The organism is Allocatenococcus thiocycli (assembly GCF_921292965.1).
Lineage (GTDB): Bacteria > Pseudomonadota > Gammaproteobacteria > Enterobacterales > Vibrionaceae > Vibrio > Vibrio natriegens.
Map to the genome: position 1 here is coordinate 1 of NZ_CAKLCK010000009.1, position 56,475 is coordinate 56,475.

General features: G+C 44.0%; 48 protein-coding genes and 3 pseudogenes. 24 read left to right on the forward strand and 27 right to left on the reverse strand.

The features are described 5' to 3' along the window. Window positions 1–160 precede the first annotated feature (160 nt). Window positions 161–697, reverse strand: a complete 537-nt coding sequence (locus L9Q40_RS04590) for a hypothetical protein (protein WP_024372991.1) — start codon at window positions 695–697, stop codon at window positions 161–163. Window positions 698–943: 246 nt separating this feature from the next. Here L9Q40_RS04590 and L9Q40_RS04595 point away from each other — a divergent pair, with 246 nt between their 5' ends. The 4 genes from L9Q40_RS04595 to modC are packed head-to-tail and all read left to right on the forward strand — an operon-like array spanning window position 944 to window position 5,014. After that, a complete protein-coding gene (locus L9Q40_RS04595) occupies window positions 944–2,395 on the forward strand; it encodes a cobyric acid synthase (protein ID WP_498792308.1) in 1,452 nt (483 codons plus the stop codon). A 59-nt stretch (window positions 2,396–2,454) separates the two neighbouring features. Then, entirely contained in the window at window positions 2,455–3,216 is a 762-nt protein-coding gene (modA, locus tag L9Q40_RS04600) for a molybdate ABC transporter substrate-binding protein (protein ID WP_498792310.1), read from the forward strand. Window positions 3,217–3,218: 2 nt separating this feature from the next. Then, window positions 3,219–3,908, forward strand: coding sequence for a molybdate ABC transporter permease subunit (gene modB / locus L9Q40_RS04605; protein ID WP_498792312.1), 690 nt, complete (start codon window positions 3,219–3,221; stop codon window positions 3,906–3,908). Next, window positions 3,905–5,014, forward strand: coding sequence for a molybdenum ABC transporter ATP-binding protein ModC (gene modC / locus L9Q40_RS04610; protein ID WP_498792314.1), 1,110 nt, complete (start codon window positions 3,905–3,907; stop codon window positions 5,012–5,014). Before modB ends, modC begins: the two co-directional genes overlap by 4 nt. A 74-nt stretch (window positions 5,015–5,088) precedes the next feature. On the opposite strand, the gene L9Q40_RS04615 is transcribed toward modC, so the two are convergent. Then, on the reverse strand, window positions 5,089–5,526 hold the full coding sequence (locus tag L9Q40_RS04615) for a DUF3069 domain-containing protein (RefSeq protein WP_014234213.1): 438 nt from the start codon (window positions 5,524–5,526) through the stop codon (window positions 5,089–5,091). A gap of 184 nt (window positions 5,527–5,710) precedes the next feature. Between L9Q40_RS04615 and L9Q40_RS04620 the strand changes: the two genes are divergently transcribed. Continuing rightward, window positions 5,711–6,676: a GGDEF domain-containing response regulator gene (locus tag L9Q40_RS04620; protein ID WP_498792317.1), complete on the forward strand. Its 966-nt coding sequence runs from the start codon at window positions 5,711–5,713 to the stop codon at window positions 6,674–6,676. 118 nt (window positions 6,677–6,794) lie between these two features. On the opposite strand, the gene L9Q40_RS04625 is transcribed toward L9Q40_RS04620, so the two are convergent. After that, window positions 6,795–8,060, reverse strand: a complete 1,266-nt coding sequence (locus tag L9Q40_RS04625) for a GGDEF domain-containing protein (protein ID WP_498792319.1) — start codon at window positions 8,058–8,060, stop codon at window positions 6,795–6,797. Between the two features lie 343 nt (window positions 8,061–8,403). Between L9Q40_RS04625 and L9Q40_RS04630 the strand changes: the two genes are divergently transcribed. The 9 genes from L9Q40_RS04630 (at window position 8,404) to L9Q40_RS04670 (ending at window position 17,857) form a co-directional block, all read left to right on the forward strand. Then, window positions 8,404–8,685, forward strand: coding sequence for an HlyU family transcriptional regulator (locus L9Q40_RS04630; RefSeq protein WP_498792321.1), 282 nt, complete (start codon window positions 8,404–8,406; stop codon window positions 8,683–8,685). 437 nt (window positions 8,686–9,122) lie between these two features. Next, a complete protein-coding gene (locus tag L9Q40_RS04635; protein WP_498792322.1) occupies window positions 9,123–10,679 on the forward strand; it encodes a Re/Si-specific NAD(P)(+) transhydrogenase subunit alpha in 1,557 nt (518 codons plus the stop codon). Between the two features lie 9 nt (window positions 10,680–10,688). Further along, entirely contained in the window at window positions 10,689–12,065 is a 1,377-nt protein-coding gene (pntB, locus tag L9Q40_RS04640) for a Re/Si-specific NAD(P)(+) transhydrogenase subunit beta (RefSeq protein ID WP_014234219.1), read from the forward strand. 156 nt (window positions 12,066–12,221) lie between these two features. Further along, window positions 12,222–13,676: a sensor histidine kinase VxrA gene (vxrA, locus tag L9Q40_RS04645; protein WP_020334872.1), complete on the forward strand. Its 1,455-nt coding sequence runs from the start codon at window positions 12,222–12,224 to the stop codon at window positions 13,674–13,676. Then, on the forward strand, window positions 13,651–14,319 hold the full coding sequence (gene vxrB, locus L9Q40_RS04650; RefSeq protein WP_014234221.1) for a response regulator transcription factor VxrB: 669 nt from the start codon (window positions 13,651–13,653) through the stop codon (window positions 14,317–14,319). Before vxrA ends, vxrB begins: the two co-directional genes overlap by 26 nt. Window positions 14,320–14,325: 6 nt before the next feature. Continuing rightward, entirely contained in the window at window positions 14,326–15,204 is an 879-nt protein-coding gene (locus tag L9Q40_RS04655; protein WP_498792326.1) for a DUF2861 family protein, read from the forward strand. A 59-nt stretch (window positions 15,205–15,263) separates the two neighbouring features. Then, window positions 15,264–16,391, forward strand: coding sequence for a conjugal transfer protein TraF (locus L9Q40_RS04660; RefSeq protein WP_498792327.1), 1,128 nt, complete (start codon window positions 15,264–15,266; stop codon window positions 16,389–16,391). Between the two features lie 41 nt (window positions 16,392–16,432). Next, on the forward strand, window positions 16,433–16,597 hold the full coding sequence (locus L9Q40_RS04665; RefSeq protein ID WP_020334875.1) for a YoaH family protein: 165 nt from the start codon (window positions 16,433–16,435) through the stop codon (window positions 16,595–16,597). Between the two features lie 867 nt (window positions 16,598–17,464). Beyond that, the gene (locus tag L9Q40_RS04670; protein ID WP_020334877.1) at window positions 17,465–17,857 is read left to right on the forward strand and encodes a universal stress protein; all 393 of its coding nucleotides are present in this window, start codon (window positions 17,465–17,467) and stop codon (window positions 17,855–17,857) included. Between the two features lie 76 nt (window positions 17,858–17,933). Here the strand turns inward: L9Q40_RS04670 and L9Q40_RS04675 are convergent, their stop codons facing one another. From L9Q40_RS04675 to L9Q40_RS04715, 9 genes and pseudogenes are all read right to left on the reverse strand, one after another. Then, window positions 17,934–18,119, reverse strand: coding sequence for a hypothetical protein (locus tag L9Q40_RS04675; protein WP_498792371.1), 186 nt, complete (start codon window positions 18,117–18,119; stop codon window positions 17,934–17,936). A gap of 59 nt (window positions 18,120–18,178) precedes the next feature. Next, complete coding sequence (gene istB / locus L9Q40_RS04680; RefSeq protein WP_050935648.1) at window positions 18,179–18,973, reverse strand: IS21-like element helper ATPase IstB; 795 nt, start codon at window positions 18,971–18,973, stop codon at window positions 18,179–18,181. Beyond that, window positions 18,970–19,989, reverse strand: coding sequence for an IS21 family transposase (istA, locus tag L9Q40_RS04685; protein ID WP_050935650.1), 1,020 nt, complete (start codon window positions 19,987–19,989; stop codon window positions 18,970–18,972). The genes istB and istA overlap by 4 nt, the downstream gene beginning before the upstream one ends. A 529-nt stretch (window positions 19,990–20,518) precedes the next feature. After that, on the reverse strand, window positions 20,519–20,740 hold the full coding sequence (locus L9Q40_RS04690; RefSeq protein WP_014234227.1) for a hypothetical protein: 222 nt from the start codon (window positions 20,738–20,740) through the stop codon (window positions 20,519–20,521). A gap of 333 nt (window positions 20,741–21,073) precedes the next feature. After that, a pseudogene (locus tag L9Q40_RS04695) lies at window positions 21,074–21,691 on the reverse strand (ISNCY family transposase); the annotation flags it as partial. A gap of 414 nt (window positions 21,692–22,105) precedes the next feature. Beyond that, a complete protein-coding gene (gene yciH / locus L9Q40_RS04700) occupies window positions 22,106–22,417 on the reverse strand; it encodes a stress response translation initiation inhibitor YciH (protein ID WP_014234230.1) in 312 nt (103 codons plus the stop codon). A gap of 4 nt (window positions 22,418–22,421) precedes the next feature. Beyond that, window positions 22,422–22,802 (reverse strand): DUF3319 domain-containing protein, encoded by a 381-nt coding sequence (locus L9Q40_RS04705; RefSeq protein WP_498792330.1) that lies wholly within the window; start codon window positions 22,800–22,802, stop codon window positions 22,422–22,424. Between the two features lie 114 nt (window positions 22,803–22,916). Continuing rightward, window positions 22,917–23,906, reverse strand: a complete 990-nt coding sequence (locus tag L9Q40_RS04710; RefSeq protein WP_498792332.1) for a D-alanine--D-alanine ligase — start codon at window positions 23,904–23,906, stop codon at window positions 22,917–22,919. A 149-nt stretch (window positions 23,907–24,055) separates the two neighbouring features. Continuing rightward, a complete protein-coding gene (locus L9Q40_RS04715; protein ID WP_498792333.1) occupies window positions 24,056–24,625 on the reverse strand; it encodes an SPOR domain-containing protein in 570 nt (189 codons plus the stop codon). A 243-nt stretch (window positions 24,626–24,868) separates the two neighbouring features. Between L9Q40_RS04715 and L9Q40_RS04720 the strand changes: the two genes are divergently transcribed. Continuing rightward, complete coding sequence (locus L9Q40_RS04720; RefSeq protein ID WP_268669563.1) at window positions 24,869–27,502, forward strand: bifunctional acetate--CoA ligase family protein/GNAT family N-acetyltransferase; 2,634 nt, start codon at window positions 24,869–24,871, stop codon at window positions 27,500–27,502. A 113-nt stretch (window positions 27,503–27,615) separates the two neighbouring features. Here L9Q40_RS04720 and L9Q40_RS04725 read toward each other — a convergent pair whose 3' ends face one another. From L9Q40_RS04725 to L9Q40_RS04735, 3 genes are all read right to left on the reverse strand, one after another. Next, the gene (locus L9Q40_RS04725; protein WP_020334885.1) at window positions 27,616–28,503 is read right to left on the reverse strand and encodes a LysR family transcriptional regulator; all 888 of its coding nucleotides are present in this window, start codon (window positions 28,501–28,503) and stop codon (window positions 27,616–27,618) included. Between the two features lie 584 nt (window positions 28,504–29,087). Further along, the gene (gene galE / locus L9Q40_RS04730; RefSeq protein WP_118120058.1) at window positions 29,088–30,107 is read right to left on the reverse strand and encodes a UDP-glucose 4-epimerase GalE; all 1,020 of its coding nucleotides are present in this window, start codon (window positions 30,105–30,107) and stop codon (window positions 29,088–29,090) included. A 65-nt stretch (window positions 30,108–30,172) separates the two neighbouring features. Then, a complete protein-coding gene (locus L9Q40_RS04735) occupies window positions 30,173–32,092 on the reverse strand; it encodes a diguanylate cyclase domain-containing protein (protein WP_498792336.1) in 1,920 nt (639 codons plus the stop codon). Window positions 32,093–32,381: 289 nt separating this feature from the next. Between L9Q40_RS04735 and L9Q40_RS04740 the strand changes: the two genes are divergently transcribed. From L9Q40_RS04740 to L9Q40_RS04750, 3 genes are read left to right on the forward strand one after another with little or no spacing between them, the layout of a single operon-like run. Continuing rightward, window positions 32,382–33,137, forward strand: coding sequence for a 5-oxoprolinase subunit PxpA (locus L9Q40_RS04740; protein ID WP_065301167.1), 756 nt, complete (start codon window positions 32,382–32,384; stop codon window positions 33,135–33,137). Further along, a complete protein-coding gene (locus tag L9Q40_RS04745; protein WP_020334890.1) occupies window positions 33,137–33,820 on the forward strand; it encodes a 5-oxoprolinase subunit B family protein in 684 nt (227 codons plus the stop codon). The genes L9Q40_RS04740 and L9Q40_RS04745 overlap by 1 nt, the downstream gene beginning before the upstream one ends. Next, on the forward strand, window positions 33,817–34,752 hold the full coding sequence (locus L9Q40_RS04750) for a 5-oxoprolinase subunit C family protein (protein WP_014234239.1): 936 nt from the start codon (window positions 33,817–33,819) through the stop codon (window positions 34,750–34,752). Before L9Q40_RS04745 ends, L9Q40_RS04750 begins: the two co-directional genes overlap by 4 nt. A 24-nt stretch (window positions 34,753–34,776) precedes the next feature. Here the strand turns inward: L9Q40_RS04750 and L9Q40_RS04755 are convergent, their stop codons facing one another. From L9Q40_RS04755 to L9Q40_RS04765, 3 genes are all read right to left on the reverse strand, one after another. Next, window positions 34,777–36,210 carry an FAD-dependent oxidoreductase gene (locus tag L9Q40_RS04755; RefSeq protein WP_020334892.1) on the reverse strand — a complete coding sequence of 478 codons (1,434 nt, stop codon included), beginning with the start codon at window positions 36,208–36,210 and terminating at the stop codon, window positions 34,777–34,779. A 343-nt stretch (window positions 36,211–36,553) separates the two neighbouring features. Further along, window positions 36,554–39,010, reverse strand: coding sequence for an ABC transporter permease (locus L9Q40_RS04760; protein WP_498792341.1), 2,457 nt, complete (start codon window positions 39,008–39,010; stop codon window positions 36,554–36,556). Beyond that, window positions 39,010–39,702, reverse strand: a complete 693-nt coding sequence (locus L9Q40_RS04765; RefSeq protein ID WP_498792343.1) for an ABC transporter ATP-binding protein — start codon at window positions 39,700–39,702, stop codon at window positions 39,010–39,012. Before L9Q40_RS04765 ends, L9Q40_RS04760 begins: the two co-directional genes overlap by 1 nt. Here L9Q40_RS04765 and L9Q40_RS04770 point away from each other — a divergent pair. From L9Q40_RS04770 to L9Q40_RS04785, 4 genes are all read left to right on the forward strand, one after another. Next, the gene (locus tag L9Q40_RS04770) at window positions 39,701–40,303 is read left to right on the forward strand and encodes an arylesterase (RefSeq protein WP_498792345.1); all 603 of its coding nucleotides are present in this window, start codon (window positions 39,701–39,703) and stop codon (window positions 40,301–40,303) included. The genes L9Q40_RS04765 and L9Q40_RS04770 overlap by 2 nt on opposite strands. A gap of 82 nt (window positions 40,304–40,385) precedes the next feature. Further along, window positions 40,386–41,585 carry an enoyl-ACP reductase FabV gene (fabV, locus tag L9Q40_RS04775; protein ID WP_498792347.1) on the forward strand — a complete coding sequence of 400 codons (1,200 nt, stop codon included), beginning with the start codon at window positions 40,386–40,388 and terminating at the stop codon, window positions 41,583–41,585. A 189-nt stretch (window positions 41,586–41,774) separates the two neighbouring features. Next, window positions 41,775–43,697, forward strand: coding sequence for a bifunctional diguanylate cyclase/phosphodiesterase (locus tag L9Q40_RS04780; protein WP_498792349.1), 1,923 nt, complete (start codon window positions 41,775–41,777; stop codon window positions 43,695–43,697). 123 nt (window positions 43,698–43,820) lie between these two features. Then, window positions 43,821–45,476, forward strand: a complete 1,656-nt coding sequence (locus tag L9Q40_RS04785; protein ID WP_498792351.1) for a P-loop domain-containing protein — start codon at window positions 43,821–43,823, stop codon at window positions 45,474–45,476. 46 nt (window positions 45,477–45,522) lie between these two features. Here L9Q40_RS04785 and L9Q40_RS04790 read toward each other — a convergent pair whose 3' ends face one another. After that, on the reverse strand, window positions 45,523–46,179 hold the full coding sequence (locus L9Q40_RS04790; RefSeq protein WP_498792353.1) for a DNA-J related domain-containing protein: 657 nt from the start codon (window positions 46,177–46,179) through the stop codon (window positions 45,523–45,525). A 33-nt stretch (window positions 46,180–46,212) separates the two neighbouring features. Further along, window positions 46,213–47,052: an isopenicillin N synthase family dioxygenase gene (locus L9Q40_RS04795; protein ID WP_420659591.1), complete on the reverse strand. Its 840-nt coding sequence runs from the start codon at window positions 47,050–47,052 to the stop codon at window positions 46,213–46,215. A gap of 261 nt (window positions 47,053–47,313) precedes the next feature. On the opposite strand from L9Q40_RS04795, the pseudogene L9Q40_RS04800 reads away from it, so the two are divergent. Next, window positions 47,314–47,550, forward strand: a pseudogene (locus L9Q40_RS04800) (DUF2238 domain-containing protein); the annotation flags it as partial. Window positions 47,551–47,815: 265 nt separating this feature from the next. Next, the gene (locus L9Q40_RS04805) at window positions 47,816–48,529 is read left to right on the forward strand and encodes a hypothetical protein (RefSeq protein ID WP_498792356.1); all 714 of its coding nucleotides are present in this window, start codon (window positions 47,816–47,818) and stop codon (window positions 48,527–48,529) included. 87 nt (window positions 48,530–48,616) lie between these two features. On the opposite strand, the gene L9Q40_RS04810 is transcribed toward L9Q40_RS04805, so the two are convergent. The 7 genes and pseudogenes from L9Q40_RS04810 to L9Q40_RS04840 form a co-directional block, all read right to left on the reverse strand. Then, on the reverse strand, window positions 48,617–51,493 hold the full coding sequence (locus L9Q40_RS04810) for a host specificity factor TipJ family phage tail protein (protein WP_498792358.1): 2,877 nt from the start codon (window positions 51,491–51,493) through the stop codon (window positions 48,617–48,619). Between the two features lies 1 nt (window position 51,494). Continuing rightward, the gene (locus L9Q40_RS04815) at window positions 51,495–51,845 is read right to left on the reverse strand and encodes an NlpC/P60 family protein (protein ID WP_163000645.1); all 351 of its coding nucleotides are present in this window, start codon (window positions 51,843–51,845) and stop codon (window positions 51,495–51,497) included. A 63-nt stretch (window positions 51,846–51,908) separates the two neighbouring features. Then, window positions 51,909–52,397 carry a DUF1833 family protein gene (locus L9Q40_RS04820; protein WP_498792361.1) on the reverse strand — a complete coding sequence of 163 codons (489 nt, stop codon included), beginning with the start codon at window positions 52,395–52,397 and terminating at the stop codon, window positions 51,909–51,911. Between the two features lie 24 nt (window positions 52,398–52,421). Beyond that, a complete protein-coding gene (locus L9Q40_RS04825; protein ID WP_498792363.1) occupies window positions 52,422–53,222 on the reverse strand; it encodes a sialate O-acetylesterase in 801 nt (266 codons plus the stop codon). Beyond that, the gene (locus tag L9Q40_RS04830) at window positions 53,219–55,057 is read right to left on the reverse strand and encodes a hypothetical protein (protein WP_498792367.1); all 1,839 of its coding nucleotides are present in this window, start codon (window positions 55,055–55,057) and stop codon (window positions 53,219–53,221) included. Before L9Q40_RS04830 ends, L9Q40_RS04825 begins: the two co-directional genes overlap by 4 nt. Then, window positions 55,057–55,524, reverse strand: a complete 468-nt coding sequence (locus tag L9Q40_RS04835) for a hypothetical protein (protein ID WP_498792369.1) — start codon at window positions 55,522–55,524, stop codon at window positions 55,057–55,059. The genes L9Q40_RS04830 and L9Q40_RS04835 overlap by 1 nt, the downstream gene beginning before the upstream one ends. After that, window positions 55,514–56,475 (reverse strand): annotated as a pseudogene (locus tag L9Q40_RS04840) (hypothetical protein); the annotation flags it as partial. The gene L9Q40_RS04835 and the pseudogene L9Q40_RS04840, both read right to left, overlap by 11 nt.

The window sequence follows — 56,475 nt, forward strand, 5'->3', positions numbered from 1 at the left end:
TTCCCAATGCTTTTTGGGAAGAAGCTTCTTCAGAGATATTGCTGTTGTTGATGTATCGAAAAAATACGTTCAAGACAAACCTAGCAAGAAATAATAACAGTACTAGAACTGAAATGGCCTCCACTTATGGAGGCCATTTTTTTATGCTGGTTTGGCTTGCTTAGAATCCAAAGCGGGCAGACATCACGAGTTGCTGTCCGTAAACCCCGTTATTTTTGAAATCGGCACCAAGTGACAATTGCTGAGTCGAATGGAATCGAGCTCCCAAATTATAAACGGTGTGGGAATCATCGTTGTCCATTAATTGGCCTAAACGCGCGTGAAACTCAACGTTTTGCATCAGCCAAACACGAGTACCAACATTGACTTCTGCGTGCCACTCATCGCCGACTTTGTCACTGCTGTTTTTCTTAATATTGTGCAGCAGCATCTGGCCATAAATATCAGCAAATTGTCCAGCAGGGCCATTGAAGCCAATACCACCTGCGACATCCCAGTCACCACTGAATTCGCTATCAGCGCGACCAATGAAGTGGGTGTTTTCAGTAAAGTAGCTTGTAAATTCGCCACCAAAGGTTCCTGGGCTGGTGCCCATACGGACTTCCAACGTATTGTAGTTAAAATTATTGGCATAAGAGGAAAGTGGCAGTATCGCGCACAAACCAAAGGCCGTAACCTTTAGCGCTTTACCTAGCATGGTAACTCCAGACAAGATCATTAAAATTACACAGAGCAAAGCAAAAACCAGACCATAAATGATAATAGTGTCACTTTTTACCAGCATCACTTCTTTTAACCCGCGAGCGACTATTTACAACCCTCTGTCCAGACAGTAAAAGTGGAACAATTGTGACGATAAACTTTGATATTCGGTTCATTTGCTTGAGTAATCTGCAACGATAACGTTATGATTGCTCATCTATTTCTTCTCTTACGAATATTCATGAAATCAGCAATCCCTTCTTTAATGGTTCAAGGCACCACATCGGATGCCGGAAAAAGTGTACTTGTGGCAGGTTTATGCCGTGTATTAGCGAGAAGAGGGATTAAAGTTGCCCCTTTTAAGCCGCAAAATATGGCGCTTAACAGCGCGGTCACCAAAGATGGCGGTGAGATAGGGCGCGCTCAGGAAGTTCAGGCGCAAGCTTGCAATATCGAATCCACTGTTCATATGAACCCGGTGCTTATAAAACCAAACAGCGATACGGGTGCGCAAATCATTCTGCAAGGCAAAGCGTTGTCTGATATGGACGCTGCGGGATTTCATGACTACAAAAAAGTTGCGATGAATACTGTACTTGATTCCTTTTCGCGACTGACCCAAGAGTACGACTCGATTATGATTGAGGGAGCAGGCAGCCCGGCAGAGATTAACCTGCGAGAAGGGGATATTGCCAATATGGGATTTGCAGAGGTGGCTGATGTCCCGGTGATTATTGTTGCTGATATCGATCGAGGCGGGGTTTTTGCTCACTTATACGGCACCTTAGCGTTACTTTCTGAATCAGAACAAGCGCGCGTAAAAGGTTTTGTCATTAACCGCTTCCGTGGTGACATTCGTCTGTTGCAATCAGGATTAGACTGGCTTGAAGAAAAAACCGGTAAGCCGGTCTTGGGAGTATTACCGTACCTCCATGGATTCAACCTTGAAGCCGAGGATGCGATCACTAATCAGCAAGAGTTAAACGCACAAGTCAAACTCAATGTTGTGGTACCGGTTTTAACCCGAATCAGCAATCATACCGATTTTGATGTCCTTCGTCTCAACCCCGACATTAACTTACGTTATGTGGGTAAAGGCGAGAAAATCGATAAAGCTGATTTGGTTATCTTACCCGGAACAAAGTCCGTCAGAGACGATTTAGCGTACTTAAGAAGTCAGGGCTGGGACAAGGATATATTGCGCCATATTCGTCTGGGTGGAAAAGTCATTGGTATTTGTGGCGGCTATCAGATGCTAGGTAAAACCATTGATGATCCAGAGGGTGTTGAAAGTGCAGCGGGTACAAGTGAAGGCTTAGGGCTGCTAGACGTTCACACGGTCCTTACCGGTAGTAAGCAACTGACAAAGACACAAGCTGTCGTATGCCTAAATGGTAAACGTGCTACCGCAAAAGGCTACGAAATTCATGTTGGCCGAAGCGAAGTGACAGGCGTTCAGCCACTTGAGCTCACCAATGGTGTTTTTGATGGCGCGTTAAGTGAATGTGGCCAAATTATGGGAACCTATTTACACGGTTTCTTTGATGAAGTGGAAGTGTTAAATCTAATTGCCGAGTGGGTGAATGGCTCTCAAATTAAGCAACAAAATTTTGAAGAGATTAAAGAGCTTGGGATTAATCGTATTGCAGACGCGATAGAGCAACACATGAACTTAGATTTTTTATTCAAATAAAACAATCAGTTGATGAACGTAATAGCAGTCTAAAGTTTGTCTCGTAAAGGAGCCTATTAATGAAAATATGGAAAACACATGTGTGCTTAACGGCATTGTTAAGCGTTGTTTTTTCTGCCCATGCCGCAGCCGATCTCAAAGTGTACGCTGCGTCCTCTATGACCAATGCGATCAACGAAATTAGCGAAAATTTCTCAGGCAAGTTCGATGTAACCGTCACACCAGTTTACGGTGGTTCCTCGTCTATTGCTCGTCAGATAATGAACGGAGCTCCCGCCGATGTTTTCATTTCAGCAAATACCAAGTGGATGGACTATCTTGTGGATGAAAAGGTCATTTTACGTGACAATGTCACTAATTTGGTGGGGAATAGTCTGGTCTTGATTGCTCCCAAGCCGTCTAACACGAAGAGTTTTAATTTTTCAGATAGTAACGCGTGGCTAGCTGCGTTGAATGATGGACGTCTTGCACTGGGCAATCCGACATCTGTACCTGTGGGGATGTACGCTAAAGAATCACTGACTAAACTGGACGTATGGAAAAATATTGAATCTAAAGTTGCTCCTGCCAAGAATGTTCGTCTCGCGTTAGCTCTGGTAGAGCGTGGAGAAGCGCCGTTAGGTATTGTGTACAAAACCGACGCGTTGCTGACAGACAAAGTAACAATAGTAGACGAGTTCTCGAGCGACACGCACTCTGCCATTGTCTATCCGGCGGCAATGATCAGTGACTCAACGGAATCGAAGCAGTTTTTCCAATACCTGAGTACAGATGAAGCCAAAACTGTCTTTATCAAATACGGTTTCAGTAATAAGGAATAAGCGTGACTGAACTGGAATACCAAGCCTTAATCTTAAGTCTCAAAGTAGGTGCGTTCGCGGTACTTTGGCTTATCCCTTTAGGGGTTTTACTGGCATGGTTACTTTCTCGCAAAACCTTTTTTGGCAAGTCTGTCCTCGATAGCCTGATTCATCTGCCTTTGGTCTTGCCACCGGTTGTTATTGGTTATTTACTACTGTTATCCCTTGGACGGCAGGGGTTCATTGGCAGTTGGCTCTATGAACATTTTGGCTTGGTATTTAGCTTTAATTGGAAGGGAGCGGTTGTCGCTTGTATTGTTGTCGCTTTGCCACTTATGGTTCGCTCTGTTCGTTTAAGCCTGGAAAGTGTCGATCCCAAACTTGAACATGCCGCTTCGACGCTTGGTGCCTCTCCATTTAAAGTATTTATGACGATTACGTTGCCGCTCACAATCCCCGGAATAATCACCGGAACGATGTTGTCGTTCGCACGCAGCTTAGGTGAGTTTGGCGCAACCATCAGTTTTGTTTCCAATATCCCTGGCGAAACACAAACCATACCACTCGCAATGTACAACTTTATAGAAACGCCCGGGGCAGAGATGCAAGCGGCGCGTCTTTGTATCATTTCTATCGCGCTTGCGTTATCGACGTTAATGGCCTCTGAGTGGATGAACCGAAAAGCGGCTCGTCGATTGGGAGCGAAGCAATGAGCATTAAAGTTCAATTTAAACAATTGCTTGGTGAAAGTGATTTTGATGTCGATCTTGAGTTACCGTGTCACGGAATTAGTGCGTTATTTGGGCGTTCTGGTGCAGGTAAGACAACGCTCATTAATGTAATCAGTGGATTGGTCACGCCGACACAAGGTAAAGTCAGTATTGGCGAACACGTCTTATTTGATAGTGATAAGGCAATAAACTTACCGACGCACAAGCGAAAGATTGGTTATGTTTTTCAGGACTCACGCCTATTCCCACACTATTCAGTACAAGGGAATTTAATGTATGGCGTCAAAGAGAAGGATACTAAGTACTTTGATGAGGTGACTGAGCTTCTCTCTATTAAGCCACTCCTGAAGCGTTTCCCAGTGTCGCTCTCTGGCGGCGAAAAGCAACGAGTGGCGATAGCGCGTGCATTGTTGTCTAAGCCTGATTTGTTGTTGATGGACGAACCATTAGCATCACTGGATATGCCCAGAAAACGGGAAGTCATGCCGTTTCTTGAGGACCTATCTGAAAAAGTGAACATACCAATTGTGTATGTGACACACAGCTTGCAAGAAATCATTAGATTGGCTCAAAATTTAGCAATCATTGAGAACGGCAGTATAGTGACATCAGGTAAGCTGGAAGAGGTCTGGGCTTCTCACGCAATGAGACCGTGGCAGTCATTCTCAGAACACAGTAGCTTGTTTGAAGGAAAAATCGCCGCTCATCATGAGCACTATGCGCTGACGTCTGTGGAACTTGGCCAAAACGCTTCGCTCTGGGTACAAAAGATTGAGGGCGAGCCAGGTACGCCAATTCGACTTCAAGTGCGCGCTAGCGATGTCTCTATTGCTTTGGAGCGTCCGGTAGCCACCTCGATTCGAAATGTTTTGCCTGCGACTGTCCAATCAATCGAACAGGTGAATGTCGGAGAAGATAAGCAAAGCATTACCGTCTCTTTGCAACTGGACGCGAATTGCTGCTTGTGGGCTAAAATTACCCCTTGGGCACTGGATGACCTCAATTTAAAGCCCGGTGACTGTGTCTATGCACAAGTCAAAGGGGTGAGTGTGACTCAACGCGATATTGCCTTTGCACCACACGCTTAAAAAGACTGATGCAAAGGTTACATAACTAAAAAGGGCTGCACAATGCAGCCCTTTATTCACTTCGTAAGTCAGCTTTACTTCGCAAATACTTCTTTGAATTCACGTTTTAGTAGAGGGTCACGACGCGCTTTTTTCATTTGTTTAACCATGTCTTTCACGCAGTTGTGAAGAACATTGTCTAGTAGCTGTGCTCGGTACTCTTCTTTATCTTCATCTGTCATGTTTTCTGGCAGATTTAGAGTAGGGAATTCTTCCATTACGTTAATCCCAGCGAATGCTTGGCCTACTGAAACTAGAGCATGGAACTGTTCAAAGTTATCCAGAATGTTTTGAGCACTTGCTGGCATTTCGTCCCAAGACGCGCGAACCGCTTCTTCTGACACTTCATGGATAGAGGTAACCATTTCGAACATTTGCTCTGGAACTTCGTCGAATTCAATAACTTTACGTAGTTCAGGAGAAATGGTTTCTAGATCGATTTTTTTGCTTTCGGTGTTAGTTGCTTCTGACATGCTGTGTCTCTCATTACAAAAAGGCGGGAATAGTAATATCAAATGTTTCAAATATCTACCATTATAGTCTTTTGATTACGCGACAATTAAACAAAAATATAGCACTTAAGAGCTGGCACGATGCAACGAAGCGTTGAATATGATATATGGTTAAGAAAGAGAAAGTAAGATAGTGGAATACCTTATGCAGCCTAAAGGGACATCAATGCGCATTCTACTGGTTGACGATGTTCAATTAGACAGAATGCAATTGGCTATTCGTTTGAAACAACTGGGGCATATCGTTAAGACAGTAGGCAGTGGTGCAGAAGCATTAAATATTTATGAGAGTTTCGACCCTGAATTGGTCTTGCTCGATATCTCTATGCCAGAAATGAACGGTTTCGAGCTTTCATTATCAATCAGAGAAGCTTTTCCTGACTGGATTCCCATCATCTTCCTTAGTAGCCATGAAGAACCTGAAATTATTGCTAAAGCGATAGAAGCAGGCGGCGATGATTATCTTATTAAGCCCGTTGATAAACTCGTTCTAAATTCCAAGCTCATCGCCATGCAGCGTATTGCTCACATGAGGCGTGAGTTAAAACAAGCGACAGCGCAGCTAGAAAAAGTGAATCAACTTCTAACCCAGCAGGCGAACGAGGACGGGTTAACGAAACTTTATAATCGCAGATACATTGATCAGAAGCTTGAATCAATGGTTGCGTGGCATGGGCGCCGCCATATGCCGATGGCAATGATTTTGTTAGATGTCGACTTTTTTAAGGCGTTTAATGATAACTATGGTCACATAGAAGGGGATAGATGCTTGCAGGCGATTGCAAGTCAACTCAAAGCGACCTTTTGTCGCTCGGGTGAATACGTTGGGCGTTATGGTGGGGAAGAGTTTGTCGTATTACTTAGTGGCACCGATGGACAAATGGCAGAAAGAGAGGCTGCACGTATTCAAGAGGCGATAGCATTCCTTAACTATCCTCACGAGTATTCAAGTATTACAAATAGAGTGACAGTGTCACAGGGTGTAATTGCCTTTCAGGCTACCGGAAAAGAAAACAAATCCGATTTGTATGCGATGGTCGATAGAGCGCTCTACACATCAAAATCACAAGGTCGTGATACTCATACATTGGTAAGTAAAAACTCAAACTAAATCAATCATTTTTGATGCTGGTGACGTTGTCACTCAGTGCTGTAGAGGCTGTATTGTAAATAGTAGAACTAACAATGGAAGTGCAGTTAAAAATGGAAACAACTGGCGTAGTTTATCATCAGGAAAGGCGTGACCTAAACCCACTGTTGGAACACTTTATGCAATTTCGGCCAGAATCTTTTGCTTGATATAAAGCTTCATCCGCAAATGAGAGGACATCTTCCGGATCCAATGCGTTCCGGCTGTCTGCAACACCGATGCTCACCGTCACTGATACTGACGTTCTTTTCGATTTTTCATTTCCGCGCTTCATTTTTCCTTGTTTATGATCGTCTAGGCGAGATGCGGAATCGCGTAAGACCATCTTATAATTTGCAATCAATTTATGGACTTCTTCGACCTGTTTCAAACAATCTTCAGAGTATTTGCCTTTAAATAAAATAGCGAACTCTTCACCACCAAAACGATAAACTTTCGCACCACCACGCGTTTTCATCAACAATGCTGCGACGAGTTTAAGTACATCATCACCGGTTCCATGTCCGTAGGTATCGTTAAAGTTTTTAAAACGATCTACATCTAACATTACGATGGTGTATTTACCATCTAGATCTTTAAAATCAAGATCAAGCGCTCTACGGCTAGGAATCTGAGTTAAACTGTCTGTAAAAGCAAGATGATGGCTAGCCATTGTTGAATACACGATCATAAGCAACCCCGCCAAAGTAAACATGGTGCTTGCTATGTATTGAACATCGAAAAAAATAAACGTAATGGAGGCTAAAGCCATCGCAGAGTAAGTCATCGCATGGATGATTTTGTTCGTCACTAAGACCAAAATGCCTAAAACCCCGACAATGCCGATACAATATAAGACGAGTATGAAAGGGAGTTTGGAGATACTTGGTACGATAAATAAAATACCGTTTGTCCAGCCCTCAACTTGGCCATTAATCTGAAATTTCAGAGTAATGTATGACCACAGCAGAAATGTCGCCAACATAAAAACATAGACAAACATGGCTTTTGAGTTTGCGCCATCTTTTCTGAATAGATACACGGCTAAAAAAGAAATCGGCAGCAGAGTTGCAAGCATCGTCAGTTCGATCAGCACTGTATCGCTATTACTAGGTATCTGAAGACGATGTTGGATAATAAAGTAAGCTACTAGCATCGAGAGGCATACCATAGACTCTCGCCCCTGCTTAAAAGAGTAGCAAAACAAAAGCGCGCAACCCAGCAGTATATAAGGCAAATTTGCGGCAATTCCCCAGTTTGACTCAGTCATCTGAATAATACTATTCATACCTGATATCGCTAAACCCAATAGTACTATTGGGAACACGAACTTAAAGCCTGATGATGTCGTTAAGGAATAGGACATTTGGGAAATTGCCTACAAGATTAGTTGAATACACAAATACATCACAATACACTCAAGATGACATTATCATTGTAGACTATATGCTTTCGGTACCTTATCTATTTCCACAATAAGTGCACTCCAGTTGTCAACTAAGTGGTTAACTACCTACTAGCAGTACAACGTCAGCAATAAAAGCAAAAATCACAACAACAATGCGCCTGTTACTTTTTTCACATACCCGTTATGATGAACATAAATCGCTGGATTGGTATGAAAAACCAATTCTTAAGTAACGTCGATCATGAATGTTCAACATGGTATCTGTCTAAGTATAGAGGTTGTGTTGGCCCAAGGAGGAATTGTGGGATTCTTTTCTCGTTTATTTGGTGGCAGTGAGAAATCTGTCGAAGTGAAAACCGTAGAGTCAGTGGAATACAAAGGCTTTCAGATATACCAGGAAAGCGTTGCTGAAGGCGGTCAATTTCGTATTGCTGGCCGAATAGAAAAAGAGATTGATGGGGAGATAAAGACTCATCGTTTCATTCGTTCAGATTTGTTGGGTTCGGAACAAGATGCCAACGAGCTTATGTTGAAGAAATCACACATGTTCATCGATCAAATGGGTGACAAGATCTTCGATTAACAAATCACTGTAATTTGATGCGAATCATCTTAATAAGAGCCATTAGTATATATGCTGATGGCTCTTTCTTTTTTAAGGCTTAAATACCTGTTAATTAAGGAGTTAGCGATGCTCTGGTTGGACCTCCTGTCTAGGGGCGATATTTTTCGTATTTATCGAGTTCAAATAGAGAAAATTTCATTACTTAAGGTTATATGTAATGAAATTTAGTGTTTATATAACAAAACACTTGCAGTCACAGCACGCCTTAGATACAAAAAGAATATAACTGGGCTGTTGAACAAGATATGACGATGCAAATAGGTGGGCCCAAACATCGGTGTTTTATTTGTATTTATCTTGTGTAGTTAAACAGAAAGAAATAAAAAAGAATTAGAGTAGAGCACGGCTCTTTTTTTGGGACTAATTAATTGATATGTATACAAGGAGTATGCGTTTTGCAAATCGGTGTACCTAGAGAGATACTCGCGGGTGAATCGCGAGTAGCTGCATCACCAAAGTCGGTTGAGCAGTTAATTAAGTTGGGGTTCGATGTCGCGATCGAATCTCAGGCGGGGGTGCTAGCGAGTTTCGATGATGCCGCTTATGAAGCTGCAGGTGCGAAAATCGTTTCTAGTGACGAAGTTTGGACATCAGGTCTGATTCTTAAAGTAAATGCGCCACTCGTAGATGAAGAAAAAGGCATCGACGAAATTGCATTACTACAAGATGGTGCAACTCTGATTAGCTTTATTTGGCCTGCACAAAATGCACAGCTAATGGAGCAGCTTTCAAGTAAGAACATTAACGTTCTGGCGATGGACTCAGTTCCTCGTATCTCTCGAGCTCAAGCATTAGATGCACTGTCTTCAATGGCGAACATTGCTGGTTACCGTGCAGTCGTTGAAGCCGCTCATGAGTTTGGCCGTTTCTTTACCGGTCAAATTACGGCAGCAGGTAAAGTTCCACCGGCTAAAGTTCTTGTGGCTGGTGCTGGTGTTGCGGGTTTGGCTGCGATCGGTGCTGCAGGTAGCCTCGGGGCGATTGTACGTTCATTTGACGTACGTCCTGAAGTAAAAGAGCAAGTTGAATCGATGGGCGCCGAATTCCTGACTGTGGACTTCCAAGAGGACTCAGGCTCTGGTGATGGCTACGCGAAAGAAATGTCTGATGACTTCAACAAGAAAGCGGCTGAGCTATACGCTGAGCAAGCAAAAGACGTTGATATCATCATCACGACGGCTCTGATTCCTGGCAAACCTGCACCGAAGCTGATCACCAAAGAAATGGTCGACAGCATGAAAGCGGGTAGCGTGATTGTAGACTTGGCAGCTGCAAATGGCGGTAACTGTGAATACACAGTGAAAGATCAAGTTATCATGACTGACAACGGCGTGAAAATTGTTGGTTACACCGACATGGTAGGCCGTTTGCCAACGCAATCTTCTCAGCTTTACGCAACAAACCTTGTGAACCTTCTAAAACTTCTTTGTAAAGAGAAAGACGGCAACATCAATATCGACTTCGAAGACGTTGTACTTCGTGGCGTGACTGTCGTGAAAGAAGGCGAAATCACTTGGCCAGCGCCGCCTATTCAAGTTTCTGCTCAACCTCACGCTAAGCAAGAACCAGTGGTTAAGAAAGAGCCAAAAGTTGAAGAGCCAACTTCGCCTACGAAAAAACTTATTGGTTTAGTGGCAGCTGTTGGTGCTTTTGCATGGGTTGCTTCGGTTGCGCCTGCGGCGTTCCTTTCACACTTTACGGTATTCGTATTAGCGTGTGTTGTAGGTTACTACGTTGTTTGGAACGTGACGCATGCACTGCATACTCCGCTTATGTCGGTAACTAACGCTATCTCGGGCATTATTGTTGTGGGTGCGTTACTGCAAATTGGACAAGGTAATGGCGTCGTATCCTTCCTTTCGTTCATCGCCGTGTTGATTGCAAGTATCAACATATTCGGTGGTTTCACCGTCACCAAGCGTATGCTTGAAATGTTCCGCAAAGATAAATAAGGAGTCACAATGTCTGCAGGATTAGTACAAGCAGCTTACATTGTTGCTGCATTATTTTTCATCATGAGTTTGGCGGGGCTTTCTAAGCAAGAGTCTGCGCGAAATGGTAACTACTACGGCATCGCAGGTATGACGATCGCGCTGATCGCAACGATCTTTAGCCCGGATGCTCAAGGTTTTGGCTGGATCATTATCGCGATGGCGATCGGTGGTGCGATCGGTATTTTCTACGCTAAGAAAGTAGAAATGACCGAAATGCCAGAACTGGTTGCGATTCTTCACAGCTTCGTAGGTTTAGCTGCGGTTCTGGTTGGTTACAATAGCTACCTGGATGCACCTGAAGCGGCAACGCACGCGGAACACGTTATCCACCTTGTTGAAGTATTCCTTGGTGTGTTTATCGGTGCAGTAACCTTTACTGGTTCTATTGTTGCATTTGGTAAGTTACGTGGCGTAATTTCTTCTTCACCGCTTAACCTTCCTCATAAGCATAAAATGAATCTGGCTGCGATTGTTGTGTCTACGCTACTTATGATTTACTTCGTAAAAGCAGACGGCAGCATGTTCGCTCTTATCGTAATGACACTGATTGCATTCGCTTTTGGTTACCATTTGGTAGCATCAATCGGTGGTGCGGATATGCCAGTAGTCGTTTCAATGCTGAACTCTTACTCTGGTTGGGCAGCGGCAGCAGCAGGTTTCATGCTTGCAAACGACCTATTGATCGTAACAGGTGCTTTGGTTGGTTCTTCAGGTGCGATTCTGTCATACATCATGTGTAAAGCGATGAACCGCTCTTTCATTAGCGTTATCGCTGGTGGCTTTGGTCAAGAGATCATCATTTCTAGTGATGAAGAGCAGGGCGAACATCGCGAAACTAACGCCGAAGAAGTGGCTGAAATGCTGAAGAACTCCAAATCAGTCATCATCACTCCGGGATACGGTATGGCAGTAGCGCAAGCTCAATACCCTGTGCATGAAATCACGGATGCACTTCGCTCACAAGGTGTTGAAGTACGTTTTGGTATTCACCCTGTAGCCGGTCGCCTTCCTGGCCACATGAACGTATTGCTGGCAGAAGCGAAAGTTCCTTATGATATCGTTCTTGAAATGGACGAAATCAATGATGACTTCCCAGAGACCGATACCGTACTTGTTATTGGTGCCAACGATACAGTGAACCCAGCAGCGCTTGAAGATCCAAACAGCCCAATTGCAGGCATGCCTGTACTGGAAGTTTGGAATGCGAAAAACGTAGTGGTATTCAAGCGTTCAATGAATACTGGTTACGCTGGCGTACAAAACCCGTTGTTCTTTAAAGAAAACACGTCAATGCTATTTGGCGATGCTAAAGAAAGCGTAGAAAATATTTTTAAAGCGTTGTAATCCTAAACTGCTTTAAAATTACTCAGGGCCAGCAATCGCTGGCCCTTTTTTGTTCTGGTTCAATGTTATAGTAATGCAAATCCTGTAGTTACCTGATGTCAATTGATTCTAGATTGCTGTATAGTTTGGCGTAATCTAATAAGTAACGGTAACAGTTTGATTAACAAGATTTTGCTCGGTTTAGCATCTATCGTGCCGGTTTTTTCGGCAACTGCAGCAGCCGATTCATTACCAGAGAGAATAGATACGTTTACAGAGCTATTTAACTACGAAGTAGCTCTTAAGTCGTATGATATTCGTATTCTGCAATCAAATTATCCTACTAAGTTACTTGCGCCTGATTCATTACTTCCGCAAACGTCAGACTATCCGCTGAAGGACATACAGCAGCTTTATAGTTTAGATAAGACTTGTCGTGGTAAACTGCCGCTCAGCCCATTGATTACCGAACCTCTTGTGTTTACTCGAGCTATCTGTAAAGGCACAGAGCTTACTCCACGCTGGTTTTCTCGCAGTGGACTCATTCACCCAGGTGGGGGCACTTACGCTGCTCGCTATGTCGATAAGCATCCCGATCTTAGACCAAAGCTCGCTCAATACATGCATATTAAGGAGCGCGGTAACGAAGAGGGTGATGAGTTACTCGAAAGCTTGCAAAACATGAACGATGACGCCATAAATGCACTGATCGCCGGAGCAAGCATGTTCATTGAAGGTAATGAGCTGTGGTTACGTCGAGGCGATCGCTATTTTGTCTTCGAAAGAGAGTTATGGCAGGAAAACGTCGCGAATGCAGGTTTGTCTTATTCACTGGCGTCAGAAAACAAAAGCTGTTTCGTAAAACGAGGCAATATTTGCTGGGACGTTGAAGATCATTCACAGATTCTTCGTATCAGCATGATTGTTTTGGTCATCGCGAACATACTTCTCGTGATCGGTTGGGCGGTATACCGTTGGAACAGTAAACGAGAAGAATTGCGCAGCCGTATGTTGGTATTGCAAATTTTAACTCATGAATTGAGAACGCCAATTGCGTCTCTGTCTATGACCGTTGAAGGGTTTCGTCGAGAATTTGAGCACTTACCAGAAAGTGTATATGACGAATTCCGCCGGCTGTGCGAAGATACACGTCGATTACGCCAATTAGCGGAGGCGAGTAAGGATTATTTGCAATCTGATAACCAAATGCTTGCAACGGACTGGGTTCCATCTGTTGTCGAATGGTTAGAATTTAAGATTGAAGAAGAATTTGATAATGCTGTACTTCTCAACGTAAACGAAGACGTAGCAGCTAAAGTTAACGTGTACTGGCTTGGCACCTGTATTGATAACTTGTTACGTAATGCACTTAAGTATGGCGTTCCACCGGTTGAACTTCATGTTCAAACGAGTGAAGATAAAATCGTTTTCCAAGTCCGTGATGCTGGTGACTTGACCGCTAAAGACTGGACTAATTTGAAAAAACCGTTCGTAAGTAAGAGCGGGTTAGGACTTGGACTAACAATCGTTGAATCTATGGTAGGCCGCATGGGCGGAAAAATGTCCCTTATAGGACCACCTACAACCTTTATATTGGAGATACCTTGTGAAACAGACACTGCTTCTCGTTGAGGACGATAAAAACTTGGCTGATGGCCTGTTAGTAAGCCTGGAACAAGCAGGATATGAGTGTTTACATGTGGAGCGTATTGCGGACGTTGAATCGCAATGGAAGAAAGCCGATTTAGTGATTCTCGATCGCCAGTTGCCTGACGGTGACTCTGTACAACATCTTCCTGAATGGAAAAATCTCAAGGATGTACCAGTTATTCTGCTGACTGCTCTTGTGACAGTAAAAGACAAAGTGGCAGGACTGGATTCAGGTGCAAACGACTACTTAACTAAACCTTTTGCAGAGGCTGAGTTATTCGCACGTATTCGTGCACAATTGCGTGCTCCAGATTCGGGAGAGCAAGACGGTGCAAGCTCAGATAAAGTGATCACAAAGGATTTGGAAATCGATCGCTCTACTCGTGAAGTCCTGTTTAAAGACGAGTTAATTACTCTGACACGTACAGAATTCGACTTACTATTGTTCTTAGCGTCTAATCTGGGTCGCGTATTTACTCGCGACGAGTTGCTTGACCATGTTTGGGGTTACAACCACTTCCCAACAACACGAACTGTTGATACGCATGTACTGCAGCTACGTCAGAAACTACCTGGTTTAGAAATTGAGACACTTCGTGGTGTCGGATACAAAATGAAAGCTTAAAGAATAATGAAAATACTACTCCCTGCAGTTTTGTCATTAGTGTTAGTGAAGCCAGTCCAAGCTATGGACTGGTTTCGAACTAATACGCCTCTAACTCAGGCTCATCAACATCTGCTTGAAGATGATCTTTCAGGAATGTTCAATACTTTAGTTGAACTATGGCAGACAGAACCCAGCCGCGATTTAACCTCACACTTAAACGATCTGCTTGGTCAGTCTCTGACTAAGGATTGTGGAAAATCACTGACGGCCGTCACTTTACCCGAGTGGGTAAGTGGCGTTAACGTCATACGCCAAACCATTCAAAGCCCAGGTCGCGATACGTTCCGTTTAGTCGTTAAAGTAAGAGCAACGACTGAAGTGGAACAAATCACATTCAAACGTTGGGTTGATAGCTCAATTTCAGCTGATAGCTCATTTGCTGTAGAAGAAACAAATGGGGCTGAAATCGCGAACGAGCGCAGTTTTCTCAAGCGTTACAACCTAACTGGTCAACTTGAATCAGGTTTGTATCATTTAACCGTTGTTGCAAAAGATAAACCTGAGTATCGAACGTGGGTCATTTTGGGCGACTCTAACTCCAGTCAGTACGTTCGCTGGACGTCTAAAGAAAACTGGAAAGTTGAAAAGAGTGCGCTGAGAAATCCTCATTGTCCATTACCACAGCTTGAAGTGGGGCTTTATGACTACATCGAAGGCCAGTATGAACAAATGTGGAAAAAAACGTATGAGTCGAATTATCCTGAGTCACTAGAACTTGCTGGCGTACCGAATGATCGCTACGTTCTTGCGGTAAGCATTAATAGTCGCCGTTGGCAGGGTGACATCATTGTTGAGCAAGCTCAAACAATAAGCCGTACTTATGATCTTTCGCAAGAAGATTAACTAAAGAAATTACATTTGTGCCGATATAAGTTCAGGAAGAACTAAAACACAAGTGTAGTATGAAAACTCAATTCAAAATATTATCAACCGTCATCACCGCAGCACTGTTTTCCAATGTGGCTTCAGCTGCTAACTACTCAATTGAAGCCCGCAGTGATGCGATGGGCGGTGTTGGCACAGTCTCCGCCAGTTACCTTACCGCACCATTTTTTAACCCTGCTTTAAGTGCAATCTATCGCCGCAACGATGACGCGGGTATCATTGCCCCAAGTTTTGGTATTAGCTTTGATGATCAATACGATTTGATTGATGAAATTGATCGTATCAGCAAGCTTAATGACGATGCCGAAATAGAGAGTTCATTGAATGCACTTGCTCAAGGTAATCAAAAATTAAACTTTGACCTTGGGGGTGTCGTTGCTGTTGGTATCCCTAACAAAATTTTATCAGCAACGGTTTACGGAAAATTATACACAGAATCTTTTGTACAGCCATCCATTGATACCTCTGGCGCTAACCCAATGGACAATACTTATGTTCAAGGCGTGAGTATTGGTGTTGCGGAAGCGGGCATCTCATTGGCAAAATACACCAACTACATGGGGCAGCACCTCTCTGTTGGTATCACACCAAAACTTCAACGCATTTACACTTATTCATACGCAACAAGCTTCAATAATTTTGACGCCGCTGACTTACGTGAAAATGAAACCGCTGAAACCATGTTTAATTTGGACGCAGGTGCACTTTGGTTTTTTGGGCCGTACCGTTTAGGTATTGCGGCAAAGAACTTAATCGGAAGAGATGTAGAAACTAAGTCGTTTCAGTACAACAGTAAAACCATCGAGTCCTATCAATACAGCATGAGACCACTTTATACGATAGGCGCAGGCTTCGTTGCAGATTACTTTACCATGAGTGTCGACTACGACTTAAATGAAGAAAAACGCTTTTCATCCTTTGATGATAATACGCAAATGATTCGCGCCGGTGTTGAATTTGATATTCTGCGCCAAATGGCACTGAGAGCTGGTTATATGAAAAACTTAGCTCGAAGTCATGATGATGGGACGATCACCGCGGGAATAGGGCTCTCGCCACTTAACTTGCTTGAGCTGGATATAGCAGCTCGTTATACAAATGAAAACGCGATGGGTGCGTCAATTAATTTCCTTGCGACCTATTAAACGAATCGTTATAGTCGGCTCCTCTAAATGAGGAGCTTTTTATGTTTGACGATCTACCCCCTCTATCTCACGAAGAACAACAGCAAGCCGTGGTAAAGATTCAAGAGCTAATGTCTCAAGGCACAAGTACGGCTGAAGCAATAAAAATTGTTGCTGAAAATATTCGAGCTGAGTACGCAGCTAAACAGCAACAAGACGAAGAATAAACAAAACGATAAGCAAAGAAGCAGGGCAGTAAAACGCTCTGCTTTTTTTGTGCCTGCTCGACAGGCTACATACTAATTATTAAAAGCGTAACTGTGTGACATTGTCACGTTATGTGGGTCACTAAACGCAACACAAGGTTAAAATCGCCATGATAAATGCTAGATAAAATTTTACCAACTAAACTTTATCAGTCCGAACTAGAGCCTTTAAAAGTTAAGGTGAAATTAAGATTATAGGAAATACTCTCAATATATCAATGATATAAAGCAGAATATTGGTCTGGATGGGTGGTTGCTTCCACTTTAGGTTGTAATTATATTACAGGTCGTTTCATGGGTGCGGATGTAGCCAGTCATTTATGCTAAAAAATAATCTTAGCTACGTTGTCACGTTAATATCGTTAGATTAAAACCAAGTAAACACATGGGGTGTAGAAACAGTAAGTGCTTGCATATTTTGAGAACGTGTTGTGGTGCCCGTACGTATTGCACTAACTAAAATTCTCTCGTTTTACGGTTCTTTACTCGTAGACGCTGCTTTTAACAGGATGTTACAACTACAAGCTGAGTTACGGCGTCACTCTGCAGTATTCTCGTATAATCCAAATACAACGTGTCAAAATCATTAGTTTAAGGAGTGGGCGAAAGGTTCAATCACTGCAATCAGGTGGAAGTGATTTATACTCAATAAATCAGAAGGTTAGGAGTTATAGTCGAATTTTTACTCGGGCGCGATGTTTTTTGGTGATAGGTTCAGGTTAGATAGATTTATGAAGATTCTTATGTTTTGGTGCAACGACTGCGTTGAATTGCCTTGATTGAACTAGACTTAATGTAAGTCTATGAAAACTAATCGGGAGAAAAGTAATGAGCTACACGCATATATTAGTCGCGGTTGATTTATCTGATTCCAGCAAGAAAGTTATTGATAAAGCGATTAGTCAGGCAACGGACCCAAACTGTAAACTTTCCTTCGTTTATGTAGATGTAGATAGAGTAGTCTTAGAACCTAAAGAAGAAGAGGAATACAACAGAAAGTTACAAGCACTTGCATCAGAGTGTAAGTATCCGGTTTCTGACACCATGGTCGTAATTGGTGATCTTCATATCAAATTGCAAGGGCTCGTCAAACAACAAGGTATAGATTTGGTTGTGTGTGGCCATCACCATAATCTGTTAAGTCGTTTTTTCTCCTCAGTGCCTAAACTCGCTAACTCAGTAGAGGCTGATTTGTTGGTCGTTTACCTTCATGATGAATAGTCCAACTCAAAAAGCCGAGCTTAATTAGCTCGGCTATCTGGTCACGGTCTTTTAATTTATTTACGTTGTGAGGGCGTTAGCGAGAAATACGAGGGATGATTCTAGTCTTTTTAGTCAAGATATTAGCCGATTCAGCATTCGAGTTTAGATCAAAATGCACATTAACTTGAATACCTTCTCGTTCAAACGTTACATCATCAAAATCAGTCATCGCGATCTTAAAACCGTTTCTAGCAAAAAGGCCAGTAACTGTCAACGCCAGTTTAAAATTGACCCACTTATCGACGTTATCGCCGAAGTAAAATTGACCCACCCATACAATTAACTTTTGCCTTCAGATAGACTTTCTAGAACCGCTGGTATGGTTCCAGCCGCTTTCTTTCCTCTTAATCGATAGCTTTCACCGCTGATTTGTACAATGTGCGAGTGATGAAGAAGTCTATCGAGTAATGCCGCCGTCAACGTTGTATCATCGGCGAACGCATTTGACCATTGAGAGAACGGCAAATTACTGGTCACGATAATGCTGCCTTGCTCATAACGTTTGGCGATGACGTTAAAGAACAAGTTGGCCTCTTCTCTGCCGAACGGTAAGTAGCCGATTTCATCGACGATAAGTAGCTTAGGTGCGAGTACACTTCGTCTCAAGTAGCTTTCAAGCTTACCCTGAGCTTTTGCTGTAGATAGCTGAAGCATCAAGTCTGCTGCGGTGATGAACCGTGTCTTTAGGCCCTTTTGAACCGCTATTTGGCCAAGGCTCACTGCAAGGTGGCTCTTACCAACGCCACTTGGGCCGAGTAATACCACGTTTTCCTTTCGCTCAATGAAGGCTAACCCTGTTAACTCCTTGAGCTGTTTTCTTGGGGCACCCGTTGCGAACTTGAAGTCATAGTCATCGAACGTTTTTTCCATTGGGAAGCTGGCGAACTTAGTCAGTGTGGCTCTTGTGCGTTCTGCTCGCGCTTCCAGTTCAGCGTTCAGAAGTGACTCTAAGTAATCGGCTAGACTCAGTTCACGACTGTTGGCTGCTTCTGCCAGTCTCGGCCACTCCTGACCGATAGCTTGTAACTTCAGCGTTGCACAGGCAGCCTCGATACGACTCATTTGAAGGTTCATGGTCGTACCTCCAACAACGCATCATACGTCGAGAGTGGGTGCTGGAAGCTCTCAAGTGGCATCACACTATCGCTTATTGTTAGTGGTGTGACTGGGCGTGTCGGCGATGGTAGCGACTGAAGTGTAAAGCGCTCTTCATCTAAGAGAACCTGAGGCTTTGCACCTGTCGTACCATGAGTTCGTTGGTGAGCGACGGTTTCTAGCCATGCGCCGATATGTCCATTAAGAACATCGACGGTGATTTTAAGTCCGTGTTGCTTGAGTGTCGCCGCAAGAGGAGTGACGAAACTATTCTTCAAGTAGGAGTTAAATCGCTCCACTTTTCCTTTGGTCTTTGCGCGATATGGACGACAGGCTCTCGGTTTAAAATTGTACTTCTTGGCTGCGGTGAGCAGTGCAGGGTTCCAGCGGTGCTCACCTTCACCGTATGCATCACGCTCTATCATGATGGCTTTCGCATTATCGAACAGAACTTCTTTGGGGACGCCACCGAAGTATTCAAACGCTTCTTCAAGACCTTCTATCCAGTCTTCTTGGCGCTCTCGTTCACTAAAGCGAACGAACGTCGCTCTGCTATAACCAAGCGTTGCCACGAAGGCTTTAACACGGACTCCGTAATGGGTGATGGTCGTAAAGTCCACTTGCATCTGCTCACCTGGCAATGTCTCGAACCGAACGACAGGGTCGACAGGCGTACTTGGTTTGTACTGTTTGATGTACTCCTTAAGCATCGTTATACCGCCTTCATAACCAAGTGATTTTAACTCACGTAGTAAGACGGTTGCGGGTATCCAATAAGGCTTTGCGGCTTCAATCCGCGTACACAAGTAGTCATGGTAGGGCTGAAGTTTAGTTGGTCGGGATTGACGCTCGGGGTACACGGGTGCTTTGCTTCTATCTCGCAGATAAGTACGAACGGTATTCCTTGAGATCCCCAGCTCCTTTGCGATACGGCGGATGCTGCACCCTTGCTGATGTAAAACGTGTATTTCCACTAGTTGCTCCTGATTGATCATAATCCGCCGCTTTGTCCATGTTACGAACGGATAGTTTGACTCAGGTGGGTCAATTTTAAATCGGCGTTAGTGGGTCATTTTTACATCGGCGCTGACAGTAACCATGGTCCGCTGTTTTATTTGTAATGCAGACGCCAATAGTTTGTCCATGGTAATTCTCCTTTTGAGTTGTGGGGATATATAACAACCATACCCCCTACAGAATATGAAATCAATTTAATAAACATTGTGTCGTTTGAGCGTCTTCGCGAGCATACTCTTCCAACATCTCCAAACAACATGAAACAACGCTTAATTAATGTGGCTGTTAATAACTCATGATGTTTTATGTGATAACGGCATAGAAAAGTGCAAATGCTGCCGATTAGCATAGATACTTATTGTTACAAATTCTCGCTAATACCAAGACACTAAAATGAACAGGAAAACGAAAAATGAGTAGAGACGGTCGGGTTGTCTATCTTCCTGGGGGATCAAACAGTAAAAAGCCGAGCTATTGTTGCTCGGCCTGATAAGCGAGTAGGTTAAGCTAACGAGAACTACTTGGTAACATGTTGGCGCTTCGGGTCAAAATATCAGCCGACTCTGCATTCGAATCCATATCAAAATGTACGTTAACTTGAACGCCTTCTCGTTCGAATGTCACATCATCAAAATCGGTCATTGCGATTTTAAATCCATTTCTAGCGAATAAACCTGTGACCATTGTTCTCTGTTTTATTTGTAATGCAGACTCGAGTAGCTTATCCATAGCACTAATCCTTGATATTTATAGGGGAATTAAATAAAAGTAGTACTTTAGGGTGATAAGGTCAATTAAGGTTAGTTGATGACAGTTCCAAATAACTGAAACTCTTACAAATCAGTCATGATTTAAATTCAAACATACTGCTGTAAATATGTAGATAACTAATTGATTAAAAGAGCATAATGGAAACGATAAAGTAGGGAAGTCATATTTTGATTGTTCTTGATATCAATACGTTATCAGAACAGCCCTTAAATGTTGTGACCATGTAACTTTGGGTAAGCTAGCAGCATATCGCCTATGTGGGAAGTATTGGCATAAATCTGCTCAATACCCAGAATGTTTATCACTATAAAACGTTAGCGGTTTACGGTGCTCATTAAGGTATTCTCGTGTTGCGACCATATAGTCGAAGGAGGATTCGGTCTCGCTAAAACGCAGGTTCATCAGGCGACCGTTCGCATCATCAATGAACACTAACAGGCAACATTTATCGCTGCGTCCTTCAAACCAGTCATGATGAGCGCCATCAATCTGGATGAGTTTGCCTAGGCAGTCACGACGATAACGAGGCTGATAAACACGGGGCTTACGCTGTTAATGTGGCACCCAAAGACCATCGGTAATCATCCAACTTCGTAAGGTCTCGTTGGATATCGGAAGATTATTTAACTCAGATAATTTTTCCCTGGCAAGTATTGGAGAAAAATCCGAGCACTTATCACGAACCAACTTTAAAATTGTATCTCGGTAGTCGCTGGGATAACGGTTGTTACTTGGCTTACCTCGAGCTTGGTGAGTCAGTCTTGCAACGCCAAATTCTCGCAGACGATTCATAAGTCGCTGCACTTGGCGAACACTCAAATCAAGAATGTTTGCCGCATCGACTCGGCGGATTCGACGATCACAAACATCCTGGATTACTTTAAAACGATTGATATCAGAGTCATTCATAGTCACTAGCATCTTCATCATGTCCTTAGCACAAATCCGAAGTAAACAAGGACTAGTAATTGTATGCTAAAGAGACATTTTAACTTTGTTAAATAGTGACATTACAACTTTGCTCCTACAAATTCAGTGCGCATTATATATGTTATGTTAAATTAAATGCAGTGCTATTTGAAATCTTATCCTTTTAAGTCTCCTATCCCTCTCAGATTTTAAATTTGTAGTCACAGGTACTTGTAAGGTTTTAGAGCTCTGATTAAACATAATGGCTATTTACCATAAAATAGCTAATATCGATATATCAATCTGCGATTGCTCAATCTTCAATTAGCCGTTAACAAGAATGCAGATGACTATACGTCGAAAAACAGATGTAAAAAAAGCGTCTCTAGAGACGCTCTAATTCAATCTGGATTCTTAACCGCCAGCTAGTTTAACGGTCATGCCTTTCTTTTCCAGGTGTGCTTTGATTTTGTCTCGCGCATCACCTTGAATTTCTATGTTGCCGTCTTTAACTGAACCACCACAGCCACAGACTTTCTTGAGTTCTGCTGCGAGTAATTTTAGTGGTGCGTCATCAAGATCTAAGCCTGTAACGATACAAACACCTTTACCTTTACGGCCTTTAGTTTGGCGTTGAATTCGCACGATACCATCGCCTTTAGGGCGAGCAATTTTCTCTTCTTCCGGTTTGATTCGGCCGGTTTCCGTTGAATATACTAAGGACATACTGTTATTTCTTTTGTTGTTGGGTTTTCAACGCTTTCTGCTTCGCGACTAAATAAGCTTCGATATGACGTTGAATGGCCGACTTAGCGCCTTTTATTAGCTTACCATTAAACATGCAATACCATTCATTCGGCTCACCCGAATCATTTTTTAAAGTATAGCCGTTAAAAGCAACTGATTGTGTTCCTGCGGTGCTTTGCCTGGTCTGTGCAAGAGAAGCAAATTCTTTTGGATCGATGATTGAAGCAGTATCGCACCACCAGTCAATACTTTTTTTAACTGAGGTCAGATTACCTTGCAAGACGTGGCTTTTGATCTTTACCTTCCAAAGACTGCCATCCAAACTGGATTTTAAATTAAAGCCTCTATATGTCGCAACTGCCATAAATGCCCCATTTTTGTATCAATTTCAGTCGTCTAAGAGAATTTAATGAGCATCCATACAGTGAGATGCTCAGCACAAGCACTTCTAACACAATCTATTGTTAAGTAACGTTATTTACTTTGCACTATTGATGCAGTCTTGAAGAAACTCGTGGAATTTGTGGCCATTGTTTTGAAGCATTTTCGGGAACATCGAGATTGGTGTCATACCCGGGAACGTATTCACTTCATTCAGGTAAATCTCGCCATCTTCAGTAAGGAAGAAATCAATACGAGACAAATGACGCAGGTTCATCTGTTTAAATACGGTCTCTGACTCTTGCTTGATCGTCTCTATCTGTTCTGGTGTAAGGTTTTTTGCTTCAACTTCCGTCAATGAGTGGCTGGCACTGCTGTATTTTTCATCGTACGAATAAAATGTACCATCAGGCGCGATAACTTCACCAGGTTTAGTCACATAGAGTTCGCCATTCATTTCATAAGCGGCAACTTCTAATTCTCTAGGCTTAACAGACTTTTCTACTAAAACTTGGTCGGAGTAACCAAAAGCAGCATTAACCGCATCAGAAAGCATCTCTCTTTCCATTACGCTGTAACAACCAACTGAAGATCCTTGTCGTGCCGCTTTAACGAATACTTTTCCCCACTTATCAAACGCTTGCTGAGCTTGAATATGAGCTTGCTCATTATTTTTAGTCAGGAACAAGTATGGTGTGTTCGGTATACCTAGAGCGTCGTACCAAAGTTTCGATGTGATTTTGTTGAAACTGTTGCTGCTTGCTTCTGGTCCGCAACCCAGATAAGGAATGCCAGCGATTTCAAATAGAGATTGAATATCGCCCGTTTCACCAGGGAAACCATGAATACAAGGTACGATGAAGTCAATTGTCTGATTTGAGTCGTTAGAACATAAGCATTTGGTATTGAGGTCCAAGTAAACCAATTCGCCTTGATCGGTCATCCAACCTTCATTTTTGATCTCTACACGCGTTACCTTGATGTTCTCAATGAGATTCAGTTGTTGTTCGACAAAGTTAGCAGACAGCAATGATATCTCGTGCTCTGAAGAGCCACCACCGCATAATAGAAGAATATTTTTAATCATGAATCAATCTTTCCGTGACCTACAAAAGATACTTATTGTTATGATAACCCTTTGAGAAGTGACGTACAGTTATTTTACTGTGAGGCGTATCGTTCGGGTACGATTTGAACAAATTAAAAAGGGAGCGATATGCCCCCTACTTAGTTTGATCAGTTTAGTTTATTAAGCGTCGGATATGCCGAGTTTTTAATCGCATCAATGCTTTTGACAAAAGGCTTTAACTGACGCAATTGAGCTGGAAGCGTTGCGATCGCCTTTTGTGCTTCCGCACTTGTCGCATAATCTCCGTATAAAATGGAGTACCATTTGGTGCCATTGACTACTTTGTAGTTAGCCCAAATCGGCTGCTCACTTTGCGGTAGTTTGTTGGTGAACTGAGTCACTTTATCTTCACTACCAACAGCGACAACTTGAATGGTGTATCCGAAACGTTGAACTGCTGATTGAACGTTGCTTGGTGGCATGATCTTAACCGGTTTTATCTGATCGTTTGGAGTCAGTTTTATGACTTTCTTTTCTTCAGGTTTAGGTGTCATTTTCACCACTGTTGGTGCTACATCTTTCTCAACGACGGCATTTTCAGACGCCATAATTGGTTTTGATATGACATCTGAAGAATAGTCCTCGCGAAAACTCTCTGAGGTAACATCCGTAGTGTAGGTTTCAGATGCACAAGCGGAAAGAAGAAGGGTTAAGCCGATGATTGCGGTCTTTTTCATGAATAACAAACGCTCTGAACAAATATTACTATAAATCATGCCGATAGGAGGCTCGATTATCAAGCATCAAATACAATAAACTGCCTTTTTGATGTGATGAGTGACACAAACTCTACAAGCTTCGTACAGTTTTTCTCCGTTGTTTATCTCTGGCATGTTTTCTCTAAGAAGTATTCGTTTATGATTATTGATATCCATCCAGTAAAGCTCTCAACAATATCGTGTTAAAGGCAAGGAATCTGCATGAATAAACTACATAAGCTTTTTAAACCTGATTCAGTTGCGGTAGTTGGCGCATCACCGAGAGAGTTACGCGCGGGTCACGTGGTCATGCGCAATCTTCTTCAAAGTGGTTTTGGTGGCGCGATTATGCCAGTAACGCCAAAACACAAAAGTGTATTAGGCGTTATCGCTTATCCTGACATCGCTTCCCTGCCCTTGACTCCAGATATCGCGATTCTTTGTACTAACGCTTCACGTAATGAAAAGCTTCTCAAGGAATTAGACGAGCGTGGAACTCAGTTCGCTATCGTAATCTCTGATGACACTCAAATCGTCGATGTGTCTTCGCTTAATATTCGGGTCTTGGGTTCCAACAGCCTTGGCATTATTCTCCCTTGGCACAACTTCAATTGTACGTTTTCTCCGGTTGCTGCCAAACCAGGGAAAATTGCTTTTATTTCTCAATCAGCCGCCGTTTGTACAACTGTTCTGGATTGGGCGAACGACAAAAATATCGGCTTTTCGTCATTTATTTCGATTGGACGAGGTCAGGATATCGATTTTGCCGATTTACTTGATCATTTGAGTATGGACGGACATACCGAGGCCATCTTGCTCTACGTTGACTCGATCAGTGATGCTCGCCGCTTTTTATCAGCGGCCAGAGCGGCGTCCCGAAATCGACGTATCCTTGTTTTAAAAGCAGGACGGTCGAAAGAGATGAATACGCTTGAGCAGCAAGATGGCGATACCTTAGACATTATTTATGATTCTGCGATCCGCAGAACAGGTATGTTGAGGGTTAGCAATACTCACGAGTTATTTGCAGCGGTAGAAACTCTAACTCACTCAGTGCCCCTGCGTGGAGAACGATTAGCGGTCATTACCAACGGCGGTGGGCCTGCAGTGATGGCCGTGGATACGCTTTTCGAACGTGGCGGTAATTTAGCGACGCTTGATGAAGCTTCGACCGAGCAATTGAGAGCCGTTCTGCCGCCAAACTGGCGAGAAGTGAACCCCATCGACCTCTCTGGTGATGCGACCAAAAAGCGCTACGTCGACACTATAAATGCCTTAATGAACAACGATTGTGCGGATGCAATTTTGATTATGCACAGCCCTTCTGCTGTTTCTGATCCACTAGATACGGCGTACGATGTGATTGAAGCGATTAAGTCCCATCCGAGGCATAAGCACTTTAACATCCTGACTAACTGGTCGGGAGAACAAACATCTCGTGAGGCTCGTCTTGCTTTCACTCAAGCGGGAATACCGACTTATCGAACACCAGAAAGTGCAGTTGTTGCCTACATGCACCTTGTGGAATACCGCAGAAACCAAAAGCAACTGATGGAAACACCAACAACGGCAGAACCGTTGCACTCGGGAAGCATCAATTCTGCTATGGAATGGGTAAATGAACGATTGCTGGATAAAAACACAGTATCGTTAGATACACACCAGACTAGCCCACTTTTTAAACTGTTTGGTTTCAATGTGCTGCCAACGTGGATCGCGTCCGATGCAATAGAGGCGGTACATATGGCGGAAAATATCGGCTATCCGGTCGCGGTAAAACTGCGCTCTCCTGATATTCCACACAAGTCAGACGTTCATGGTGTTGCCCTCAACCTGAGAAACAGTAATGAAGTCTCGAGTGCATCAAATTCTATTTTAGATGCTGTCAAACTTAGCTATCCATCTGCTAACGTCCACGGCCTTTTAGTACAAGGTATGGCTAAACTTGGCAGTGCTGAAGAAATACGAATCAGTATTGCTGTAGACAAAGTATTTGGGCCAGTGATATTGCTTGGTCAAGGTGGTTCTGAATGGAATATTGCTCAAGATGCCGTGGCCGCGTTACCGCCATTAAACATGACTCTGGCGCGCTATTTAGTCGTGGTTGCTTTGAAATCAGGCAAGATCCGCTTGCAAAAGCATAAAGATGCTTTCGATATTACCGAACTGTCGAAATTCTTGGTTCGTATTTCCCAGATGGCGGTTGAGTTACCAGAAATACATAGACTGGATATCCATCCAGTACTCGTGTCTGGAAACGATTTGACGATCATTGATGCGGATTTGACGTTAACAAAATATGAAGGCGATGCTCAAACGCGTCTTGCTATCCGTCCTTTCCCGGCAGAGTTTGTTGAAACGGTCACTTTGCGTGACGGTCAACCTGTATTACTTCGCCCTATCTTGCCTGAAGATGAGCCTCTACATGCTCAATTCATCAATAGCGTATCCAGAGAAGATCTTTACAAGCGATTTTTCTCCGAAGTTGGTGAATTCAACCACGAGGCTTTGGCTAACTTTACTCAAATCGATTACGACAGAGAAATGGCATTTGTCGCCGTCGCATTTGATAAGAGCGGCCCATCAATTATTGGCGTAGCCCGCGCTCTGATCACGCCCGATAATAGCGACGCTGAGTTTGCTATTCTCATTCGCTCTGATCTAAAAGGAAAAGGTCTCGGAAAGGTATTGATGAAAAAAATCATTAGCTATTGCCAAGTTAAAGGCACTAAGCAAATATCAGGAATGACAATGCCGACTAACCGTGGAATGCTGATGTTAGCACAGAGCCTCGGGTTTGATATTGATGTTCAATTTGAGGATGGTATTGCAGATATGGTCTTAGCGTTAAACTAGAATGAAGGCCCAGCTCTCGACGTTTTCTACACGGATAGAATCGTTCAAGCTGGGCTTTGTCTTGTCTGGAAATAAATCTTAGTGCTGAAAAATCCAATACTTTTGTGACAAGGTCACTTTAACGCCCAATTTTTTTTCAAATATTGAATACACCAGGATTTAGCCTCTCCCATAGTATTTCGACGCCACGCGAGAATGACGTCCATAGGTATTGGCTCCGTACCTTCGATCAACTTGAGCTCTCCACTTTCAATCAGCGGCTGAGCTATTTGGCTTGGTAGCGTTCCGATACCTAGCCCCGCTCTGAGTGCATCGACCTTCGCTGTAAAATTGGTGACCGTTAACCTTGGTTGCTTTTGAATAATATTCATTGAAAGCGCTGGTTGCTCTCGAGCCGTGTCTGCAATCGCAATAATACGATACTTTTCTCTTGCCGCTTCATCAAAATCACCGCTGCGTTTATGCACATAGTGGTTTGCAGCGGCGACCCAAAGCATGGTCATCTTACCTATTTTTTCTGACTTCACTTCTTGAGGAAGCGTGTCCAGGGATGGACAAATCAATAGATCAGAACGGCCTGTGTTGAGCGATTCCCAACCACCTGCCAAAATCTCTTCTTGCAATCTGACTCGGGTAGAACTGACTTCAGATAGCGCATCCACCATAGGAAAAAAGTTACAAACAGGAATAATGCCATCGAATGCAACGGTGATATCTAATTCCCACCCATTTGCCAATACCGTAGCGTCGTTTACCAGCTTTTCGCTGGCTTTCAATATATCTCGCCCGCGTTCAAGGATGAGTTTACCAGCTTCGGTAAAATGAGCTTTATGCCCTGAGCGATCGAAAATAATGATATCTAAGTCTTGCTCAAGTTTTTGAATTTGGTAGCTAAGAGACGAAGGAGCTCTGTCTAATTCATTGGCGGCTGCAGCAAAACTGCCTCTTCGGTCTATTGCATCCAAAATATGGAGCGCTTCTAAAGTGATCGGGCTGTGCACATTAACTTCCTTTACCTGATGTATACCACACGAGTGATGCCTTATCAGACAGTTAATAAATCAAGAAACAACAATATAACACATTGATTAGTAATGACGAGAAATGCCTATTTTGCAACGTTTTCCTGATTATACGATCGTCAGTTGCTGGTTAGCCATGTTTGAGTTGGGTCGAATCTAGGCGGTTTAGAATTAAAGATACGGTTAGATGAGTAGAATCAGAAGGAAATTTAATTAAAAATGATGACTTAATCCTTAGATACAACAAAGCCAGCTAAATGCTGGCTTTATATCAAATTTTCATTTCTAAAAGGTAAAGAAAAGTATGGAAAATGAAAATTTACTGCTGTGCCATCTCTTTTTTCACCATTACAGCTGCTGCTACGATGAAAGCGATGATTAGACCGAGTTCCATGAACTACCCCAGTGATTATGAGAAAGAAAAGACCAAAACTTGAAGTCGGGCTTAGTTTAGCACGTCTAGGATTCGTTGCTAGCTTTTAACCTCAAATTTACGATTTTTACGATTTAGATCAAAAAAGGCGCAAAACTGCGCCTTTTAGGTTATAAACTTGTTAAATGCATTAGTTCAGCTCAGGATAACCTTGCGGATTTTGAGATTGCCATCTCCAAGTATCACTCGTCATTTCTTCAAGCGTGCGGGTTGCTTTCCAGCCTAATTCAGTAGCCGCTTTACACGGATCCGCCCAACATTCCGCGATATCGCCTGGGCGACGCTCAACCAGCTTGTAAGGCACTTCTTTGCCACTCGCTGCTTGGAAAGCCTCAACCATTTCAAGGACGCTATAACCTTTGCCTGTACCTAAGTTATAAATATGCAGTCCTGATTTGTTACCTACTTTCTCTAACGCTGCTACGTGACCGTCAGAAAGATCCATAACATGGATATAGTCACGAACTCCTGTACCATCTGGAGTTGGGTAGTCGTTTCCAAATACCGACAGGAACTCACGACGGCCAACGGCAACTTGTGAGATAAATGGCATCAGGTTGTTTGGAATCCCCTGAGGGTCTTCACCAAGCTCACCTGTTGGATGAGAGCCAACTGGGTTGAAATAACGTAACAGAGTGATGCTCCAATCTGGGTTCGCTTTTTGAAAGTCTGTAAGACACTCTTCGACCATCAATTTACTGCGACCATATGGATTGGTAGCACTTGTTGGAAAATCCTCTGTAATTGGCACAGAAGCTGGATCACCATAAACCGTTGCTGAAGAACTAAATACTAATGACTTCACTCCAGCTTCACGCATTGCATCAACCAATACCAAAGTACCGTTTACGTTATTATCATAATACTCTAGAGGTTTCGCTACGGATTCACCAACGGCTTTTAAACCAGCGAAATGAATAACCGCTTCAATATCATTGCTTTGCAGCGCATCAACTAGCGCTGCTTTATCGCGAATATCAGCCTTAATGAACTTCGGACTTACTCCGCAAACTTTTTCAATGCGGTGTAATACGGCAGGATTACTATTATATAAGTTGTCTAAAATCACTGGTGTCATACCAGCTTCAATCATTTGAATACAAGTGTGGCTTCCGATATAGCCCATACCGCCTGTAACAAGTACTTTCATTTTATGTTCCTTCTGACGCGAATAAGGATAGTCTAAAGCTTTAACGCTTTAATTAAAACTGTATCTTACAACTCATATCCCATTAATATTGCTCGCCCTTTTCCGGATTTTTTAGCTTGGTACATCGCTGTATCCGCACTTTTCAAAACGCGGGCGGCATCTCGCTCATTGATACTCACCAGCTTCACTCCAATGCTTACGCCTACTTGTAGATCATTTTGACCATATTGAATCGGATTACATATTGCAGTCAGTAACTGTTCCGCAATGCGTGTGACGATAGTCTGATTAGCTGGGTTGACCAGCATTGCAAATTCATCACCAGACAGCCTGGCGATCAAATCACCGTGTCGTGTTGCAGATACAAGTCGTTTGCTCACGATTCTCAGCACTTCATCGCCAGCGTCATGCCCGTAGGTGTCATTGATTGCTTTGAATCCATCCAAGTCTAAATAAAGTACCGCAAATTCGTCTCGGACGTAGGCTGATCTTTGTACCAGTTCTTCTAACTCTGCGTTGAATTTAGCGCGATTCGCTAATCCGGTCAGCGGGTCATGATGTGCCAGGTACTCTAAGCGTTCCATCTCTTTTGCATCAGAAAGGTCGGTAAGTACAATCACCGAATCGTAAAGGCTGTTTCTTTCGCATTTTACAATACAGTTTACTTTCGCAAACATCGGAATAAGCTTGCCTAGGCGATTCTCTTCTAAGATTTCCCCCTGCCAAATACCATAATTTGTAAGGGACTGGACAATATGTGGAACCATTCTCCTCAGTTTTAAATGGCGAATATTATTAATTAACGGCTTTCCAACTAACTGGTCGTTCGCTACCCCCATCAACTTTGAAGCCGCAGGGTTAATCATTGTGATCACCCCTTTATGATCGAGAACGATTAGGCCATCCTGACTACTTTCAAACACTCGCCCAGCAATGTGTTCCCGACTCAGTGAAGCCTCTAACTCTGTAACGTCCCGAATCTCGAACAACATACAACTTTGATCTGAAAGGTATCGGCTTGATACATTAAATTGACGGCTACTATCCACATCCGTTAGTGTCATCTCATTGCATTGCGAGGATTTTTCTAGAAATTGGGCGAGTTCACGGCCTGTTTTTGTTTTAATGAGATCGCGAACATGCGTTTGCAACAAGTGATGGTTATTTCGATTGAAAATTTTATAAGTCGCTGAATTACAGTGAATGATCATTCCTTCACGGTCTACCGTAATCAGGGCGTACTGTAATGATTCAATAACATCTTGAAGAAAGCAGTTTTCTTGTTTCAGGGATTCTAGGTTATGTTGGCGCTGTTTATCACGTTGTCGATGTTTCGTTACCATGCTTTCAAATGAGCAAAGTAACGCGTCTATTTCATCGCGTAAATCATGCCCTCTTTCTACCTTAAACTGGTGTCCAGAGCCGAAATCGTCTACCGCAAGTTTAAGATCCAGTAATGGTTTAAAAGCAGAACGATCTGTAAGAGCTCGTAAAAGCACGCCAACCAGCAGCAAGATGAGGATCCCAATTATGCCATCTGTTACCAACATCAGAACGCTTGGGTTAGTAAACTTTACTTCTATCAATGCCACAATAGAGCCGTAATGGGTAATGGCAACTTCTATATACTCGTATTCGGATTCCGCATTGTTTCCTGAGCTTTTCATTTCATTCAGTTCAGTAAGGGTTACGCCATCTTTACTTAAAAAAGTGATTGTCCGCTTGTCGCTGTCTTTTAATTGAACGGCTGCAATGGCAGATTGCTTCAGTAGCTCAGAAAGAATTGATTCAACCTTTTGCTTGTCGTTTACACTAAGCGCATCTTTAATTGAATGTGAGGCGATGTTAATTAAAAGCCGCGTGTCTTCAGCAAGTTTGACCTTTGACGACAGATGCACGGCATGATAGATGTAAACTTTACTGATGACGAAGATGGCAGCGATAGAAACTAAAGTTGGCCAAATAAGTTTTATTCGTAATGACATTTAATGCCCCGTAGTCAGATAACAATCAAACAACCGAAGATGAATATGCAACCCATTCCTTATTTAGGGCGCAAAGCGTAACACGGTGGTGAATAAAATCATCGACAACGGCATAAAAAATGAATTGAAATAGAATGAATTACCTAAATATTCGAATCAATTCAAATAATCTAAAGTTAATACTGTAACGAGACTTACCTCGTTTAACTGTTTAAATAATGAACTTAATCACTGAAGCCAGGCGTATCTTCCTGCATCGTCAGTTGATTGCTTGAGTAAAATTGAACGTATGACACTGAATAAACAACAACTCACACTAAATTGCGATATGGGCGAAAGCTATGGCTCTTGGAAAATGGGGGCCGATGAAGACGTAATGCCTCATGTTGATATGGCCAATATCGCCTGTGGGTTTCACGCATCCGATCCAAACGTGATGCATGAAACCATCACTCTTGCCAATATGAATGATGTCGAAATTGGTGCTCATCCGGGCTATCCCGATATTCAGGGTTTTGGGCGTCGTTCATTGAGTATGACGGGTGATGAAATCACGAACATGGTTGTTTATCAGGTTGGTGCGTTACAAGCACTTTGCCGCGCTCAGTATACTGATATTGGCTATATCAAGCCCCACGGTGCGCTGTATAACGACATGATGAAAAACGATGCTGTTTTTCGAGCTGTTGTTAAGGCTGCTGCTTTATTCAAAGTGCCGTTGATGATTCTTGCATCGCAAGAGAACGAAAAATACTTAGAAATTGCAGATGACTTTGATGTGCCATTGCTGTTCGAAGCATTTGCAGACAGACTTTACCAAGACAATGGCATGCTTACGCCAAGAACGCAGCCAAATGCAGTCTTAAAAACAGAACATGCCATTCTCGAACAAGTACGCATGTTAGCGGAATCAGGCCGTGTAAAAACCGCATCGGGTAATTATATTCTTCTCGAAGCCGATACAATTTGTGTTCACGGAGATAACGAAGAGTCCATTGCTTTGATTAAAAAAATTCGTCAGAGCCTGTATTCTGGAGGGAATTAATGCAACAGGAAACGTTTAATATTTCAGCTGTCTCGGAATCCAGTATCCTTGTAAGATTTGAGGAGTGCATTCATGAGGAGCACATCGGAGAAGTAGCTCGCCAAATAAGGGAACATCTGGCAAGTGTTATCATGAATGTTATTCCTTCTTATAGAACAGTCTTAATTGACTACCTGCCCTTTAGAATCGATGAAAGCAGTCTGATTGATAAAGTAAACCATATTCTCCGCCAGTTCGATCCTGAATTGTACGACCGCCGACAGCCTAACAATATTTCGATTCCTGTTTATTACTCAGAAGAAACCGCATTAGATTTAGAACGATTTAACAATTGTGGTTTATCCTTGCAAGACGTAATAGACCTGCATACTCAAACGGTGTATAGCGTCTCTGCTATAGGGTTTGCGCCAGGTTTTGCCTTTCTATCCGATGTTTGTGACAAGCTGGTTATGCCAAGACTCACCACCCCTAGAACCCGTGTTCCTGCCGGTAGCGTAGGCATTGCTGACAGTAAAACGGCGGTCTATCCATCGGATAGTCCGGGCGGGTGGAATATTATTGGCCGAAGTCCGCTCGCTTTATTTTCTGATACTCCTCCCTTCATTCCGTTTGATGTAGGTGACAGGGTGACGTTTTCTGCAATTACTAAACAGGAATTTATCGACTTAGGAGGAGTTTTATGAGTGACGCTGGATTGCGAGTAGAAAAACCAGGACCACTTTCATTGATTCAAGACTTTGGTCGTTTTGGTTTAGCGCATATTGGTATTACCCAAGGTGGCCCTGTCGATGATTACGCGTATAGTTGGGCAAACTACCTGCTCGGCAACCCAGTAAATTGTTCTACCGTCGAAATTACATTAGGAAACGCGACGTTTGTAGCGTTACATAATTGCCATCTCGCTATCTGTGGTGGAGATTTAAACGCAAAAGTTGACGGAGTGCCAATTGCGAATTGGTCTGACTTCATACTAAAAACAGGCCAGAAACTTCACTTTGGCATGCCTAAAAATGGATTGCGCGCTTATTTGGCGGTGAAAGGCGGATTCGATATTGCAGAACATCTTGGAAGCTCATCAACGGTTTGTAGAGAGTTACTTGGTGGTCTGGACGCTAAAGGTAGTGCGCTGCAAACTGGTGATGTATTGCCGTTTACCCCTCATCGATTACCCCAGCATAAACCGAGACAAATGACCTTTCGCTTTAAGCCCGACTACAACTTACCCGTTAAGTTAAGAGTGATAGAAAGCTACCAGTATGATGACTTTGATGTCGAAGCGTTAGATGCCCTTTACTCAAGTGAGTTTACCATCTCACCGGATTCCAATCGCATGGGATACCGGCTACAGGGCGACACAATTACACCGCCGTACGATGGAATACTGTCTGAAGGTATCGCTCTTGGCGCAATACAGGTGCCCAATGATGGCAATCCGATTGTACTGTTCAACGACCATCAAACCATAGGTGGTTACCCGAAGCTTGGATGTGTAGCAAGAATAGACTTACCAAGACTGGCGCAAGCAAAGCCCGGTCAAAAGGTAACGTTTGTAAAAGGTGATAGATTGAGGTTGCAAGACTTGTGGTGTCAATGGGCTCAGTTTTTTGGCTACTGAGCCCAATTACTGCAAAGAACAGGATTACATGCCGTAACGTTCAGCGAGCGACTTTGGATAATCTCGTTCTTGAGTCAGTTGTATTGCATATTTCTCGACATCTTGCTCACTCCAATGAATGGCAACTGGGTGTTGTAACTCGACATCTTGTTGCGGTTCGATATCAAACCAATGATGCAGTATCTTTTGCGCGGCCAACAAGGTAGAAGACGCTTTTACAATTTCCACTCGCGCATAGTTGTTTTGTTCAAAAGTAACATCCGCAGCTCTTAATACAGGATCACTTCCCGGGATCTGCTGGGCACCGAATAGTGCTTTACCACCTTTCACTGCGGTGTGATATGCAGGGATAAACTGAGCCATGTGCTGGATGGCATTGTTTGTTCTCGCCTCTAGCGCTTCTTCTTTCCAACCCAGACGAATTTTTGACAACAGAAGATTAGGTAGTTCTGGTTGAGCTGAGGTGCTTGTGCTTGCAACCAACCCATCATCAAACAGCGTGATGCCTTTTGTCATACCGTGCAGTTGGAAAATACCATCTCCATATGGCGTTAGCTGTGCCATTCCTTTATCAGTACCGCGAGGGCCATGAAAAATGACCTCTGGCCATTGCTGATCACACGCTTGCCATTGAGTGATGTAAGCGGCTTTAAACTCAACCAATCGGTCACGTTTGGCGCCAACAGCATTATCAACAGAGCCAGTTTCGAAACCACAGGCGTTCACCAGATAGTCACAATTTAACTCACAGTCCGACCCATTGTGCTGATAGTTCAACTGCCAGTGATCGCCCGCCCATTCTGCTCGTTTAAGTTCAGCTTGCGTGAGTACATCTGCATTAGGTAACTGCTCTAAGGTAAGAGAGGCAATTGCAGCCAGTCTGAACACGCTCCAACCATACTCTTGGACGGATACCACTGGGTATTTCAACGAGTCTAAATCAGCGTGTTGAGCAAACGGTATGGTCCAGTCATCAAAACTGACCGGCTCGGCGGGTTGAGTGCGCTTCGAAAGTTCGATTAAGTCTTCTTTCGAGTACAGTTTGTAATATTCACTAGGTTCGCCAAGTACTCGGTTACGTTCATCCTTATCCACCAACGTTTGGTACGCGCTTTTAATTACCTCAAGACGCGGGATAAGAGTGGAAGGATCACCACCATCAGAATGCGGAACGGCAATAATAGTTGGGCGGATATTCAGTGACAGTGGATACAGCCTGATGGTATCAATCGATTGAGAGAGCAAGTCTAAACATTGTTGCTCAGAGATCTCTCGATATAAGTTACCGCCAGCGTGCAGATGACAGATTGGGGGCCCATTCACTAAGGACACACCCTTTTCAATAACGGATACTTTAAACCCTAGCTCTGCAAAATGAATGGCTGCTGTAGATCCGGCTACTCCGCCACCAACAACAACGATGTGTTTTTCTTTATAACTTGGAAACTCAGACTTCATTGCTTCACTGAATATTTTATAAGGGAAATTCTTTACTTGTGGTTAATTCTACTCGTCTTTGAGCATGATTAAAATCACAAAAAGTTCATGGGTTTGCATAGACCTCAAAACGTGTTTTTAAAAACAAAAAAAAGTGCGAAAAAGTGCTTGACTGCGTTCTATGTAAAAGCAATTTTTAGGCAGGTGTGAATAAGATATTTACCACAACACCCACGGCATAAAGCCTGTCGAAATACCCTACTTTTTGCACTCTTCAGTTATCCCAAAAGTTATCCACTGTTTTTGTGGATAACTACAATAAAAGTGTCATGGATGAGTTATCACTGTTTTAGAGCTTTACTAATTAAGTGTTTATTGGTGTTAACAATCTTTTTAGTAAACTCATGACAACCAATGCTAACGTTGCAAAGGTTGCAAGTGGTAAAGCTATCCACAGTTCTGGGTGTATCTGGGCATTAAGTTCAAGTCCATACGTCATCACGGCAGCAACACAAAGTTCCGCTGTAAATACAGCCACACAGCTAGCAATTAACGCCATGATTCCATACTCTGCCCACAATGTGGTGCTGATACGTTTTTTGCTGGATCCTAACGTACGATACAAGCGAATTTCCTGCTGACGCTGTGATAGGCTCAAACGTAATAACGTGAAGATAAGTAGCAACCCTGCAACCACTCCCAACAAGGCAAGAATCGTAATTGCAGATACGATTTGTTGAATCAATGCTTGAATTTTTTCACCCATAGTGCGGATATCTAAAACAGATACCGTCGGATGCGCTCGCGACATCGATGTCAACAACGCTTGGTTATCCTCTGTGATTCGATAACTTATAAGATATGAACCTGGCAAACTATCCATAACGTCTTCAGAGAAGATAAAGTAGAAGTTTGGCTTCATATCTCTCCATTCAACGTGTCGAATCGTATCGACTGTCACATCAAAGTTTTGGCTGTTGATAACAAAACGTAATTTGTCACCTAACTTTAAGCCGAGTTCGTTTGCTACTTCAGATTCGACAGAAACGCTCGCTTGATTCGTCCAAGCTCCTGCTAGCACTTCATTGTACTCTGGTAAACTATCTCCCCAGGTTAGATTAAGCTCGCGACGGATTGCATCAGACTCTTCGCCTTCGTACTCGATGTCTTTCACATTTTGACCGTTAATTTCGGTTAAACGCCCTCGAATGATAGGAAACGCTTGTGACCGGGTAACGCCATTTTTATCCAGCGTTTCCAGATAGTCCGCGAGTTCATACTCAGCGATATTTAAAGCAAAAACATTGGGCGCATCAGCTGGTAGCGTCCTTTCCCAATCGGCGAGTATATCGCTGCGTACTAACCAGATAATGGATAACAGCATGAGTGATAGAGCCAAAGCACCGAATTGCAATCCACTGGTGACTGGTGTTCGGTTGATCCGGCTAAGCGCCAGTTTCATAGCTGGTTGTGTCGAGACGCTTGCAAATAACTTAGTTAGCGAGACGCTCACTAAAGCCAGAACAACAAACAGTGCTGCAATACCAATCAGCACAATCCATACTAAAGTATTGTTGGCATATAAGATTAACAAAGGGATGACTGGCACTAAAACAAGCAACATTCGCTTCCATGAGCGTTGCGCTTTGCCTTGCTGAAGCACTTCTAATGCAGGTGTTTTAATCAGCCCTAACAATGGTATACCCAGTGCAGGAATGGTGATCAACACCGCGGAGATGAAAGAAACGAGAAATGGAGTGACACCGTAACTAGGTAACGGATCAGGTAATAAACCTTTCAATGGAATTCGTAACAGGTACTCGAGGCCACTTCCCAATATCAACCCAACCAAACTCGCACTGATGAGTAAAATCGCCACTTGGATAAATAGCCATTTTTCAATCCAACGTCGGCTTGCTCCCAGACTCTTTAACATGGCGATAGTCTGAGTTCGGCTGTTTACATAATTCTGGCAGGTCAGAACCAACGTCGTCGAAGCCATGATGATCACAATCGCAACCGTGAGTGATAAATACTGTGTTGTCCGTTCGAAGATTTCGTTACTGCGGCTAGAACTGTCTTGAGTTCGCCATCGATCACTCGGTGATAATTCAGTGGTATCTTGTAGTTTTTTAAGTGTGTTGTTGTCTGCTTTGATAAACAAACGATATTGCACTCGGCTACCGACTTGTATCGCCCCTGTTTTCGCAACATCACTTTGATGTATATACGCCGAAGGCATCTGTTGAAAAGGATTAAAGCTTAAGCCCGGCTCCATCAGAACAGCGCCTGAAACGATAAAATCCGCATCACCAATGGTGACAGTGTCACCCATTTTTACATCTAACTGTGCCAAAATTCGTTCGTCTAGCCATAACTCTCCTGCTTTAACACGCCCAGAAGGATTGTTAGTCAGAACTAAGTCGCCCATGAGTGGATATTGTTCATCGACCGCTCGCACGGATATCAACTGCATGCCGTTATCACTAAAAGCCATGGTTGGAAAGCGCGTCATTTTCGAGGTTTTGAGCGATTCAGTCGCACTCAGAATGGATTCAGTTAATGGGTTGGCAGAGACAAATACCGCATCAGCGGTCAGCGCATCTTTACCTTGTTTTACGATCACCTGCTCCATCCGTGATGCCAACGCAGAGAGTGCAAAAATACTGGCGATAACGAGTACAAGCGCCACACATATCGGCCAAAGGCTGCCTTGTTTGATTTCCCCTAGGCTCCAACGAATTAAGCTTTTGGTTGAAGAGTGTTTCTGGGCGGCACTCTGCTCTGCTGAGCTCTGGTTACTTGAAGATAATGCAGACATTATATCGCCTCCTTAAGCTCACCCGCCTCCATGCGATAAATACGGTCACATCGATCAGCTAAATGACTATCGTGAGTGACCAAAATGAGCGTGGTGCCATGCTGTTCATTGAGATCAAATAACAACTCAATCACTTTATCAGCGGTTTGGTGATCTAAATTGCCTGTTGGCTCATCTGCAAATAGGAGTTCCGGTTGCGTCATAAATGCACGTGCGAGGGCGACTCGCTGCTGTTCTCCACCAGAAAGCTGACTAGGAAGATGGTCAAGCCGTTTCTCTAGCCCAACGGCTTTAAGTAATTCTGAAGCTCTTAATTCATCTTCGACGTCCCCACGCAGTAAGCATGGCAGAGTCACGTTACGCAATGCCGTAAGACTCGGTATTAATAAGAAACTCTGAAAAACAAAGCCCAATGAATCTGCCCGAATCTTCGCACGCTCTTCATCGTCGAGATTGGATAGTTCGTTACCGAGTAAAGTAATTTCTCCAGATGTCGGCGTGTCAAGGCCAGCAAGAAGCGTCATTAACGTCGACTTACCCGCCCCCGAAGTGCCAACTATTGCAATTTTTTCTCCTTTTCTGATGTCAATATTTACATCTTTAAGGATTGTTAAACGTTCGTTATTAGTAGAGACTTGTTTAGAAACTAAATTCGCTTGAACAATAGGTGCTTTGAGTACAGGTGTTTGCATGATTCGATTACTTTCCTTAGTTCTCTTTTTTTGTTTTTCTGTTACGGCGTTCGCTAACGAAAAACTGCTTGTTTTAGGTGACAGCCTAAGTGCTGGCTACAATATGCCGATTGAGAAGAGTTGGCCTAGCTTACTCCCTGACGTTCTTTTAGAACATGGTCAAACTGTAACAGTTATTAATGGCAGCATCTCAGGTGATACCACTGGCAATGGTCTGGCCCGCCTTCCTCAACTTCTTGAACAACATTCACCATCCATTGTTCTCATTGAACTGGGTGCAAATGATGGCCTTCGAGGTTTCCCGCCTAAGCTTATTACGTCAAATCTCTCCAAAATGATTACTATGATCAAAGATTTTGGTGCGGAAGTCATCATGATGCAAATTCGTGTGCCGCCAAATTACGGTAAACGTTACAGTGACATGTTTTACGATATCTATCCAAAATTAGCAGAACATCAGCAAGTGCAATTAATGCCTTTCTTTCTGGAGCATCTGGTTACGAAGCCAGATTGGATGATGAATGATGGCCTTCACCCTAAGCCGGAAGCGCAGCCATGGATCGCTGATTTCGTAGCTCAAGAATTGATTAAACATTTTTAGTTTTAATGGTCTAGCTCAATAAGTGTTATCTAACTTTAGGTTATTCTGAACACGATTTCATTCATCGAGGTTAGATAACAACATGCGAATAGAACCTTTAATTCAAGGTGTTGTTGCTCGTTCTGCACATCCATACGGATGTCATGCATCAGTAAAAGAGCAAATAGATTACGTAAAACAAGCACCGCAAATCAAAAACGGACCGAAACGGGTTTTGATTATTGGTGCCTCTTCTGGTTTTGGGCTTGCCGCTCGCATTGCGCTTACTTTCGGTGGTGCAGAAGCCGATACCATTGGCGTCTCGTTTGAACATGGTCCATCGGAGAAAGGCGTTGGTAGTGCTGGCTGGTACAACAATATCTTTTTCAAACAAGAAGCGAATAATGCTGGTCGTACTGCAATCAATATTGTCGGCGACGCGTTCTCAGACACTGTACGTACTGAAGTCATTGAGGCTATTGAGACCTATTTCGAAGGTGAAGTAGACTTAGTGATTTACAGTCTGGCGACAGGTATTCGTCCAAAACCAAACAGTGATGAGTTCTGGCGCAGTGTCATCAAGCCGATTGGTGAACCGGTCACTGGCGCGTCTATCATGCTGGAAAATGATCAGTGGGTAGAGAGCACTCTGCAGCCTGCAACCGAAGAGGAAGCAGAAGCTACCATCAAAGTGATGGGCGGCGAAGACTGGGAAAGCTGGATTGATGCGTTAATCAATGCAGAGTCACTTGCTGAAGGTTGCCAAACCATCGCATTCTCATACATGGGGCCAGAACTCACTCACCCTATTTACTTGGACGGTACTTTAGGCCGTGCAAAAATCGATCTGCACCAGACCAGCCACGCATTAAACCTCAAGCTGGCTAACTTTGGTGGTGGCGCTTATGCGACCGTTTGTAAAGCGCTCGTTACCAAAGCGAGTGTGTTCATCCCCGCCTTATCGCCTTATTTACTGGCACTTTACCGTGTGATGAAAGAAAAAGGCACGCATGAGCGATGCATAGAGCAGATGCAACGCTTGTTCACCACCAAGCTGTACAGTCACACAACTGTTCCCGTGGATGGCGAAAGGCTGATCAGAATCGATGACCTTGAATTAGACCCGCAAGTACAGCAAGAGGTAAAACAGCTTGTTGAGCAAATGAACGGAGATAACTTCAAGCAGACTGGCGACTATCAGGGTTTCAAAGATGAATTCATGAAGCTCAATGGCTTCAATTTTGCTGATGTCGACTACTCTCAAGACGTTTCAATCGAAGACCTAGCGTTACTTAAACCTTAAGTGTCATTTCGCGCGTTTCAAATCTGAGACAACTTGCAACTATTAAGAGTCCTGAATCATTTTCAGGACTTTTTTATATCTCGCGCTGACCCACCTCTATACTTAATGAGTATAAGCAGTGATATAAATAACGAATGCCACAATAGGCTTCAATTCACAGGATGTGAAACTACAGTAAAGGACGACAATATGGGGAGAATTCAGACATTAGATTATAAAATTCCTGACTCCATGCAAAAAAGATGGCAAGAGATAGTCAACCTGCTTGCTCAAATAGGTGAAGTGCCGACCACACTTATCATGCGTGCCCACCAGGACTACCTTGAAGTAAATACCTCAAGCAACACGCCAGGAAACCCTTACAAACCCGGAGACAAGGAATCACACGGCAGCGGTTTATATTGCGAGTATGTAATTAATAACCAGCAGGAGCTGACAGTTCCTTACGCCCCAGAAGACGAAGCGTGGTGCAGCAACCCCGATATAAAACTTGGAATGGTATCCTATTCTGGCCTTCCGTTACTTTGGCCCAATGGCGAGGTGTTCGGGACTATTTGTATGCTTGATTCTAAAGCTAACAAGTTCAGTGAAACGTATCTTCAGTTAATGAGCACGTTCAAAGACTCCATTGAAGCTCAGCTTGCGGTGGTGTTTCAGCAACACAAGCTATTGCGCCTGAACCATGAACTACAGAACCGTGTAGAAAACAGAACCACAGACCTTGCGCAACTAAGTTATTCATTAACCAAAGAGATCGATCGGCGCAAAGCTGCTGAGAAACAAGTAAGCTATCAGAAAACTCACGATCAAGGCACGGGATTCTTAAATCGGTCCGCTTTAGAGCAGGTAGTTGAAAAATCTCTTCAAGCGCTTGGAGACGATACGCAATCTCTCGTCATCATCAATATCGGCTTTAGTAACGCGAGAAGTATACAAACACGATATGGATTCGAAGCCTTTGACGAAATACTCAAAGAATTTCATTCGCGCCTTTCCGAACGTGTTTCCAGTTTTGTTACAGGAAGACCGAGTTCTAATGACTTGGTGCTGTTAGTCTCCGGGGATGATGTAGAGGGAAAGCTCAATCAATTACTTGAAGAGATTTCCAGCGTAAGCGTGAGCAACTTTTACAATAATAGGACTGAGGTTCACTTACACTCCTACATCGGTGTGGTCAGGGCCCAAAGAAATAGCAACGCCAAGCAACTGCTGCAAAACGCCTGTTATGCCATGCTGTTGTGTAAAGAATCTGGGGAAGCATACCGATACTTTAGTGAAAGTCATTCAAACGACCTTAACAACCATAGCCAGCTAGAAGGCTATTTATTACAAGCCGTACGCAATGATGATCTCATGCTCTATTTTCAGCCAAAGGTTAACCCTACCACGCACGAATGGGTTGGCGCTGAAGCCTTATTGCGTTGGCGGCATCCGGTATTAGGTGACGTCTCCAACGAAGCATTGATCCGAATGGCCGAGCAGAATGGCTTAATATTTGAAGTCGGATTATTTGTTCTTCGTACCGCGATAGCAAAAGCCAAGCAATGGTCAGAGATGACGGATAACTTTAAAATTGCGGTTAATGTCTCTCCTATTCAATTACAAAACGTCAACTTTGCCGACCAGGTTGAGCACCTTCTCGAAGCGTTTCATCTCCCACCTCGGTTTATCGAATTGGAAGTCACTGAAAGTGCCTTAATCGCCGATGAAACACTTGCGGTGACAACACTCAATAAACTTCATCAGCTTGGCGTGACATTGTCACTTGATGACTTTGGCACCGGATTCGCCTCATTTAGTTATCTGAAGAAGTACCCATTTGATGCCATAAAAGTTGATAAGAGCTTTGTACAGCAAATGGATAAATCAGAAAACGACCGAGCAATTATTCGCTCCATTATCCACATCGTCAAAAAACTTGAGCTTCACGTCGTCGTGGAAGGTGTTGAGTCTACAAGCCAGGAGCAGTTTTTAATTGATGAAGGCTGCGACGTAGTACAAGGATTTCTCTACGGCAAACCCATGCCCTGTAATGAATTTGAGCAAGGTCTACTCAGTCAGCGTCCATTAGATGAGCGGCCCACCTATCCGTCCGAGTTTGCGCCTAAATAATTTCGCTATGGATTTTCCAGTTTAGCGGTCAGTCTTACCGGTATATTGCCGTATACTGCTTTACTCTATAGTCGGTGATTCCTATAATCGCCGCCCGCTTCTAATAAAAAGGCCAATATTTTCATGGATCAGTTAACTGCCACGCTTAAGAAAATTGAAAAGCAGAACTACCGTGCTTACCAGCAAATCAAAGGTCAATATGACTTTACTGATTTCACTTTGTTTATCGACCACATTCAAGGTGACCCTTATGCTTCTGCTTCTCGCTTGCGTGCAACTCGCGAATGGTCTCTAACTGGTCTTGAGTGGTTAAGAAATGAATCCGCGGCGTTCCAGCGAGCTGCACGAGATTTTATCGCTCGCAGTTTTGACCTTTTTGCCAAGCAAGAAAACTCCGTTTCCATTGCTTTGAACGGCCAAACGGTACTCGACAATACCGCCGTTTTGTTTACTGAAGAAGGTATTGAACTGCGTTTTCGAGTGAATCTTCCAGCTGAAGGCCGCTCAGTACTTGGTAAGAAGGCCAATAACATTCTGACTTTCCACTTACCTAAATTTATTCGACGTGCAACGCTCGAACGTGAGCTAGATAAAGATGCGCTGATAAAGCATTGTCAGGTTGTGGAAGATCAAGATGCGCTTAGAGAACAATTGGAAGCAAATAATTTAGTTGCATTCGTTGCAAATGGTAGTGTTCTTCCTCGCGTGGCTGGTAACTGTGACTTACCGATGAAAGATGCCGTCGAATTTAAGGCACCGGAATCGCTACAAGTGACTCTGCATGCTCCAAACAAAGGTTATATTACCGGTTTAGGTATCCCAAAAGGCATCTCGCTCATTGTTGGTGGTGGTTTCCATGGTAAATCGACCTTACTGAATGCTATTGAACGTTCTATTTACGATCACATTCCAGAAGATGGTCGTGAGTATGTTGTCACTGACAATAAATCAATGAAGATTCGAGCTGAAGATGGACGCTGTGTTCATCACTTAAATCTGTCGAACTACATTAATCATCTGCCAATGGGTAAAGATACCGCTGATTTTGCGACCCAAGATGCTTCAGGTTCAACATCTCAAGCCGCATGGCTGCAAGAGTCCATCGAAGCGGGAGCAACCTCTCTGCTTATCGATGAAGATACCTCGGCAACAAACTTTATGATTCGTGATGAGCGCATGCAGGCATTAGTGGCGAAAGGCGATGAGCCGATTACACCACTGGTCGATCGCATTGGACAACTCAGAGATGAGCTCGATATTTCCACGATCATCGTAATGGGTGGCTCTGGTGATTATCTGGATGTGGCGGATACCGTTATTCAGATGCACGACTACCAAGCGGTCGATGTGACTGAGAAAGCGAAACAGGTCATCGATCAGCATCCAACTCAGCGTCATAACGAATCGGAAGAAGCATTGAAAACGTTCCGTCCACGAGCGTTAAACCGTGTGGCGTTAATGAATATCCTGACCGATGGTAAGTTCCGCGTGAATGCCAAGGGCAAAGATTCACTTCGCTTCGGTAAGGAATTTACCGATTTAAGTGCTCTGGAACAGTTGGAATCCGCTGACGAAGTGAACACGATTGGTTGGCTGTGGTTCCAGTTGGCACAATTTCCAGGCTGGTGTGACAATCCAGCGAAAGAAATCGAAGAGATGTTATCTGCAGAATGGCATGCATCGTTACCAAAACAAGGTGACTTAGCTAAGCCTCGCACACTGGATGTGATGGCAGCATTAAACCGTATGCGTAAATCTCAATTCAAGCCGTCACACTAACCGACGACATCGCAAATATAAAGGCAGCCGATTTGTGCTGCCTTTATTACTTGTCTCGAAGGACGTTCCACGCCTTACATAACATTCTAAAACGGTCAGCGTCACCACCTTCACAGTCAGGATGCCAACGAAAAGCCAGTTTACGCCAACGTTTTCGGACCTCTTCCTGCGTTGCCGAACTTTCTAACTCAAACAGAGCTAGCGCCTTGGATTTATCCATATCACTGGTAGAATGCCCGCCGATGTAGCGTTGATAAGTTTGCCAAAATTCTTTGAGTAGGCCGCGAACTTCGCTCTCACTTGCTTCAAAATGAGTCCAATTAAGGTAATACTCGCGCAAAGGATCGAGATGATCAATCGCGTTAAGTGACGAGCCTGCCTCCCCTATAAGGGAAATATTCATTGCATCGACACAAAGCCATTGTTCCGGATATAAATGTTCTTGAAGCAGATATAACGCGTTCATGATAAGGAAGTTTCTTTTAAACAAGTCCTTATCTGGAGATGGGTCAAACTGGTGAATGTACCCTAGTTCACGTAGCTGACTGGCTAAAGTGTGTACTTTCCAACCTGAAGGGTGTTTTCTAAGGATCTCTAATATGGGCCACAGCAATGGATTATCTATCTCACCGTGTTGATTTATCTCGCTTTGTAATGCCAATTTTCCTTCCTTAAAAGTAGAAACAAAAAAGGCCGATAGCATCAAGCCACCAGCCTTAGTCGTCAACGATTAGGTTTAAATTACACCAAGTTCGCGTAAGCGTTCCATCAGGTAGCTATGCGCAGTGTAACGCTCTGAAAGTACCACATCTGGTTTCGGGTGTAAGAACAGCGGTAATGAAATACGCGATTTATCCTGACGTCCACCCGTTGGGTTGATAACGCGGTGTGTTGTTGATGGGAAGTAACCACCTGATGCTTCTTGAAGCATGTCACCGATATTGATGATCAAGTTACCGAAGTCACATGGTACATCGATCCACTCACCTTCTTTGCTCTTAACCTGTAGACCCGGCTCGTTTGCAGCTGGCAATACCGTAAGTAGGTTGATGTCTTCATGCGCAGCAGCACGGATTGCGCCCGGCTCTTCTTCACCAGTCATCGGTGGGTAATGTAGAACTCGAAGCAATGTTTTTTGGCTGTTGTTGATCATTTCTGACAGCGCGATTGAAAACCTTTCCTGAACTTCTTCAGGTGCGTACTGCTCAACCCAACCCAAAAGTTCTTGAGCAAAAGCATCCGCACGCTGGTAATACTCCAGAATCTCGGCTTTTAGCTGCTCAGGGATCTGACCCCAAGGGTAAACATGAAAATATTCTTTAATATCTTTTACTGAATGCCCTTTCGCTACTTCAGAAACAGAAGGCGGGAAGTAACCATCTTGTGTTTCAACGTTAAAGTGAAAATCATTTTTTTGTTCAGAGCTAAAAAAAGCCTGCCAGTTATTGTAAATTGATTCCACCAACTCTTGAGGAATAGGATGGTTCTTTAACACGCCAAAACCAGTTTCGCGTAGAGATGCAACGAACTGTTGAGCAGCATCATCAGCAAGGTAATCGACAGTTTCCAGTTTCATGACTTTACTTCTTTTTTTATTTGGTTGAGTCACGGATTCTATGTACGGACATGTTGTAAATCAAACTTTAATGAAATGTGCACGCGCAAACGCTTCAATGTTGCGCGGTCTGTACATTATCCAACAGTTATCGTTATCAATGTCAGTGGAAACAAACAATTGCACGGCGTTCAATTAAATGTAATTATGACATCGATAAGTTGAGCAATACTCATTTCGTTCGACTTGTCGTAAAAAACCAAGTGAAGGATCGAATAACTTATGAAAAGCACTTCTACACTGTTGGGACTAACGATTATTTATGCCGTCGTGTTTCTGTTTTCAGCATTGGAGCCCAACTCACGGGCGGTTTGGTTTGCCGAAATTTTTCCGGCAATTGGTATCCTGATTGCGATTTGGATTATTTCAATTCGATATCAATTTAGTAACACTGCCTATGTATTGATGTTTATCTGGCTGTGTCTGCATACTGTCGGAGCAAAATATACGTTTGCTGAATGTAGCCCGCCGCGCGGTTTGAAAAACAAAACCGCACAAAATAAAAAACATAGTCGTTTTCAATTTGCGCGGTTTTTGTTTTAAACCTACTAACTGTTTAAACGTCTTCAAATTATCTCTCTCCAACACCATCCTACTGCTAAACCACATTCCAAACCTGTTCACTATGCAATTGCAGTCACAAAACATAGTGCGGTTTAGTGACAATGCTTATTGAACCTAATAGTTTGTAAAGCTTATATAAAATCAAGTTGGACTATTCGATATGAAATGGCTTTTTGCCTTAACGCTAGCGGCATCAGCGTTAACTGGCTGTACCTCTACGGCAAACTTTACAAAAACAGCTCCTTCAAGAGTGGAAAATATAGACACGAGAAGCTACGAAATTGGCGTGAAAACAAAAGCCTATGTAGGTGAAGAGTTATTAACTAGAAAGGCTTATAAAACTTTAATTCAGCCTAACTCTTACCAAGCCAAACAAGATTTTCTTTTATCCGGTGGCTTAGCGAGTGTCGCAATGCGACTTTCGGGGAAACAAGGTGACGTCTACGAGATCGTAGGGACTAATGAAAAAGGAAACGATATAGTGACGATCCCTGGTAGTCACCTTATGTTTGGTATCGATGACTCTGGAAATTGGGACAACACAGTAGTTTCCGGTAGCTATTGGACTTCTCCGGTAGGTAGCGGTTCACAATATACGATAGAACCAAATGATGCCCTATTTGAGAAGCATGAAACGCGAACGCCATTGTCAGAGTCAGGGTATATAAACCATGAATTGATTTTTACTGGACTCAGTTCCAGTGGTATCAACGTCCTTTATCGAGAGTACACATTTGACAACCATGCAAGATCCGCGTTCACTCAAGAGTTGATTTATCCAATGGATACAAAAACGATTCGATTTAGAAATTATCAATTATCAATAAGCTCAGTTACCCCAGAGTCGATGGTTTACACTGTTACTAATGATTAAAATAAAGCCACTGCGCAATGCAGTGGCCCTTATTTTGTATTGTTGATACCTAATGGCTTTGTGTCCACGGACACAAACTTGAAAGAACTACTCCCACCAAGTAACCCCAGGAGCTGGCGGTAGGTTGTTATCGTCTTTAAACATGTCTGCTACGTAGTTGACGGCTTTAACGCTGCATTTAGTTTTCTCGTTGTTAACGTTTGGCGTTATCGATGTAATCACCGCAGGTTCTGAATAGCGAGTTGCATCACCAAACAACCACAGCGGCGGTTCAATTTGCCCAGTCAGATTCGGGATAAAGTCCAGCTGGCCATCAAGCATCACCACACGGGCGCTCACTTTAGTTGCGACAAAAGGCCCATTGCCGGTGCCATCATGACGTCGAACGGTCATATAGTGAGATTCACCCTCCGTCCACTCTAAGTCTCGGTCCACCATAATTTGTGCCACTAATTCATCGTTGCTGTTGCGGACCGCCTGCCAGTCAACGACCTCACCAAACTGACCAAAATTAGGCAAATCATCACACAGCTCGGCATAGTCCAGATAGGTACTGTTGAGCGCGTCCATTTCCGTCGTGAACGAGTAATTGATTTTTTCACCCTGAGTGCGGCGCAGCATGCGCATGCCAATGCGCCAGGCGCGCGTTCTTGAGGTGACGCCTTTGGTCAGCTCCAATTCTCCCCATTTACTGATCGAATTCTTATCGCCTAACCAGCACTTGACGCTGCTGGTTGTCCAGTCGGTCGGGTCCATGTAATACACAATTAAGCCCTCGTTCTGGTCGGGATCATACAGTGTGGTGGTGATGGTTAAACCGTCACCCTGCATGACGTCCGGCGTGTAGACATGACCGGCACCGGTTTTCTCAAACAGTCGCTTAGGCAGAATTTTGCCAATATCGAAACAAAACTCAGCCATACCAGACTGTAGAACGGTTTTTAGTGCCGAGTAGATGGTGCCATCATCGACAAAGCCTCCGTCGAAATACTCCTCATTGGGTGACCAGACGTTTTCGTGCATCCAAAGCAGTTCATCCATGTCGATGTCATCATCTGAACCGCCAGAATTATGCACGATATAGCGAACTGCAGGCGCAATGTCTCGGGTCGCCTGCAGTTCTTCGGTCCAACCGCCAGCGCCATCGGGCACCGGCAGTTTGCGGGTTTGCAATACCTTGATCTTGTTAGTCGCCGATGATGAAAGGTTGGAATCAGAACGAATCGAGATGGCCAGCGTGGTGCTGGTCTCGTAGCTGGTCGCCGTCGGCAGTTTGCATTTCAGGCGCATCCATTGAAGTTTATCCAGGTACTTGGTGTCATCATACGACTTGGTTTTCCTAACCAGCATTACTTCTGGACGTATCGCGCTTGGCAGCGTGATGGGGTGAGTTTTCCCAACCTGATCGAAACTCTTTTCTGTGTAGATAAACGGGAACACCTGCCACTCATCAAGCTCGCCTAAATCCGCATCACGCACCCAGACCTCCCAGTCCACGGTATGATTTTGCAATCGGCCTTTTTTGTCGTATCGTCCCCACCCAGAGCTGCGGAGCATGTCAATTTCGATATAGTCTGTTGTATAACCCTCTGGACACCCCACATAGGGGCCAAGCTGATAATCGGGCAATGTGTCGCTGGTTACATCCAGTGAGATACCGCTCGTATACGTTCCGCCAATAAAGCCGGTCCAATCTTCATCCCCGACGCGGGTCACTGTCATCTGATAGTTGGCATCGGTGGAAACGACCTGGTAAAGACCATCATCCGTGCTGGTTGTTGTGATCTTAATAGTCACACTTGGCGCAGGAGTTAAGTCGGTAACGTAATTACCTTCCAAATCTTTGAAAGTCAGCTCAGTGTCTGACAGAGGCACAGCCAAATAAGTGGAATCATTCGATCCCGCACCGGATAACTGGACTTCCTGATTGACGCTAAGGACGCTAAAGCCTTTTCCTATAATCTTATCTGGCAGGGGGTCGCCAGTTGTTTCATCATTACCGCTGTCGACAATCTCGACAATGTCATCTATCAGGACCGACGTGGATGAAATGCCAGTGATTGTGAACGTGGTGCCATCATCCCATTTTAAGTTTTTGTTTCTCCAGTAGTAGGTGGTCTCTCGCTCGCCATCACCGTGATAACTTGTGCGTGAAAAACGGTCTTGAACCGTTACCGTGTTATCGCTAAGAATTACGGCTTTATCATCTTCAACGCTCACGACTATCGAAGTACTAGGCCCGATGAAATCAAGACCACCGGAGCTGTCAGTTCCGCCAACTTCTTCCGCCGTGTAGATATTTCTATGAGCCTCATGCGTGGTGACGTCTTCACCTGGCTCAAAAATCTGCCAGTTAGCATCGTCACTCAGGCGGTTAATTGGCGTGCCAGCAATGGTCAATCCGGTTGAGGATATCTGGTAATGCCCTTCCCCCACATGCAGCATCAGAGCAAGAACCTGTTCATTGTTCTCGTTGTAATACTTATACGGGCTGCAAAGGTAACTCGGCACGGACTGGTGACGGCCAAACCACTCAGGGCGAACGCCCATTAATTCCGCCTTGTTCACCTGGACGTTAATGTCATAGATGTTTTTGCCGGTGGGAACCGTACTGGAATTGGAGCCCAGCTGATTCATATTGTTCATGGCATAGACTGAGTAACCAGCACTGAGTACCGATATCGCTACCACCAACCATGAAATAGGATCAGTAAATTGGGGCGGGAGCACAACATCAATCGTGTCACTGTCGAGTAACACTCGGTTAGTCCATTCTTTCGGGTTAAACACCTGGCCATTAATCGTGGCCACAAAGCGCGGGGTTTTTAACTTATGCCCCATTGGGCCTTTATCCCAGTCAGGGATATGATGATCAAGATAGGCTTTAAATGTGGGCTCGTTAATCTGGTTTTCTTCGCGAACTGTCACATCAGCTGCATCAGGATAAACAATCAGTGTGGCCATGTTAGCTTTTCCATTGATAGTACTTAGTCACTGGCGCGAGCAGTTCAAACATGCTGCGCCGGTGGATAGTGGTTTTGTTAATGTCGTCATAGGCGTGAATGATGCGACGGTCGGGCAGCACTAAACCGATATGGACCCAACGACGGCCTTTGTACTGTGCCGCTAGCGCTAGGGGCTGAAATTTGCATTCCTCCACGCTGTCATGCACGGACCAAGCAGCACGCTGAGTGATTGCGTTATCTTTATGGCTGAGCGCGGGAAACTCCGGCATCAACACGCCCGTGAATTGGTGATAGAGCCAACGCACCGAGCCATAACAATCCCAACCATCCAGATCACGGCCCCCTGGCACATACGGGACGCGCTCCGCCGTACTGATAATTTCATCTGCAGTCATAGAGAACCTTTTGAATCGTTACGATATGGTCGCCAGCCCAGGGGCGTACTCGACTGTAAATCGAGGACGTGGCCAAGCGCTATTGCTGAGATATCCGATACCCGCGGAAACCGAGCAATTAGTACGCGTGGTGGTGGCGGTGGTGACTTTGAATTTTATCGGTTTGGAAGCAGGTGCCGTCAGATCCGAGGCCATATACTGACGCAGGGTAATAAACACATCGGCACCGGCTTTGCGCGCAGCTTCTATCAGCTGGCGCGCTTCACCGGTGACGTTGTCGATACCAAATTGAAGCTCCATCTCTGCTCCAGTGGCAGACTTTGGAAGGTTCACCGCTAGCCCCGCCGCCTCAAAAGTCACCATGGTGGCATCTTCTAAAGCGGCAGTAACATCATCAAACGCCGAAACCAGATAACGAGTAGCAAAGGCGGTCGAGGATAATTGCAGGGTGATCAGCTTGTCATCGGGTCCGGCACTGGCATGGTATTGTTTTAGTGCTTGAGACATAGGATAAGTAAACCTCTATTGATTTCACGTTAACCCCTCCATAATTGATGCCATTTCATTTCCTAAAAACTCTGATGTCGGACCGTCAAAATGTAATCCATCAAAGGTACTGCCAGCGCCCATATCTACAATGTGGGCATTCTGGTCTTCAGACGCGATTTGAAAATGGGCGGCATTAACCTCTGAGCTAAATTGGCCCGAGTTCAAGGGGATGGAGCCAAAAATAAATGGTAGGTCGGGAGCGTTTGTAAAGCTTCTCACTTTCGCAATGACATTGGTGAGGTTCTGATAATAATCATCTCTATTTTGCTGACTGTTACTATCACTTTCACCCTGATGCCAAAGAATGCCTTTGAGCACCCCTTTTTTTCCTGAGTCGGCGAGCGTTCCTATCGCTAATGCATACCTGTCTTCCAGCTCTTTAAGTAGCGGACGACTAACTGATTCATAATCAACATTCCATTGCCCACTACCCGCTGGCGGGTTGAGGCCAATCGAAGTGCCACCAAGTGAATTTTTGATCACGTATTGCGTTCGTCCAGTTGTTATCGCTTGTTTATAAATCGCGGTACTATCATACGCCCACCTATCATCCGCATTATTCGAACCACCAGAATTACTCAGGTATTCCCAATCTTCAAACTGCCCAGTATTACGATTAAACAATTGAGTATTGGGCACAAGATAGCCAGACGGTAGCCAAGATGGTCGCTCAGTAGATAGACTTACCCGCCCATCCGTGTTTGATTGCCCAGCAACCAGCCAAAGGTCAACCTCTTCGATGTCTGCGCGATAGGCGGACAATTGGAAAAAGAATAAATTCATGGTCTGTACACTCTGACATAATCAATCTCGTAGGTATCTATTAGCTCGCCATGGCTAACCACGTGAAAGTGATGTACCTTTGGCCCTATCACACCTTGTGGTCGCCAGATTGCTATTCCGATAACCCATTCACCTTGTGTTACAGATGACGCACCAAGCGCCTCCCACTCATTGTTTCCGTTATATGTTGCTAATGGCGATGAACCTGTGAGGTTTCGATATCGGACTTCGATGATCGATCCACTTTCAAAGTAACGACCTCGGTCATTTATCCGTAACCCATTCCTATCCGTACCTTGCATTGTCAAAATGCCATCCAACACCTCCATAACCGTGTTATTACCAAACACGACCCACGGATATGTCTGGGTTTCTGGGTCTAGTGGATCCGAATTAAAAGACTCATCAAAATCCAACTTGTAGATACGCTGAGTAAATGGATCTAAGTGGCAACCGTTTAGCCCCATTGGCATCCAAGCTTCATTGATTCTGTGTGGCGTAAAGTGCAAGACCGGACGACTGCCTTTGTTGGTGCTTTTATAGCTAGTTGGGTCTGGGGCGGTTTCAGATACGGTTGATTCCAGTGTCAATATCATTTGATTTCCGCTGATACTGACGCTGGTCACTTTATTTTTAGTGCCAACACTAAAATCATTTGGCATCGGACGATGCAGTGGGTCGGTACTGAGCGAACCAGAATAGACGACCGTGACCACATTACCATTTAAATCCGTTGTGACTTTTACAGGCACCGGAGGGAGAACCAAAGCCCGACTAGCTGGCGCGTATCGGTATATCACATCAATCATTTGATCACCGACATTCATTACATAAACGTAATTACACATTCCTGGGGCAGGGTCAGCTTCTAAAGCGCCTGACTCAACTCGAACATCTTTATTGAACGTTAACCCTGTTACGTTATGCGATAACTCTAACGATAAAACCTTACCTGGTGCAGCTGGGCCAATTAAATTCACATGAACAGTACCGACCACATCGTGCACGGTGAATATGCGGTCTCTATCGAGTGTTATGTTTGAAACAAATTCACTTATCGTGCCTAAACGCTCGTCAACATTATCATGGCGACCTACATCAAATAGTCGTTCTTTCCTGGCTTCATTAATCTGAGGCGTTATCTGATAGCGGTCATTATTTGAGCCGTTATTAACAAGTGTTCCATCTGGTATTTTGCTCCAATCAACGGTAACTTTCCCCGGAATATTTCCAGTCAACACATGGGTCGTCACAGCATTACCATTTTCAGGGTTTTCCGTGGTGATAAATTGACCATACCGCCCACCCAGGTCATGGATGTTTATCTCCCATTCACCGCCATTGTTTCTTTTTATTCGCCATACCCAATAATCCTCATCCGCTGAACTAACCAGGTTCACATCAACGATAAAATCTCTTAATGCAGCGATCGTTGTGTTTCCATCATCCTCAGAAATGGATGAAAATGGATAATTATTGGCTTCTTTGTCTAATACCTTCGCCAATTTTGTTGGGTCGTAGTCACTCTTTACCCAAGCGGCTCCATCCCAACCATAAAGGCCGTTGTTATCAAACTCGGGATCTTTCCAAACATCAGCAAGCAGTTGATCGGCTGGCGGAGCTCCAGACGATAAAAGATCGGTTTTGGTTTCAAAAGCGCTTCTGCCTTGTACCATTGCAGATATTCCTGACCATGCGTCTTCAACGTCCTTTGCAATCGATTGAATTGCTTCATTGTTGTAACTGGTACTGGCATTTGGGTCCTGACTCAGTTTAACTTTTAGCGCGTCCACCGCTTCTTGAAAGGCAGTTAATAAATCTGGGAAACTGGACATTAAGGTAACTCCATCATGGTGGTTTCTAGTTGAGCAATCAGCTCAGCAAAGGTGTTCGGGGCATACATGGCATCCAGCAGGGCGCCTTCATCCATTTGTGGCACTTTCTTGATCTGCACTGTTGCTGTGTACTCCCAGAACTTGGCATTGACTGGTTTGCGCTTATCTCTTGGGTCTTGGGTGATTAACACTTCGCATTGCTGCAGGTCATCGCTAAACGGCGTTTTAATATCCATTAAAAACCAGCGACCGAGCAGCCAGTTATCCAGAGCCGATTCAAATAAATTTGCCATGCTGGTTTTCATCTTCCAGGTGGCTTTCATTTCAGATGGCCGATTAGGTAGCTTTCTGGCGCGTTTTCGTCCGGTGCTAAACTCGGTGACCAATACGCCCGTGGACTGGTTCAGGCTCATATCGGTGAGCAGCGGTCGCGGTAACCCTTCAGGGTAAGAGAACTTAACTGCCATATTGCTGTATCCTGAATCGGGTTTGCATGACCTGCGCGGTTTGCGTGGATGACGATTGCAGTAGCTTCGCGACCTTGATATCTAAGGTGGTCATGTCACCATCACTGGACTGCTCCACAGTACCGGCACGAGAAGCATCCTCAACCAGATTGAGGGTGAGGTATAAATCACTTCCAACATTGTTAGTCGAGCTATTGTCAGAACGGTCAACACCCGAGACATTGACTGAAACCGCATTGTCGTTTGCCGCAGGTGCACCTACAGATGCAGTCATCGCAGCTCCCATCATGGCTTTCATCTGCTGCATCATATCGATCATCCAGCGGAAATTATCGGCCTGAATTGGGTTAAGTACCATCTCGTTTGCTTTGAGTAGCCAAGTACCTTCGTTTTCTCTTGGTACACGGTTAATACCGTCATGGGCTTGGCCTAGAATTCCACTAAACGCTAGTGCTGATACCGACGCAGCTATAGGAGCAGTAGCGGTTAGAGCTAACCCCATAGCTCCAGGAGCCATTAGTGGACCAGTGATTGGTATTGCAGCGGTAGAGGCATAGGCGTTTAAGCCAGCCATCAGCGACATAGCTTGCGCTTGTGTCGACACAGCGATAGCACTCGCTGTCGCCGTTTCCATACCAACAAGCTTTTGTACTAACTGATAAGCAAGCCACTCAGATGCCATACGGCCTAAGGCATTAACAAAGCTTCGGCTCATGCCATCAGCTAAATTAGTCATGGCATCACCCAGATTCTCTGAGTCAAACAGCATTCGCTCGAAAGCGGTCCCCATCCCGGAAGAAAAGCTATCTATAGTGTTTGTGGCCAACTGGTCGACATTCATCAGATTGCTTTGCATTGATTCAAGATAACGCTCCCAAAAGCCTCGATTGTCTTCTTCTCGTTGTGCTTGAATCTCGTTTTCTATTTCTCGTAATCGAGTTTGGTGGTCGG

Bases quoted from the DNA above. Each gene is read 5' to 3' on its own strand.
- L9Q40_RS04590 (WP_024372991.1), bottom strand. From the start codon at position 697: ATGCTAGGTAAAGCGCTAAAGGTTACGGCCTTTGGTTTGTGCGCGATA.
- L9Q40_RS04595 (WP_498792308.1), top strand. From the start codon at position 944: ATGAAATCAGCAATCCCTTCTTTAATGGTTCAAGGCACCACATCGGAT.
- modA (WP_498792310.1), top strand. From the start codon at position 2,455: ATGAAAATATGGAAAACACATGTGTGCTTAACGGCATTGTTAAGCGTT.
- modC (WP_498792314.1), top strand. From the start codon at position 3,905: ATGAGCATTAAAGTTCAATTTAAACAATTGCTTGGTGAAAGTGATTTT.
- L9Q40_RS04615 (WP_014234213.1), bottom strand. From the start codon at position 5,526: ATGTCAGAAGCAACTAACACCGAAAGCAAAAAAATCGATCTAGAAACC.
- L9Q40_RS04620 (WP_498792317.1), top strand. From the start codon at position 5,711: ATGCAGCCTAAAGGGACATCAATGCGCATTCTACTGGTTGACGATGTT.
- L9Q40_RS04625 (WP_498792319.1), bottom strand. From the start codon at position 8,060: ATGTCCTATTCCTTAACGACATCATCAGGCTTTAAGTTCGTGTTCCCA.
- pntB (WP_014234219.1), top strand. From the start codon at position 10,689: ATGTCTGCAGGATTAGTACAAGCAGCTTACATTGTTGCTGCATTATTT.
- L9Q40_RS04655 (WP_498792326.1), top strand. From the start codon at position 14,326: ATGAAAATACTACTCCCTGCAGTTTTGTCATTAGTGTTAGTGAAGCCA.
- L9Q40_RS04660 (WP_498792327.1), top strand. From the start codon at position 15,264: ATGAAAACTCAATTCAAAATATTATCAACCGTCATCACCGCAGCACTG.
- L9Q40_RS04665 (WP_020334875.1), top strand. From the start codon at position 16,433: ATGTTTGACGATCTACCCCCTCTATCTCACGAAGAACAACAGCAAGCC.
- L9Q40_RS04670 (WP_020334877.1), top strand. From the start codon at position 17,465: ATGAGCTACACGCATATATTAGTCGCGGTTGATTTATCTGATTCCAGC.
- istB (WP_050935648.1), bottom strand. From the start codon at position 18,973: ATGAACCTTCAAATGAGTCGTATCGAGGCTGCCTGTGCAACGCTGAAG.
- istA (WP_050935650.1), bottom strand. From the start codon at position 19,989: ATGATCAATCAGGAGCAACTAGTGGAAATACACGTTTTACATCAGCAA.
- L9Q40_RS04690 (WP_014234227.1), bottom strand. From the start codon at position 20,740: ATGGATAAGCTACTCGAGTCTGCATTACAAATAAAACAGAGAACAATG.
- yciH (WP_014234230.1), bottom strand. From the start codon at position 22,417: ATGTCCTTAGTATATTCAACGGAAACCGGCCGAATCAAACCGGAAGAA.
- L9Q40_RS04705 (WP_498792330.1), bottom strand. From the start codon at position 22,802: ATGGCAGTTGCGACATATAGAGGCTTTAATTTAAAATCCAGTTTGGAT.
- L9Q40_RS04710 (WP_498792332.1), bottom strand. From the start codon at position 23,906: ATGATTAAAAATATTCTTCTATTATGCGGTGGTGGCTCTTCAGAGCAC.
- L9Q40_RS04715 (WP_498792333.1), bottom strand. From the start codon at position 24,625: ATGAAAAAGACCGCAATCATCGGCTTAACCCTTCTTCTTTCCGCTTGT.
- L9Q40_RS04720 (WP_268669563.1), top strand. From the start codon at position 24,869: ATGAATAAACTACATAAGCTTTTTAAACCTGATTCAGTTGCGGTAGTT.
- galE (WP_118120058.1), bottom strand. From the start codon at position 30,107: ATGAAAGTACTTGTTACAGGCGGTATGGGCTATATCGGAAGCCACACT.
- L9Q40_RS04735 (WP_498792336.1), bottom strand. From the start codon at position 32,092: ATGTCATTACGAATAAAACTTATTTGGCCAACTTTAGTTTCTATCGCT.
- L9Q40_RS04740 (WP_065301167.1), top strand. From the start codon at position 32,382: ATGACACTGAATAAACAACAACTCACACTAAATTGCGATATGGGCGAA.
- L9Q40_RS04745 (WP_020334890.1), top strand. From the start codon at position 33,137: ATGCAACAGGAAACGTTTAATATTTCAGCTGTCTCGGAATCCAGTATC.
- L9Q40_RS04750 (WP_014234239.1), top strand. From the start codon at position 33,817: ATGAGTGACGCTGGATTGCGAGTAGAAAAACCAGGACCACTTTCATTG.
- L9Q40_RS04755 (WP_020334892.1), bottom strand. From the start codon at position 36,210: ATGAAGTCTGAGTTTCCAAGTTATAAAGAAAAACACATCGTTGTTGTT.
- L9Q40_RS04760 (WP_498792341.1), bottom strand. From the start codon at position 39,010: ATGTCTGCATTATCTTCAAGTAACCAGAGCTCAGCAGAGCAGAGTGCC.
- L9Q40_RS04770 (WP_498792345.1), top strand. From the start codon at position 39,701: ATGATTCGATTACTTTCCTTAGTTCTCTTTTTTTGTTTTTCTGTTACG.
- L9Q40_RS04765 (WP_498792343.1), bottom strand. From the start codon at position 39,702: ATGCAAACACCTGTACTCAAAGCACCTATTGTTCAAGCGAATTTAGTT.
- fabV (WP_498792347.1), top strand. From the start codon at position 40,386: ATGCGAATAGAACCTTTAATTCAAGGTGTTGTTGCTCGTTCTGCACAT.
- L9Q40_RS04780 (WP_498792349.1), top strand. From the start codon at position 41,775: ATGGGGAGAATTCAGACATTAGATTATAAAATTCCTGACTCCATGCAA.
- L9Q40_RS04785 (WP_498792351.1), top strand. From the start codon at position 43,821: ATGGATCAGTTAACTGCCACGCTTAAGAAAATTGAAAAGCAGAACTAC.
- L9Q40_RS04790 (WP_498792353.1), bottom strand. From the start codon at position 46,179: ATGCTATCGGCCTTTTTTGTTTCTACTTTTAAGGAAGGAAAATTGGCA.
- L9Q40_RS04795 (WP_420659591.1), bottom strand. From the start codon at position 47,052: ATGAAACTGGAAACTGTCGATTACCTTGCTGATGATGCTGCTCAACAG.
- L9Q40_RS04805 (WP_498792356.1), top strand. From the start codon at position 47,816: ATGAAATGGCTTTTTGCCTTAACGCTAGCGGCATCAGCGTTAACTGGC.
- L9Q40_RS04810 (WP_498792358.1), bottom strand. From the start codon at position 51,493: ATGGCCACACTGATTGTTTATCCTGATGCAGCTGATGTGACAGTTCGC.
- L9Q40_RS04820 (WP_498792361.1), bottom strand. From the start codon at position 52,397: ATGTCTCAAGCACTAAAACAATACCATGCCAGTGCCGGACCCGATGAC.
- L9Q40_RS04825 (WP_498792363.1), bottom strand. From the start codon at position 53,222: ATGAATTTATTCTTTTTCCAATTGTCCGCCTATCGCGCAGACATCGAA.
- L9Q40_RS04830 (WP_498792367.1), bottom strand. From the start codon at position 55,057: ATGTCCAGTTTCCCAGATTTATTAACTGCCTTTCAAGAAGCGGTGGAC.
- L9Q40_RS04835 (WP_498792369.1), bottom strand. From the start codon at position 55,524: ATGGCAGTTAAGTTCTCTTACCCTGAAGGGTTACCGCGACCGCTGCTC.